General features: G+C 48.6%; 47 protein-coding genes and 2 tRNA genes (2 of these 49 only partly in view). 12 read left to right on the forward strand and 37 right to left on the reverse strand.

The annotated features are described in order from the left end of the window. Nucleotides 1-1,113, reverse strand: partial view of a trigger factor gene (gene tig / locus AC1S8V_RS23565; protein ID WP_482070996.1) — the 5' portion only. The gene continues 228 nt to the left of window position 1, outside the view; 1,113 of the gene's 1,341 nt are visible here — the first part of the coding sequence; it begins with the start codon at nt 1,111-1,113; its stop codon lies beyond the left edge, outside the window. Nucleotides 1,114-1,248: 135 nt separating this feature from the next. Next, on the reverse strand, nt 1,249-2,229 hold the full coding sequence (locus AC1S8V_RS23570) for a hypothetical protein (RefSeq protein WP_482070997.1): 981 nt from the start codon (nt 2,227-2,229) through the stop codon (nt 1,249-1,251). 189 nt (nt 2,230-2,418) lie between these two features. On the opposite strand from AC1S8V_RS23570, the gene AC1S8V_RS23575 reads away from it, so the two are divergent. Both AC1S8V_RS23575 and AC1S8V_RS23580 read left to right on the forward strand, forming a co-directional pair. Beyond that, nucleotides 2,419-2,492: transfer RNA gene (locus tag AC1S8V_RS23575), tRNA-Arg, on the forward strand. A 324-nt stretch (nt 2,493-2,816) separates the two neighbouring features. Next, nucleotides 2,817-4,046, forward strand: a complete 1,230-nt coding sequence (locus AC1S8V_RS23580; protein WP_482070998.1) for a CynX/NimT family MFS transporter — start codon at nt 2,817-2,819, stop codon at nt 4,044-4,046. Between the two features lie 138 nt (nt 4,047-4,184). On the opposite strand, the gene AC1S8V_RS23585 is transcribed toward AC1S8V_RS23580, so the two are convergent. From AC1S8V_RS23585 to AC1S8V_RS23595, 3 genes are all read right to left on the reverse strand, one after another. Continuing rightward, nucleotides 4,185-8,144 (reverse strand): S8 family serine peptidase, encoded by a 3,960-nt coding sequence (locus tag AC1S8V_RS23585; protein ID WP_482070999.1) that lies wholly within the window; start codon nt 8,142-8,144, stop codon nt 4,185-4,187. 380 nt (nt 8,145-8,524) lie between these two features. Then, complete coding sequence (locus tag AC1S8V_RS23590) at nt 8,525-9,298, reverse strand: class I SAM-dependent methyltransferase (protein WP_482071000.1); 774 nt, start codon at nt 9,296-9,298, stop codon at nt 8,525-8,527. A 260-nt stretch (nt 9,299-9,558) separates the two neighbouring features. Further along, a tRNA-Arg gene (locus tag AC1S8V_RS23595) sits at nt 9,559-9,632 on the reverse strand. 292 nt (nt 9,633-9,924) lie between these two features. Here AC1S8V_RS23595 and AC1S8V_RS23600 point away from each other — a divergent pair. After that, nucleotides 9,925-10,218 carry a magnetosome magnetite crystal formation protein family gene (locus tag AC1S8V_RS23600; RefSeq protein ID WP_482071001.1) on the forward strand — a complete coding sequence of 98 codons (294 nt, stop codon included), beginning with the start codon at nt 9,925-9,927 and terminating at the stop codon, nt 10,216-10,218. A gap of 179 nt (nt 10,219-10,397) precedes the next feature. On the opposite strand, the gene AC1S8V_RS23605 is transcribed toward AC1S8V_RS23600, so the two are convergent. Further along, entirely contained in the window at nt 10,398-10,754 is a 357-nt protein-coding gene (locus AC1S8V_RS23605) for a hypothetical protein (protein ID WP_145325244.1), read from the reverse strand. Between the two features lie 31 nt (nt 10,755-10,785). Beyond that, nucleotides 10,786-11,085 (reverse strand): hypothetical protein, encoded by a 300-nt coding sequence (locus AC1S8V_RS23610; RefSeq protein WP_145325243.1) that lies wholly within the window; start codon nt 11,083-11,085, stop codon nt 10,786-10,788. A gap of 194 nt (nt 11,086-11,279) precedes the next feature. On the opposite strand from AC1S8V_RS23610, the gene asnB reads away from it, so the two are divergent. Next, nucleotides 11,280-13,124, forward strand: a complete 1,845-nt coding sequence (gene asnB / locus AC1S8V_RS23615) for an asparagine synthase (glutamine-hydrolyzing) (protein WP_482074566.1) — start codon at nt 11,280-11,282, stop codon at nt 13,122-13,124. Nucleotides 13,125-13,234: 110 nt separating this feature from the next. Here asnB and AC1S8V_RS23620 read toward each other — a convergent pair whose 3' ends face one another. From AC1S8V_RS23620 to AC1S8V_RS23655, 8 genes are all read right to left on the reverse strand, one after another. After that, nucleotides 13,235-14,113: an STM4011 family radical SAM protein gene (locus AC1S8V_RS23620; protein WP_482071002.1), complete on the reverse strand. Its 879-nt coding sequence runs from the start codon at nt 14,111-14,113 to the stop codon at nt 13,235-13,237. Further along, nucleotides 14,110-15,498 carry an STM4012 family radical SAM protein gene (locus AC1S8V_RS23625; RefSeq protein ID WP_482071003.1) on the reverse strand — a complete coding sequence of 463 codons (1,389 nt, stop codon included), beginning with the start codon at nt 15,496-15,498 and terminating at the stop codon, nt 14,110-14,112. Before AC1S8V_RS23625 ends, AC1S8V_RS23620 begins: the two co-directional genes overlap by 4 nt. 47 nt (nt 15,499-15,545) lie before the next feature. Continuing rightward, entirely contained in the window at nt 15,546-16,331 is a 786-nt protein-coding gene (locus tag AC1S8V_RS23630) for an STM4013/SEN3800 family hydrolase (protein WP_482071004.1), read from the reverse strand. Continuing rightward, entirely contained in the window at nt 16,324-17,529 is a 1,206-nt protein-coding gene (locus tag AC1S8V_RS23635; protein ID WP_482071005.1) for an STM4014 family protein, read from the reverse strand. Before AC1S8V_RS23635 ends, AC1S8V_RS23630 begins: the two co-directional genes overlap by 8 nt. A gap of 3 nt (nt 17,530-17,532) precedes the next feature. Continuing rightward, the gene (locus tag AC1S8V_RS23640; protein WP_482071006.1) at nt 17,533-18,375 is read right to left on the reverse strand and encodes an STM4015 family protein; all 843 of its coding nucleotides are present in this window, start codon (nt 18,373-18,375) and stop codon (nt 17,533-17,535) included. 350 nt (nt 18,376-18,725) lie between these two features. Next, nucleotides 18,726-19,349, reverse strand: coding sequence for an XTP/dITP diphosphatase (locus AC1S8V_RS23645; RefSeq protein WP_482071007.1), 624 nt, complete (start codon nt 19,347-19,349; stop codon nt 18,726-18,728). A gap of 1 nt (nt 19,350) precedes the next feature. Next, entirely contained in the window at nt 19,351-20,106 is a 756-nt protein-coding gene (gene rph / locus AC1S8V_RS23650; RefSeq protein WP_017692572.1) for a ribonuclease PH, read from the reverse strand. A 118-nt stretch (nt 20,107-20,224) separates the two neighbouring features. Then, the gene (locus tag AC1S8V_RS23655) at nt 20,225-21,280 is read right to left on the reverse strand and encodes a GerMN domain-containing protein (RefSeq protein WP_482071008.1); all 1,056 of its coding nucleotides are present in this window, start codon (nt 21,278-21,280) and stop codon (nt 20,225-20,227) included. A 158-nt stretch (nt 21,281-21,438) separates the two neighbouring features. Here AC1S8V_RS23655 and AC1S8V_RS23660 point away from each other — a divergent pair, with 158 nt between their 5' ends. After that, entirely contained in the window at nt 21,439-22,005 is a 567-nt protein-coding gene (locus AC1S8V_RS23660) for a phosphatidylglycerophosphatase A family protein (RefSeq protein WP_482071009.1), read from the forward strand. Between the two features lie 160 nt (nt 22,006-22,165). Here AC1S8V_RS23660 and AC1S8V_RS23665 read toward each other — a convergent pair whose 3' ends face one another. The 5 genes from AC1S8V_RS23665 to AC1S8V_RS23685 form a co-directional block, all read right to left on the reverse strand. Next, complete coding sequence (locus AC1S8V_RS23665) at nt 22,166-22,819, reverse strand: ferric reductase-like transmembrane domain-containing protein (protein WP_482071010.1); 654 nt, start codon at nt 22,817-22,819, stop codon at nt 22,166-22,168. Between the two features lie 199 nt (nt 22,820-23,018). After that, nucleotides 23,019-24,062, reverse strand: a complete 1,044-nt coding sequence (locus AC1S8V_RS23670) for an FAD:protein FMN transferase (protein WP_482071011.1) — start codon at nt 24,060-24,062, stop codon at nt 23,019-23,021. Next, on the reverse strand, nt 24,059-24,475 hold the full coding sequence (locus AC1S8V_RS23675) for a hypothetical protein (RefSeq protein WP_482071012.1): 417 nt from the start codon (nt 24,473-24,475) through the stop codon (nt 24,059-24,061). The genes AC1S8V_RS23670 and AC1S8V_RS23675 overlap by 4 nt, the downstream gene beginning before the upstream one ends. Nucleotides 24,476-24,705: 230 nt before the next feature. After that, on the reverse strand, nt 24,706-25,689 hold the full coding sequence (locus AC1S8V_RS23680; RefSeq protein ID WP_482071013.1) for an MBL fold metallo-hydrolase: 984 nt from the start codon (nt 25,687-25,689) through the stop codon (nt 24,706-24,708). Between the two features lie 26 nt (nt 25,690-25,715). After that, nucleotides 25,716-26,459, reverse strand: a complete 744-nt coding sequence (locus AC1S8V_RS23685) for a class I SAM-dependent methyltransferase (RefSeq protein ID WP_482071014.1) — start codon at nt 26,457-26,459, stop codon at nt 25,716-25,718. 446 nt (nt 26,460-26,905) lie between these two features. On the opposite strand from AC1S8V_RS23685, the gene AC1S8V_RS23690 reads away from it, so the two are divergent. Further along, nucleotides 26,906-27,781 (forward strand): DUF72 domain-containing protein, encoded by an 876-nt coding sequence (locus tag AC1S8V_RS23690; protein ID WP_482071015.1) that lies wholly within the window; start codon nt 26,906-26,908, stop codon nt 27,779-27,781. 134 nt (nt 27,782-27,915) lie between these two features. Here the strand turns inward: AC1S8V_RS23690 and AC1S8V_RS23695 are convergent, their stop codons facing one another. Then, nucleotides 27,916-28,134, reverse strand: a complete 219-nt coding sequence (locus tag AC1S8V_RS23695; RefSeq protein ID WP_482074567.1) for an RHS repeat-associated core domain-containing protein — start codon at nt 28,132-28,134, stop codon at nt 27,916-27,918. Continuing rightward, nucleotides 28,074-28,403 (reverse strand): hypothetical protein, encoded by a 330-nt coding sequence (locus tag AC1S8V_RS23700; protein WP_482074626.1) that lies wholly within the window; start codon nt 28,401-28,403, stop codon nt 28,074-28,076. The genes AC1S8V_RS23695 and AC1S8V_RS23700 overlap by 61 nt, the downstream gene beginning before the upstream one ends. Between AC1S8V_RS23700 and AC1S8V_RS23705 the strand changes: the two genes are divergently transcribed. After that, on the forward strand, nt 28,377-28,553 hold the full coding sequence (locus tag AC1S8V_RS23705) for an IS3 family transposase (RefSeq protein ID WP_482071016.1): 177 nt from the start codon (nt 28,377-28,379) through the stop codon (nt 28,551-28,553). The genes AC1S8V_RS23700 and AC1S8V_RS23705 overlap by 27 nt on opposite strands. Before the next feature lie 64 nt (nt 28,554-28,617). On the opposite strand, the gene AC1S8V_RS23710 is transcribed toward AC1S8V_RS23705, so the two are convergent. The 3 genes from AC1S8V_RS23710 to AC1S8V_RS23720 form a co-directional block, all read right to left on the reverse strand. Beyond that, nucleotides 28,618-30,036, reverse strand: coding sequence for an NAD-dependent malic enzyme (locus tag AC1S8V_RS23710; RefSeq protein WP_482071017.1), 1,419 nt, complete (start codon nt 30,034-30,036; stop codon nt 28,618-28,620). 103 nt (nt 30,037-30,139) lie between these two features. Then, nucleotides 30,140-31,006: a response regulator gene (locus AC1S8V_RS23715; RefSeq protein ID WP_482071018.1), complete on the reverse strand. Its 867-nt coding sequence runs from the start codon at nt 31,004-31,006 to the stop codon at nt 30,140-30,142. After that, nucleotides 31,003-32,595 (reverse strand): ATP-binding protein, encoded by a 1,593-nt coding sequence (locus AC1S8V_RS23720; RefSeq protein ID WP_482071019.1) that lies wholly within the window; start codon nt 32,593-32,595, stop codon nt 31,003-31,005. The genes AC1S8V_RS23715 and AC1S8V_RS23720 overlap by 4 nt, the downstream gene beginning before the upstream one ends. Nucleotides 32,596-32,710: 115 nt before the next feature. Here AC1S8V_RS23720 and AC1S8V_RS23725 point away from each other — a divergent pair, with 115 nt between their 5' ends. Both AC1S8V_RS23725 and AC1S8V_RS23730 read left to right on the forward strand, forming a co-directional pair. Continuing rightward, nucleotides 32,711-33,751: a DctP family TRAP transporter solute-binding subunit gene (locus AC1S8V_RS23725; RefSeq protein ID WP_482071020.1), complete on the forward strand. Its 1,041-nt coding sequence runs from the start codon at nt 32,711-32,713 to the stop codon at nt 33,749-33,751. Between the two features lie 121 nt (nt 33,752-33,872). After that, nucleotides 33,873-35,195: a dicarboxylate/amino acid:cation symporter gene (locus tag AC1S8V_RS23730; protein WP_482074568.1), complete on the forward strand. Its 1,323-nt coding sequence runs from the start codon at nt 33,873-33,875 to the stop codon at nt 35,193-35,195. 435 nt (nt 35,196-35,630) lie between these two features. Here AC1S8V_RS23730 and AC1S8V_RS23735 read toward each other — a convergent pair whose 3' ends face one another. The 8 genes from AC1S8V_RS23735 to AC1S8V_RS23770 all read right to left on the reverse strand — a co-directional run bounded on the left by AC1S8V_RS23735 (nt 35,631) and on the right by AC1S8V_RS23770 (nt 50,060). Further along, nucleotides 35,631-37,883, reverse strand: a complete 2,253-nt coding sequence (locus tag AC1S8V_RS23735; RefSeq protein WP_482071021.1) for a glycoside hydrolase family 88/105 protein — start codon at nt 37,881-37,883, stop codon at nt 35,631-35,633. Nucleotides 37,884-37,892: 9 nt separating this feature from the next. Continuing rightward, nucleotides 37,893-38,714: a polysaccharide deacetylase family protein gene (locus AC1S8V_RS23740; protein WP_482071022.1), complete on the reverse strand. Its 822-nt coding sequence runs from the start codon at nt 38,712-38,714 to the stop codon at nt 37,893-37,895. Between the two features lie 32 nt (nt 38,715-38,746). Continuing rightward, complete coding sequence (locus AC1S8V_RS23745; protein WP_482071023.1) at nt 38,747-40,363, reverse strand: glycoside hydrolase family 43 protein; 1,617 nt, start codon at nt 40,361-40,363, stop codon at nt 38,747-38,749. A gap of 12 nt (nt 40,364-40,375) precedes the next feature. Continuing rightward, nucleotides 40,376-43,726: a glycosyl hydrolase gene (locus AC1S8V_RS23750; protein ID WP_482071024.1), complete on the reverse strand. Its 3,351-nt coding sequence runs from the start codon at nt 43,724-43,726 to the stop codon at nt 40,376-40,378. Between the two features lie 239 nt (nt 43,727-43,965). Further along, nucleotides 43,966-45,474 (reverse strand): extracellular solute-binding protein, encoded by a 1,509-nt coding sequence (locus AC1S8V_RS23755; RefSeq protein ID WP_482071025.1) that lies wholly within the window; start codon nt 45,472-45,474, stop codon nt 43,966-43,968. 18 nt (nt 45,475-45,492) lie between these two features. Beyond that, a complete protein-coding gene (locus AC1S8V_RS23760) occupies nt 45,493-46,380 on the reverse strand; it encodes a carbohydrate ABC transporter permease (protein ID WP_482071026.1) in 888 nt (295 codons plus the stop codon). A 12-nt stretch (nt 46,381-46,392) separates the two neighbouring features. Next, a complete protein-coding gene (locus AC1S8V_RS23765; RefSeq protein ID WP_482074569.1) occupies nt 46,393-47,322 on the reverse strand; it encodes an ABC transporter permease in 930 nt (309 codons plus the stop codon). Between the two features lie 332 nt (nt 47,323-47,654). Next, nucleotides 47,655-50,060: an AraC family transcriptional regulator gene (locus AC1S8V_RS23770; protein WP_482071027.1), complete on the reverse strand. Its 2,406-nt coding sequence runs from the start codon at nt 50,058-50,060 to the stop codon at nt 47,655-47,657. Nucleotides 50,061-50,275: 215 nt separating this feature from the next. On the opposite strand from AC1S8V_RS23770, the gene AC1S8V_RS23775 reads away from it, so the two are divergent. The 3 genes from AC1S8V_RS23775 to AC1S8V_RS23785 all read left to right on the forward strand — a co-directional run bounded on the left by AC1S8V_RS23775 (nt 50,276) and on the right by AC1S8V_RS23785 (nt 55,018). After that, nucleotides 50,276-51,631 carry a dipeptidase gene (locus AC1S8V_RS23775; RefSeq protein ID WP_482071028.1) on the forward strand — a complete coding sequence of 452 codons (1,356 nt, stop codon included), beginning with the start codon at nt 50,276-50,278 and terminating at the stop codon, nt 51,629-51,631. 1,070 nt (nt 51,632-52,701) lie between these two features. Further along, nucleotides 52,702-53,277 (forward strand): TetR/AcrR family transcriptional regulator, encoded by a 576-nt coding sequence (locus AC1S8V_RS23780; RefSeq protein WP_482071029.1) that lies wholly within the window; start codon nt 52,702-52,704, stop codon nt 53,275-53,277. 154 nt (nt 53,278-53,431) lie between these two features. Further along, the gene (locus tag AC1S8V_RS23785) at nt 53,432-55,018 is read left to right on the forward strand and encodes an oleate hydratase (RefSeq protein ID WP_482071030.1); all 1,587 of its coding nucleotides are present in this window, start codon (nt 53,432-53,434) and stop codon (nt 55,016-55,018) included. A 137-nt stretch (nt 55,019-55,155) separates the two neighbouring features. Here the strand turns inward: AC1S8V_RS23785 and AC1S8V_RS23790 are convergent, their stop codons facing one another. From AC1S8V_RS23790 to AC1S8V_RS23805, 4 genes are all read right to left on the reverse strand, one after another. Beyond that, complete coding sequence (locus AC1S8V_RS23790; RefSeq protein ID WP_482071031.1) at nt 55,156-55,527, reverse strand: hypothetical protein; 372 nt, start codon at nt 55,525-55,527, stop codon at nt 55,156-55,158. Between the two features lie 175 nt (nt 55,528-55,702). Continuing rightward, nucleotides 55,703-56,917, reverse strand: coding sequence for an N-acetylglucosamine-6-phosphate deacetylase (gene nagA / locus AC1S8V_RS23795; protein ID WP_482071032.1), 1,215 nt, complete (start codon nt 56,915-56,917; stop codon nt 55,703-55,705). Continuing rightward, the gene (gene nagB / locus AC1S8V_RS23800) at nt 56,914-57,642 is read right to left on the reverse strand and encodes a glucosamine-6-phosphate deaminase (protein WP_210109933.1); all 729 of its coding nucleotides are present in this window, start codon (nt 57,640-57,642) and stop codon (nt 56,914-56,916) included. The genes nagA and nagB overlap by 4 nt, the downstream gene beginning before the upstream one ends. A gap of 9 nt (nt 57,643-57,651) precedes the next feature. Further along, nucleotides 57,652-57,671, reverse strand: partial view of a MurR/RpiR family transcriptional regulator gene (locus AC1S8V_RS23805; protein WP_482071033.1) — the final stretch only. 844 nt of this gene lie beyond the right edge of the window; 20 of the gene's 864 nt are visible here — the last part of the coding sequence; the start codon falls outside the window, past its right edge — the gene reads right to left on this strand; its stop codon occupies nt 57,652-57,654.

The raw sequence follows: 57,671 nt of genomic DNA on the forward strand, positions 1-57,671 counted from the left end.
AATGTTTTCTGCTTTACCTACAGCTTCAAGCACCAGGTTGTTGCGAACACGTTTGGAAGCATCTTCTTGCATTTGTCCTCTCAGGTCAGCTTGAGTCTGGCCGGAGAAGCTCAGGAACATTTCAAGGTTCATGCCTTGGTTGCGCAGACGGTTATCGAAATCACGCATCATGTTCTGTACTTCGCTTTCTACCATTGCAGAAGGAATGTCCACTTCAGCGTTCTCAGCCACTTTTTCTACAACTGCATTTTCTTGAGCAGCTTTGGCTTCGTCAGCTTTACGGGATTCCAATTGTGTTTTCAGGTCAGCTTTGTACTCTTCCAGTGTGTCGAATTCGCTAACATCTTTAGCAAACTCATCATCCAATGCAGGAAGCTGTTTGCGTTTGATTTCGTGAATTTTCACTTTGAATACCGCTTGTTTGCCAGCAAGTTCTGCTGCGTGGTAGCTCTCTGGGAAAGTCACTTCTACGTCTTTGAAGTCGCCTGTGGACAGACCCACAACTTGCTCTTCAAAACCAGGAATGAATGTGTTGGAACCCAGTTCCAGGGAATAACGCTCAGCTTGTCCACCTTCGAAAGGTACACCATCAACGGAACCGTCGAAGTCGATTACTGCAACGTCGCCGTTTGCAGCGGAACCTTCGTCGATTACAACGAGTTCTGCGTGACGTTGTTGAAGACGCTCAAGTTCTTCAGTCACTTCTGCGTCAGTTACTTCACCTTTTGCTACAGCAACTTCGATTCCTTTGTAGTCACCCAGGGTAACTTCAGGTTTCACAGTTACTTTCGCTTTGAACTTGAATGTTTGTCCTTTAGCGAACTGTTCAACATCTACGTCAGGACGATCAACCGGGAAAATATCCGTTTGGTCGATTGCTTCTGTATAGGCTTCAGGAAGCAAAATGTCGATTGCTTCTTGATAAAGGCTCTCTACACCAAAACGAGCTTCGAAGATTGAACGTGGTACTTTACCTTTACGGAATCCAGGTACGTTTGCTTGTTTTACCACTTTATTAAAAGCTTTGTCGAGTGCTGCAGTTACACGATCTGCATCCACTTCAACCTCAAGAACCCCAAGGTTCTTCTCTATCTTTTCCCAAGTTGCTTTCATTGTATACTTTCCCCTCCAAAATTCACATGTTCACGTAGGCAATCACGTACAAAATAACCATTTTAGTATAAACAAGATTAGATTCTTTTTCAAGGGGAATCCCTTGATACGGTTTAAGGAAAACGTTTCCGGCCTCTATTGACCATCCAATCCGGCAGATACAAACTGTTTCATGGAACGATAAGCCTGCTCCAGCCGAAAGCGCATTGCCCCTGTCACAGCATACATTGAGCGAGTATTTTCCTCATCATGCGAGCCACCCAGACTGTCTGCAACGGTCATATGTAGAGCTGCTGCCCATATATCTGTCATGGAATCATTTTCTTCCAGCATGGATACATAATCACGAGTTCCATACACTGCCATGACATATTGTATCCATAACTCCTGGGCAAAATAAAAGAGCGTAGGTTCATGAACCTCCGTCTGATCTGCCACTCGTTCCAGAATCTGAACGATTTGGAGCGGGAATTCCTCTGGTTTAAGAGGCACGGTATCAATCTCGACTTCAACCTGCTCTTCGCCTCTCGTAAACAGGATCATACCTTGGACGCCTCGGCGACGCAAGGTTTGCAGCACCCGAAATTGAAGCAAAGGGTGAAGCGACTTCTCTTTTAACCAACTCGTAAGTGCCTCGTCAATCTTCGGCAGATCAAGATAGGCCAGTTGCTCCAAAGCCAGCATCGTCTGTTCAGACAGCGGCTCCTCCATTACTGTGCGAAGCATCTTATCTGCATAGCCATCATCCTGTTCAAGCTTCATTCGGGCATGCTGCCGTGCCATGTCTTCCTCACTAATCTCTTCTTCTTCTCGTTCTTCAAGAACGACAGGCGAGGTTTCTTCATATTGAGGAAACGCAGCCTGAAGCCATTCGAGCAGGGCCCGCCATTCATCATAGCGGCGCTCTTCCTGTCCCTGACATTGCAGCAAAAAGTGAAGCAATTTCATCGCTTCACCATACCGTTCATTTTCAAGCATAACTGTCAATTGAATCTGGTAATAGTCCAGCGTCTTAGGAAACAGCACAATATTGTTGTTATGCTCGGTTTCCGGGGTCGTGGATTCCTTAATGGGAGCACCTCCTCTATATCCTGAATCTCCAGTCGGAATCAACATAAATAGATGTATATATTAAAACGATTGTCGATCTATTTTCTGAGTTCTCCTGATATTCTAACATAACCTTAAATATAATGAAAAAAACGTTACTCCCGCCAAATATCATATATGAAAAACAGTTTAAAATAAAATGCTTGATATTCCTGTTTGCATATGATAAAATCAATTTTGCTTGAAAAAATTCATGTCTCAGTAGCTCAGCTGGATAGAGCAACGCCCTTCTAAGGCGTCGGTCGGGGGTTCGAATCCCTCCTGGGACGTAAAAAAGAAAACTTCCTTTGGGAAGTTTTTTTGCGTTCTGGGGATGAGAACCCCAATGGTTCGTCGGAGCATTCGCTTCGTTAGCACTACTTCGCAGTCTCGACTGCAAGGAGAGTATCCCTCCTGGGACGTACTAAAAAGAAGCTTCCTTCGGGAAGCTTTTTTTGCGTTCTAGGGATAAGAACCCCAACGGTTCGTCGGAGCATCCGCGTTACAGTGGGTGCTTTTTCATTTCCCGACATTGACACAGAATGTTATGCTTGTCGAGTGGATAATGTAACAATCCATACATATCAACTTATTAGAAAACAGGAGATTTTATCATGTCATCTTCAATGCAGCAACAATCATCTATTCTTGCCGAGGGAGAACATTCTTCGACATCCAAAAGATTCGGCCTGTTATTAGCAGGCATTATCGTCATTGCCGCTACCATGAGGTCACCGATCACAGCAACGGGTCCCGTCGTGGAGATGATCCGCTCGGATACAGGTATCGGCCATACGATGGCCGGGCTCCTGACCTCGCTTCCTTTGCTCGCCTTTGCAGCAGTCTCTCCTTTTGCACCACGTCTTGCCAAACGTTTAGGACTCGAATCTGCTCTGCTATTGGCTGTTATCATCGTAACCATTGGGGTGGCGTTGCGCTTGTTGCCTTCCGTTCTCTCCTTATATACAGGAACTGCAATATTGGGATGCGGCATTGCATTAAGTAACGTGCTCTTGCCAAGTTTGATCAAACGTGATTTTCCATTGCGGGTGGGTATCGTAACCGGATTATACTCTGTATCCATGAACATATTTGGTGCCATCGCCTCAGGTGTTAGTGTGCCAGTAGCAGGAGCAACATCTATGGGTTGGCGCGCTTCGTTAGGCATGTGGGCCCTGTTGTCCATACTGGCGCTTCTCTTGTGGCTCCCCCAGATCGCCGCAGGACGACAGCGAATGTTATTTGTAGCCTCACAGAGCGAAGGGACACCTGTACGTCTACGGACCTCTTCCCTGGCCTGGTTCATTACTCTGTTTATGGGACTGCAATCTTTAATATTTTATACAACAATCACCTGGTTACCAGAGATTCTAGCCGAGCAAGGTTTCAGCGCAACGTCTGCAGGCTGGATGCTCTCCCTGATGCAAATGGTCAGCGTTCCAGCTACCTTTATCGTTCCAATTCTCGCTGGTAGAACGCGAGACCAGCGTGTTTTAACCATGTTAACGTGCTCATCTTTAATTGTCGGGTATGCTTTATTGTTAAGCGGACTCCCTTCGCTCGTTACCATCGGCGTCACGCTGGCAGGAATAGGCGCTGGCGCTTCGTTTGGACTGGTAACCATGTTCTTTGTCCTTCGCACAAGAGATGCCAGACAAGCTGCAAGTCTGTCCGGTATGGCCCAGTCTTACGGATATATGCTGGCAGCAATGGGCCCTCTGCTATTCGGTGTGCTTCATGACTGGACAAAAGGATGGGCTCTTCCCTTGTTGATACAGGTTATTCTTGCCATTGCGTTACTTATTGCAGGGACCCAGGCCAGCAAAGATCGCGTAATCAGTTAATCATTACTTTCATTTATATAGCAGAAAAAAACAAAATGAAACGGCCTCCATCCTGATTTAAACAGGATGGAGGCCGTTTATTCAAAGAACAGTTCCTTCAATAATCAAATCGGCGATCAGCTTATTTGGTGAACAAGCTTACTTCACTTTTACCGTAATCGTGTCTGTGCTGGTAACTCCGGCTGCGTTAATTAACTCTGCTCGATACGTATACGTGCCCAATGCTTTTCCGGACAGTGTCGTCACAGCACTTTGCGCAAGAGGTGTTACCGCACGGAGTTCTTGCGTGTCGATCAACTTATCATTTTCATAGAGACGATACTCAGAGGCATTCGTCCCCCACCACAGGTTCATGGTCACCTTATAGTTGCCGTCGCCATCCCAGTTATCCTGAGAGAGAACCGCTTTGCCTGGCGTTGCGTTGGTAACCCGAACAGTCAACTTCTGACTCCGCGTTGTTCCCTTGTCGTTCGTTAGTTCCGCCACATACGTATACGTGCCGTTAGTTTTGCCCGTGATTTTCGTCTGAGCAGACTGCGCCGAAGGCGCGTTATAAGTCAACTTTTGCGTATCAACCAAAACCCCGTCTTCATATAATTTGTAGCTGGTTGCGTTCTCGCCCCACCACAGGTTCATGGTGACGATATACGAGCCTTCAGGCAGGCCGTTGCCTAGCCAATTATTGTGAGACAATACAGGCGTACCTGGGGCCTTGGTAGCCGGAGTTTCAGGTTCGGTCTCCACGGCTTCTAATTTCAGTGACGTATTGGCTGTACCCGAAAGTCCCTGTTGGTCTTTTACCGTAAGTTCAACAGCATACTCGCCCGCTTCGATCCCCTCCAAAGGAAGGCCGAAGGTGCCATCAGGTTGTACTTCAAAGACTCCCTCTTTATACACCGAACCATCCTCTTTTTTCACAACATACGTTGTCTCCAAGGAAGCTGCCGGATCAAACGCAATGTTCCATCCGCTGGCAAGCGCAGGAGCAACACGGAAGTACAAGTCTTCCACGCTACCATTAAGGACAGCAGACTCATCCTCTTTGAACTCCAACGTTTCTGGTGCAGTTACAGCCGGAGCTGTCTTTTTCACCAAAAATGGCGAAGTGTCTTCCTTATAAGTTTTGCCGTCCGTACCAATAGTAGTGATGTCTACCGTATATAAACCATCCGGAATCTCAGTCACTTCATCGGTTGTATAATCCGCATATGAACCGTCCCAAGCAAGGTTGTATCTTGCATTGGCATTGAAGTTAAAATAGTTACCAAAGATGGAGCCGATATAACCATCTTGATAATATCCACCTTCCGGATTAAGACCATCATAAATCTCAATCAGGGCAAATGTCATTGGATTATAGAATTCCATTGCTACATTAAGGGTATCCAACGTACCATCAGCCTTCAATGGATAGTGGAATGGATTTTTTTCAGTGCCTTTTACCGTCTCAATATATTTAACTCCACTCAACGTAACGTTGAAATGAGCAACATATGGCACAGTAAAAGTATTCGTTCCGTTCGACAACTCAATGTATCCCTGAGCTTCTGTAACCGCTGTAACCCCTCGTGGAACCGTGATTGTTACTGCAAGTTCTTCCTCACCATTCAGTGTGAAGGAACTTTTGTCTACGGCAACGGATACACCAGCGACATTACGAGTCGGATTCACATTTACGGTGTAATCTCCGCCACTACCATTCAGCGCTTCAACTTTAATCGTTTTGGTAATCGTCTTTTCATCTGTGCTCAGGAAATTACCGTAGTTGATGCTTCCAGTGATATTCTCCTTTTCAACAACAGAGCCACTTTCTGTGTATTGAGTTACATCAAGCACTTTGACAAAAGCAGCAGGATCGATGGTATTCACAGCCTGAATGCGGCCTGCACCTTGATCGAATACATCAAACTTGGTTGTATCCAGCACTTTACTATTGTTCATGAGCGCAACTTTGATATCAAATGGCGTCCAGTCCGGATGCTTCTCAATCAACAGCGCAATCAGACCTGCTACATGAGGTGTAGCCATACTTGTACCTGATTTACGATCATAAGCTTGTGCATAATCTGCATCTGGCTCATCCTTGCCGTAGGCAGGAATCGTAGACAAAATGCTTGTACCTGGGGCCACAATATCCGGTTTGATATCCAGCGTTACCTTTGCAGGTCCACGTGAACTGGATGAATTCATTTCATCACCCGGAGTTTGGGAACGTTCAAAGTCACTAAAACTCACTTCAACGGCTTGGCCTGCGTCCAGCTCAGCCTTGATCACATCTCCATCTTCCTTGGACATGCTCAGTGTTGGAATGAGTTCAAAGTTGTCGCCCAGACTTACACCAATTGGACCCGGAATGTTGTTATATACAATAACAGCTACGGCTCCAGCCGCTTTGGCATTGGCGATTTTCTCTACAAATGCGAGTTCACCACGCTGTATCAATGCCACTTTACCTGTAAAATCCTTGCCTTCAAAATCAGTTGGCTTACCCAGTGCTGCAAATTCAAGTCCAAATTTCCCTGTCAAAACAGTTTCAGGGTCTGCTGACAGGTTCCAGCCCATCAGATCCAGACGGTAAACCGACTCTGTAACAGCCAGTGGAGCTTCAGTCGGAGCAATTACAGACTCTTCTTCCACAGGTGCAGCTTCAGGAGAAGCTTCAACTGGTGCAGAAGGTGATGCAGATGGAGTATTTTCTTCTGTTGTAGCTTCTTCTACATTCGGAACTTCAGCTTCGTCGGAAACCGTGTCCTCCACAGCCGCTGCACTTTCCTCATCAGCAGTTGCGGGTACACCTTGCTCTGAAACTTCTGGTGCTTCTGTTCCAGGTGCTGTACCCAGTTCAGGAGATTGTTCAACCTCTGGCACCGGTTGTTGTTCAGGTTGTGCCTCTTCGCCTTCCTCACCAATCCAGAAGTGAGTATCGGCTGTAATCAGCTGGCTAGGTCCTGTAGAGTTACCTACCGTAATAGCCATTGCAGACGCACCTGGAGAACCGAGTGTATAACGGTTAGGTCCACTGTTACCACTTGCTACAACCGCTGTCACACCAGACAACATCGCATTGTTCAGGGCAACTGAAGTAATATAACTCGGGTCGTTGGCGGCGTTACCTAACGAGAGATTGATTACATCCATGCCATCTTGAACAGAACGATCAATTCCGCCGAGTACCCATGAGGTTTGACCACTACCATATGGTCCAAGTACACGGTAAGCATAGATATCTGCTTCAGGAGCAACACCAACAATGCCGTAGTCCCCCGCTTCGCGAGCAGCAACGGTACCCGCTACGTGCGTACCGTGAGATGTGTAATAGGGGCTTCCAAGCTCGTTAAGCTCAGGCTCGCCCGATCCTTTCCATTCTTGATATGTTGTTTCATACGGATCATTGTCGTTTCCAACAAAATCCCATCCACCTTTGTAGGCTTCTTGCAAATTAGGATGTTCATAGTCAATGCCTGTATCAATGACACCCACTTTGATGCCATTTCCTTTGTAACCCAAATCCCATACTTCAGGTGCACCAATAAAAGGCGCTGTGTCTTTCATGTACGGGTTCACTTCATCTGTCTCGGGCGCTATTGTAACTTCAAGGTCAGGATATACGCTGACCACGCCAGGTATTTGAAGCAATTGTCCCACCTGGTTTCCTTTAAGCTCAATCGCTACACCATTCAGGGCATATGCATATTCTTCCAATACTTCATGTTTGATTTTCTTCTGAGTGAGGCTATGTACAAATGACTGTTGTTGTTGCTCAACTTGAGTCACAGCCTTTGTTTCCATAGAGGAGGTAAAAGATTTTCCGGAGAGGGTTGATTCACCTTGCGCTACTGCAACAGGTTTATTGGAAAGTTCAACGATCACTCGGGTGTTCTCTCCACCCAGACCTTCCAAGCTTTTATCCAAAAATGGATCTGCGGCAAGTTTTGCTTCCCGTCCTGCAAGAATCTCTCTCCATTGTTTGGCTTCGGCTGTACTGGGTAAGTTGTCAAGCTGAATAACTGAATCTGCGGGAGCGGCTCCAGTCGCGGGGAGAATAATGGAAAAGACCATCAGAACACTTAATAACGTGGATATCAATCGTTTACTCAAGGCTTTGCCCCTCCTTTTAAATGTGAATACCTCACCAAATGATGGGTTCCTGCTGTTCGCATGTACTGCAATACCTGCTCCAAATCCACCGCCTATCTGCAAGATGATTGACCCTTGGTAAATTATTCTATCAAAATACCACATTTTCCTTCTAAATACTTACAAATATGATATAAAAATTACTTATATGGGTCTTGAGTATGATAAAAATATCCATTTGTAATTATTTGTCGTTTGAATATTGCATTTTTAAAATAGTTCATCAAAAAAAGACCAAGACCCTCTTTATCAGAAAGAGATTCCTGGTCTTAATTTGGAGGTTAGATATTGTACAAAAGATCAACATAATTCTTTTAACAGAGATTAAAAGAAGTGAGTTTTTAATTTCCTGGCTTCACGGCTTCAATACGCAGACGCTTGTAATCAGCATACAGAGCATCATCTTTCCAAAGGTAAGGCATCACGATTTGACTGATTTCCTTGCACATTTGTTGTATCTCATCAGGGCTGAAACCTGCAAAATAGTCGCCTCCAAAATGAGCCAACCAGCCTACTATACCTTGCTTACCATCTTCCAGTCTGGTAGGACGGTCGTAGTGATAGGCCTGACGCACCACAAATCCACTTTGTTCCAATATATTGCTATATTCTCCGATCGAAGGAAAATACCACGGGTTGCGTTCTGAAGCACGGATGCCCGTGTTGCGTTCCAATACCTCCTCTATAGCATTCACAATGATCTGCACGTTCCCTTTACCGCCGAATTCTGCTACAAAACGCCCTCCGGGCTTCAAAGATTTCCATATGCTATCCACCACTAGTCGCGGACTTCGCATCCAGTGCAGGGCAGCATTGGAGAAGATCGCATCATACGGTCTATTCGTATCAAAATGATGACCGTCTCCTTCCACGAACTCAAGTTCAGGGAATTTCTCCCTCGCACGGCGAACCATGTCCGGCGATGCATCCATGCCAGTAACCTCAGTTTCGGCCAGAGAAATTTCATACGTCAAATCCCCCGTCCCGCAACCCAAATCAAGGATGTATTCCCCTTTTTGGGGTTGAAGCCAGGAGATCAGGTTTTTCCCATATCCGGACACAAAAGCCAGTTTGTTATCATATTCTTCTGCCTGCCACTGATTCAATGATTTCATGGATCCCACCGTCGCTTTCGTTATTGATATCCTCATTGTGACATAGAATTGTTTATTCTTTAAATATATAGATTCTATATTATTTATAGGTAAAAGCAATAGAGCACTTCGCCTTGAAAGCAAGAGAAGCTTCCCAGGAGGGATACTCTCCTTCCAGTCGAGACTGCGAAGTAGCGCTAACGAAGCGGATGCTCCGACGAACCATCGGGGTTCTCTTCCCCTGAACGCAAAAAAACTTCCCAAGGAAGTTTTCTTTGTTACGTCCCAGGAGGGATTCGAACCCCCGACCGACGCCTTAGAAGGGCGTTGCTCTATCCAGCTGAGCTACTGAGACAAATATGTATAAACAATTTTCGGCGCGGTTCTTATTATACTCTGATTTCTATATTTTTCAATAGTTTTATAAAAAAATTAATAATTACACTTAAATGCGGGTTCAAAAATGTACTTTTCCGTATTATTCTCATACTCCAGTCCCTTTGAGAATATGATAGCTGAAACCAGGTTATATTGAGGAGATCGGGACATTTAGAGTAAGATTAACATCAGCCATTTTCAATGTCAGAATTGCTGGGTAATCTTTTGCATACATACATTTCAAAGATGCATTGAAGGAGAGAATCGTCATGAGACAACTTTTATCAGCCCTATCCTATTTCAGCATTTTCTTTGCCCCGTTCCTGTTTCCGATCATTATATGGATTGTTGCCAAGGATGCTTACATCGAGGGACATGCCAAACGTGCTTTATTCTCACATGTATTCCCGTTTCTCGCTGCCATTCCGCTATTGTATTTCTTCGTGACTGCGCATAGCCTGGGTTCTGCCATCGGATTTGTCATTCTATTCTTTGTGATCTACGGATTAAGCTTTGTGTACAACGTGGTCAAAGGGATTCAAGTGCTGCGCGAGTATGCTTGATCACCTCTTCACCTGATCTGACCATCGCATAACAAACCCCGCCGTTCAACAACGGCGGGGTTTTCCAATTACAGATGCAGTTACAGCAACCAGCAACACCAACAGTTCACTGTTTACTTATAGCTCAACATTGAACTCCTATCCCGCTATCACTACATGTGTTGCTGGAGCATTACCTGTTAAGCCTGCCCGATCAGATAACGCTGAAGTGTTGGACCAAGCAAACCAAAGGCAAACAACTCACTTTGAAATCGAGCTTTATCTTCTTCTGCAGTAATGCCTTCGCTGTTCTCAAAGGCGGTTTCCGTCGCCTCTTCAAACGCGGTATGCATATTATTGTTATACCAGTCGATCGCCGAATCGGAGTGATTGCGTACAATTCGAACGACTTCAAGCGAATTTCCAGGTTGAGTGGAGGCCACGTATACAAGTAATGACGGGTCTCCGGCATTTCCAGGCTGTACTTCCACTTCTGCACAGGACAATCCGTCTACCTCGGTTAATCTGCGTATTTTGGCATCTTGAATGGCATACATTCGTCATCGCGCTCCTTTTCCTTTGTGCTTATCATGTACTCTGTTCAATCTGGTATCGTGTCTCTGGTGTGCCCAATCGGTAAATCTCCCGATACACCTGTTGTAATACCGTTTCATACGCCCGGTTTACGGACTCCTCCGGTGTATCCGGCCATGGGAATACCATGCCAGGAAAAGCTTCTTCCTCCTTTTCCTGCATGAGATTGAGCAGTCCCAGTAATTGCTCCGCTTCCTGTGGCGTTGCCTGAATGATCCATTCATACGATGTTACCGACGGATCCGGAATAACGGAGCGGCCCATGACAGACACATAATACTTCATACTGTCCATTGCATGTTCTCTCCTTCACAGGCATGTTGAGGCCGTTGTCCCTAGAACTAGTTTCCGAAGAGGACAGACATTTTATGCCTGCTTTCGGCATATATTTGTTACGACCTCTGACGAAAAAGACAACATTTGCTGGCTGTCAGTGATTCAAGCAGCCATACGGATGAATGACTCGACCAAGAAAGGATGAACAAACCATGTGCGGTATTACCGGCTTCATACAGTGGAATCGGGATTTGACCCAGGAATCAGAGCTGCTGGTCCATATGACGGATAGCTTGTCGAACCGGGGGCCCGACGCTTCAGGTACATGGATCTCCAATCCTTGTGCCTTTGGACATCGGCGTCTTAGTGTGATGGACCCCGAGAACGGGGCACAGCCCATGCATGCGTTACAAGGAGATACCTCCTATACCGTCGTGTATAACGGAGAACTATACAATGCACCCGAATTGAAAAAGGAATTGCTCCAGCGGGGGCATAATTTCCGAACACAATGTGATACGGAAGTGTTGCTTGCCTCTTATATTGAATGGGGACCGGCATGTGTTGACCGGTTTAACGGTATTTTCGCTTTTGCCATATGGGATGGGGGACGCGAACAGGTTTTTATCGCACGAGATCGCCTTGGTGTGAAACCTCTGTTCTACAGTAATGCCAAAGACACCCTCGTATTCGGATCAGAGCCCAAAGCTCTGCTCATTCATCCAGATGTAGAAGCCGCTGTTGGCCCGGAAGGATTGGCCGAAGTGTTTATCGTAGGGCCTGCACGGACACCAGGACACGGCGTATACTCTTCACTGAGCGAACTCAAGCCTGCGCACGCGCTCATCTACAACCGAAACGGAATTCGTACCTATGCCTATTGGAAACTGGAAAGCCACAATCACGAACATAGCCTGGAAGAGACGGCTGCCGAGGTGCGAACCCTCTTGCAAGATACACTGGAGCGCCAGTTGGCTTCGGATGTTCCTGTCTGCTCGCTTTTATCGGGAGGACTGGACTCCAGTGCCTTGTCTGCATTAGCCGTGGATTATTACAACCGGACCGGGCAAGGCCAAGTCAGTACGTATTCTGTCGATTATGTGGATAACGCCAAACATTTTCAGGCACATTCCTTTCAGCCGGGTGCAGATGGACCCTGGATTAAACGAATGGTGGATGAACTCAAGACCGACCATCACTGGATTGAGATTGAGAACGGAGAACTGGTTCATGCATTGACACAGGCCATGCTAGTAAGGGATCTGCCAGGAATGGCAGATGTGGACTCCTCTCTCTATCTGTTCTGTAAGGAAATCAAGAAAGGAGCCACGGTTGCCATTTCAGGCGAAGCGGCAGACGAAGTGTTTGGCGGCTACCCTTGGTTCCATCGGGAGGATATGCTGAACTCCGGTACGTTTCCGTGGTCTGTAGCACCTGATATGCGAGCAGCCTTGTTATCCCCGGACATTCGGGAATGGATTCGGCCACTAGACTATCTGGCAGACCGCTATTCCGATGCAGTGGCTGAAGTACCTTTACTGGATGGGGAAACCGGTAAAGCCGCCCAGATGCGGGTCATGTCCTATCTGAATATTACACGTTTCATGCCTACACTGCTGGATCGCAAAGACCGGATGAGTATGGGGGCAGGATTGGAAGTACGGGTACCTTACTGTGACCACCGTCTGATCCAATATGTGTTTAACATCCCTTGGGAAATGAAAATAACAGGCGGACGGGAAAAAGGCATTCTGCGTAAAGCACTCGAAGGTGTCCTGCCTGACGATGTGTTATACCGCAAAAAGAGTCCATACCCGAAAACACATAATCCACAATACCTGGCTGCGGTCAAACAACAGGTACTTGATATCCTGGATGATCCCACATCCCCTATTTTGCCTTTGATCGACAAAGCTCAGATCCGCAATCTTGCATCTTCACCCGATGCAGCTTCCAATCTGCCCTGGTTCGGACAGTTAATGTCAGGTCCACAGTTATTTGCATATCTGACTCAGATTAATACTTGGTTACGGACATATAAAGTAGCTATTCGTTAGAATCACATTCTATTTAACATTCATAAAAAAAACGTCCGGTGAACAGCATAACTGTTGTTCACCGGACGTCCTGTTGATTATACAAAGTTCAATCTATGTGTGCTGGAAATTCAAATTGGAACCTGTCCATCGTTGATTAATACCGGGTTTCGTTCAAGCAACCCACTACCAAACGTTTCTCTGAACGGAGAATCTTCCATATGGATATAACCAATGTAACAACCACACTTCTTCATGGCACAAGGCCGATCCGCAGCTAACGCTTGCAATCCATCGCGATACAGATGCCCAATAATTCGGCGATCCTTGTAACACCGCTTCACATGCCCTGACCCTTGCACATAAAATACTTTCGAACCGGCAGCACAACGTTTGCCCAAGCTCTCATAGTCCTGCAGATTACCTTCAAAAAGCGGATCAAGCCCACGTAAAAACTGAATCTCTTCCGGCGTGTAATACTTAGGCCGATCTTTGAAGGCATTCACCCACATATACACATCATCCGGCAAAGCCTGTCTCATGGACTCAATTGCGGGGAAAGCACTACGGAGTCCTACAGTACCGACACTAAAAGCAAGTCCCATCTGACGCAAGGTCAAACATTGTTTTACAAAAGAAGCCTCTTTCGTCTCCCGAGGATGATATGTCGCCCAAAAGGCTGCTTTGTTCGCATCCAGCTCTCTCGCCCAATCCAGCTTGACGGACAGGTTGGTTTGGATCGCAACTTTATCCACATGTGGCATATGTGACAGCTCGATCATCGCTTCCCGGTACCAGCGCCGTACCAAAGCTTCACCATAGGGATTAAAGAAAATCGAAAATTGATGCCCGGCACTCTCCTGCTCCCTCACCCAATTCACAAATTGACGCAATTGTTGTTCATCCATTTCCAGCGTCTCTTTGGAATCCACCGTCTTGCTAAAAGGGCAGTATGGACAGTCGTAATTACAGGAAGACAACTTCCCCCGATAATACAAAGTCGCTCTCATGAGAAAACAAACCCTTCCATCTGTTCACGAATTTCGGCAGATATAAGCCAATCTCCAATCGCATCGGAGTAACCCAGTCCTTCTTCTGTCAGACGCAGCACCTGCTTGCCCTCATCGCTCTCCAACTCCCCCATGCCCTCTGTCAGCAGTTCAGCCAACCAGACATAGTCGGACATCACATCGGTACCGAAGCGCTGATGGTAGTCAGACAACGTCAATCCCTCCCGATGCAACAAGGCTTTCAGAATAAAGCGACGTCTCTGTTCCTCACGGCTTAACACGATACCATAATCCGCCACATCGTAGCGCTCGGTCGCCACATAATCGGCAATGATGCTTTGTGTGGCCTTATAACTCACACCGTACTTGGAAGCATAATGTACTTCACTCGTATAAGAGCGCGCGCCACATCCCAAACCAACCATGCCCTCCTCCTGACAGCTATAAGGCAGAAGCACTTTGGAGGACGACTGTTCTTTGGCAAATCTGCGCATTGAATATTGCACATAACCTTTACTTTTTAAAGTCTCACGTGCAGCTTTATACAACTCCATCCGAATGTCAGGTCCCTGACGGCGAATATCATCAGGCTTCACGATTGTATTCTCCCGAGTATACAAGGGATAGATAAAGATTTCGCCTGGTTCGTAGGCCAGAACTCTTTCCAATGAATAGATCCATGATTCCACCGTTTGACCCGGCAAACCATAGATCAGATCCAGATTCAACAATGGGAAATCATACCGAGTAAGCTTCTCAAGCGCTCGTTCTACTTCCTGTGGTTTTTGCGGACGATAGATGGCGGATGCTTCACCTTCAATAAAACTCTGGATGCCCATACTAATACGATCCACACTTCGTTCCTTCATAATGGCCAGCTTGGCTTCCGTAACGGTATCCGGCGACGTTTCCACCGAAATCGATGCTTGCGCAGGGTCCAGCCCCATCACATGTTCGGCAATATCAAACAGACGATTCAACTGAACCTCATTCAACAATGTAGGCGTTCCTCCACCAATCGCGAACCTCGAATACGGCCTTCGAGATGTAATGGGTGCCCACTGTTTCGCCTGACGTTCCAGCGCATCCACATAGCGTTCATGCGTATCATCCCGTCGATCCGGCAGTGTGAACAGATTACAGAATCCGCAACGAGCAGCGCAAAAGGGAATGTGCATATATAAAAAATACGTATCGGTATTCTCTTGTTCCCACAGTGGCCCCAACGGCAGCGGTGGGTCCAGCTCCCGATATGCGGTCTTGTGCGGGTATGAGTATAAGTAAGAACGATAAGGGAATGCCAGTACTTCACTGAGACTTGTAGCTATATTGGATCCGGACTGTGTGGAATGGCCTGTTGTTGTATGTAGTACATGCTTCTCCATCGGTTTCCTCCTGTCTCCGGTTGTTGTCATCATAAGAGCAAAACATTCTATACTAAAAATTCACGGTAAGGCACCGTCCAGACGACATCATGCGCGAGCCGGTGTCCTTGATACCCATCTTCACCGTAAGCTGTACCATGATCGGAAAAAGCTAAACAAAAGGCAGGCCGGGCGCGTTTCCTCATCGCCTCGAACAATGGCCCAAGAGCTTCATCTACATATCGAAGTGCAGCCCGTTGAGTCTCCACCGAGTCCTCCTTGGCTCCTTCTACAAAGTAACGATTGGGGCCATGAATGGCAGACACGTTCAAAAACATAAATATCTTTTCATCCGGCGGCGTCTGTTCAAGCAGCTTTAATGCATGTTGTACCTGATGCTCTGTCGAATTGGGATTGGTTACCCCAAAGTTCATTCGCCAGTAGCTCTGTTGGAAATAACCGGGCAATACTTTCGCAAGCGGGTTTTTTTTCGTAAAAAAGATGACGCCGCCAATACAGATGGTACGGTAACCTTCAGCTGCGAACCCGGATACGATATCCGGTGTATCAAACAGCCAGGTATGCGAATGTGTCTTGAGTCCGGTATTCCGGGAATGAAATAGCCTTACATGAGATGCCTTGTCCGTATTAGCAGGTGTCGGCATAAAACCACCAAAAAAAGCATGGTGCGCCGCATATGTAAAACTGCCCGGGGTATGTCGCTTCTCCCACGGACCCGAACCACACAGATTAGGACAATTCTCCTCTTCCAGCTTGGCTACGTCATATCGTAACGTATCCAGTGTAATCATTAACAGATCATGGGAGCCCACGATGGTGTTCATATCAGGCATGTTGAAGAGGCTCCTTTCGTAAAAGTTCCATTGCCCACTCATAGGTTCCAAGTCCATGATACTCGACCCTGTATAACAGATCTCCAAACGGATTCACGTCCAACACATAGGCACGCGGATTCGAACCACTAGTAAGCATCACATCAATTCCGGCTGACCACGAGTTGGGAAATGCAGACATGGCTGCTTGCGCTGCCGTCCGAACCAGAGACATTCGCTGTTCATCCAGCCCAGCTTCAGCAGGTAGCATACGCTCATTGCGCAGATGCAGATTGGTAATCGGGGTATGGCTCAGCCGCATAATCGCATGACCTGCCTGTCCACCCGCAACCAGTTGGCGAATATCGTAGGCCCGTTGATCAAACGTGGCTTTGGGCATCCACCGTTCAATCTGTGCACCTTCTGCACATAACCAATTCATTAACGTAGCAACCTCGTCACTGCGGGTGTACTTGCGTAGACGTCCTTCATTGAAGAAAATCATCTTGCCCTGTGTCTGTTCCATCCCCATCGTCGTTACAGCGATTTCGTCACCTGTACGTGGGTTAACCTGATACGCGACAACGCCTGAGGCTCCTGAGCCACTCGCGAGCTTAACAAATACACGGTTCATAGCGGTACATTGCATAGCCGTACGCAGGTCGGTGTAATTCCGAATCGGGTGCGAAGATGGTAATGTTGGGGGTACCTGAACTCCATGGGAAGATAGGTGCTGCTGACATGCTCTCTTGTCAAACATCAATTGGATATCGGCGGGATCATTCATAAATCGGGCTCCAGGCCATATTGTCCGAGCCTCACGGCCGATTCGATCCAAACAGGCTTTCCAGCCACGGAACCACTGGGCAGGAGCATAGATTCTTCCCCACTCCTGTTCCAGCGCAAGTGCCTGTTCTGCGGAGAATGCTTCTGCACCCATCCCATCCGTTAAGGGTGGCGTATCGTTCATAGCTCCAAGAAATAGCAATTCACGCTCTACTTCCCAATCCTCACCAGGAGCATCGATTCGAATCAGGGGTTCAGGCAGATTGGAATCTAATGTATCAGCGATCGTTCTTCCCTGCCTCCAGGTCTGAAGCAATTGGGCATATGGCAGTACAACCGCGGGTTTTAAGCCCAATCTATGTCTGGCCTCTTGCAACCCTTGGGATCGCCGATTATCGGGGTTTCCAATCAACAGTAATGGTACGCCTGACATTATCTATTCCGTTAACGACGGATAGCGCCAGTCATCCTCATCACTCTGTTGCTGATCGCTAACATCTACAGATAGGCCAGAACGCTTCCAGCGAATGAGCATCTCGTCTGTCATATAGTGGTAGCTAAGATCCAGATGTTTAAGCTTTTTGATCCGGTCACTGGCAAGCAGTGCCTCGGCCCCTTCATCGGACAATGTTCCCTGTGACAAATCCAGTACTTCAAGTTGATCCAGAATAGGCGCTTCAGCTGCTGCTTTCGCAATCTCATCCTGAATTTCACTGTCCTTCAGACCCAAGTAAACCAGCTTTGGAAATAATCCTTGTTCCAGAAGGGGAAGCACATCTTCAAGTGAACCATCGAAACCATAATCATCCACACCCAGATACAGTTCAAGTTTACGCAATTCAGGCAACTCGGCGCTGGCGATCGAGGATAACACTTCTTTCGGGAGACCGCCACAAATAATAACCAATTCTTCGAGCTTCGCATGCTGGATCGGTTCCAGACTGAGACCACTGCTGCCCTTCACCGAAAATGATTTTAATTCTGGAAAAGCGCCCAACAGAGGGGTGAGATTCGTCTGAATTATCCACGATACTTCACATTCCTCGAATCCCATATCTCCGATGAACAATTTTTTCAATGACGGAAAGCTTGGGGCCGACTCGACGAGCGTGCCCATGAACTCTTCAGGCGAATTTTCATACGCTTGTCCCCAATCTCCGATGACCAGACTTTCCAGTGAGCTGGCCTCCGGTTTAGCTGCCAGTTCCTTAATTAATTTTTCCATACGAATGCCGTCCTCATAATCATCGTAAGATACAACAAGCTTCACTTCTTGCATGAGTAGATCCCTCCGTTTAAGGTACATATATGATTCGTTAATTTGAATGTTAACCCATACCACACAAGGCTTGCAACTTCTTCCAACTCCAGTCCCAAAGAGATTCCTAATCGTGCAATGTAAACCATTTTTCATATAGGTATAGGAACATATGTTCCATTATATAGTCACAGAAATAGCCATCATCATTTAGGTATATGGATGGACCTCGCCAACCCCAATCAAATACTTCATTTCATATAAAAAGCGTTAATGGCGGGTAAACCATCCCATCGGAATGCTTCTGTCCTTCCATTAACGCTTTGATGTTCACATATCATTGAAGCTAAATCAAGATGTTCCGCTTAGTCTCAGCCTTCAAGTCTGGATACGAGCGCTCTCAGCGCATGACCACGGTGGCTAATCGCCTGCTTTTGCTCAAGCGTAAGCTCTGCCATCGTCATCTCGTATTCAGGGACATAGAAGAGTGGATCATATCCAAAACCGCCAGCACCTGCTGCTTCAGCCGTGATCCAGCCTTCTGCAGTACCTTCTGCTTCATACTTGTCTCCGGTTGTCGGATCGTACAGTACCAGTGCACAGACGAAACGAGCCGGACTTAGTAGCGGCTGCTCGGTGTCCTCACCGGATTTCAACGATTCCAGTGTTTCCAGCAACTTCGCATTATTCTGTGCATCCGTTGCTCCTTCGCCTGCATATCTCGCTGAATACACTCCCGGCTTCCCGTCCAACAGATCTACGCAAAGTCCTGAATCGTCTGCCAGAACGGGCAAACCAAGCGCATCACCAACCGCCTTGGCTTTCTTCCAGGCATTCTCCGCAAACGTTACACCGTCTTCTACTACATCCGGCAGCTCCGGATAGTCAAACATGCTCTTGACCTCTTTGCCAAGCGGTGCGAAAGCATGAGCGAATTCACGAACTTTACCCGCATTGCGGGTTGCAACAATGAGGATTGGGCTGTCCAAGCTCATCTTACGCTTCCCCTAATCCACGTGCGCCGATCTTGAGCGCAATCGGTCCGAGCACTTCTTTTTGACGCTCGATCATTTCCAGAATTCCCTGCTCGCCCAGTTCCAGCATTGCGTTCAGCTCACGGCGATCAAATGGTGCTTCCTCGCCTGTTCCCTGCAACTCAACGTATTTGCCGCCACCTGTCATCACCAGGTTCATGTCTACCTTGGCTTTGGAATCTTCATCATAGTTCAGATCCAGTACAGGCTGTTCACCCACAACACCCACGCTTACCGCAGCAATGAAATCCGTAATCGGGAACACTTGCAGTTTGTGCTGTTGGGAAATCTTGTTCACGGCAAGCGCCAACGCTACAAACGCACCGGTAATGGACGTTGTGCGTGTGCCTCCGTCGGCTTGAATGACATCACAGTCCAAGGTAATGGTACGCTCACCAAGAGCCTGCAAATTCACTACGGAGCGCAGTGCCCGACCAATCAGACGCTGGATTTCCATGGTGCGTCCAGTTAATTTGCCGCGATTGGCTTCACGTTGGTTTCGGGTATGGGTTGCACGTGGCAGCATGGAATATTCAGCTGTTACCCAGCCTTTACCCTGCCCTTTCATAAAGGGAGGAACACGTTCTTCGACTGTAGCTGTACAGATAACCTTTGTATCTCCAACTTCAATCAGTACAGAGCCCTCGGCGTATTTATTCGTGTTTACTGTTAAATTCAGCGGGCGCAGCTGTTCGCTGGTTCGTCCGTTTGATCTCATTTTTTCTGCCTCCTACGACTTAAGCATCCTGTAATGTTGAGCTTGTTCACACTTTTACTAATCCCTTATATTTTACCAAAGAGTTCGGTTAAAAGCATCCTTAAGCATTCTCCGTGCATTAAATTGGAATTTCGTTGATATATTCAGGCTTGGAAACTGGCGCACTGTAATCCCTGTTGTCGTCACCCATGACCGTTTTTTGGCCGTTCCATTCGATCTGCACTTTGGTATCCTTGCTGGCTGTATTCTCCGCAGTAGTTAATACGACGGACTGTAACAGCTCGCTTGGCACGATATCCCCTTCAGCAAACATATCGTCTTTCAGGGCAACCGTTACCGTGCCATCCTCGGCCGTTTTGACCGATTTCAGCTCTGTTCCGCCTGTCATGACCTCTTCCAATTCTCCGCCTTTGTCAGGTCCCTTGATCAGTTCGTTCAATGCCGCCTGCACCCGATCTTCACCAGGGGTGACCAGACGTGTAACCGGAACATAATATTGGATGCCTGCTGGCGAAGCAGCTGAGAAATAGACCGTAACCGGGCTGCTGTTGGTCACAAACGTATCGCCCAAATCCAGATTGATTCCCACAGCCCGATTCAGCGGTTCAGGCAACGGCGTGCTGTTCACCGGCATTTGCGTTAACTTCTTGCCATCCACCCAGATCTGCACATTCTCCACATCAGGTGTTCCCGTCAACGTCCACGTGACAGCTTCTAGCATTTTCCGTTCTTCCTTCGCATCATACTTGGCAAAATTACCCGAGAACTCCACGACCGCCAACTTGTCATCCGCATGAATCGTTACATTCTGAACAACCGTTCCCTGCGGAAGAACACCCTGGAAGCCTTCAGGCAACATGCCAGCATAGGCCCCGCCTGTGACAAGTGTATCCAGTGCTGTCTTTGGACTGCTGGCATCTGTTCCGGAAGGAAGTGTCAGGGATACCGGAGCGAGCAGTCCCTGCTGGTCTTGCAGATATACCGTCGTTAAAGGGAGCGTTGCGAGTGCCCCATTCCCTTCGGCTGCCTGAATCATGGCTGCTTCCTGGATGGGCGGTGGTGGATCAACAGCTTCGGAAGACTGTGCTCCAAACATGCCACAGCCTGACAACACCATAGGAATGCTCAGCAGCGCAGCTGCCGATACCGTACGCAAAGAATGGATCTTTCTCATGATCACGTTCCCCCTCATCATTTTTACAGTTTGTACTACCATGTATACGAGCCTTTGTCCAAAAAATAACTAAAAGATAATAAGAAACGTAAAAGAGGTTAATAACGTATTAGAAAGCAAGAGTAAGGACATTGCTAACTTCAGAGGAGGAATCGCCCATGGAACATCCGGAGCAAGAAAAAATCCCTTATAGCCTGAATAGCCGCAAAGTCGCGGAGGCAACACGGGAATGGCTGCATAAGCGGGGCGTCACGATCCCTGAGATCGCAGAACTGGTTATGTTATTGCAGAAAAAGTACTACCCTGATCTTACCATGGAAGAATGTATCGATAATGTGGAGAAGGTTCTCCGTAAACGCGAGGTACAGAACGCTGTTCTGACCGGCATTCAGCTCGATCTGCTGGCTGAACAAGGTCAGCTCATATCTCCTTTGCAGGAAATGATCGAGAACGATGAAGGACTATATGGCGTGGATGAGATTTTGGCATTCTCCATCGTCAATGTATATGGCAGCATCGGCTTCACCAACTACGGGTACGTGGACAAGTTGAAGCCAGGAGTGCTGGAGCGACTGAATGACAAGACCCATGGTCCTATTCATACGTTCCTCGATGATATTGTCGGTGCAATTGCATCGGCAGCAAGCAGTCGCATCGCCCATCGCAAACAATCCGAGATGGAAGAAGCGTTGGGGAAAAAACCTACTAGCGATGATGTTGTCTAACGCTTAACTCGTTCCATTCCTGAATTCATGTGGGACATTGGCCATGTGTGTGGATGCTTGGTGAAATAACTGTTCGATGAAATAACTATTCATGGAAAAAGCGGCCTGATGGCCGCTTCTTTTGCATGTGTACGATACACATTGGATGATCCACATGTTATTATTTCAGATGCTTAGGTCGTACCGTTCCCGCCAAACCATAACCTTCAACCCACTTCTGCTCGGCAGCTGGCTCAGATGCTGTCCATTTCGGTCCAATCGTGATTTCCGGGCCTTTGCGCTCTCTCAACATGCCACGCAGCACAGTGATGCCGAGGATGCTGAGTCCAGTGAATACATACATCATTCGCATGATGATATTGCCAGAGTCTGTTCCCGTTACCATACCGTGAACCAGCAGACCAATGAACACCGGATAGGACAGCATGTGGAACATGAACCACCATTTGCGACCCAGCTTGTTCCGCAGGTCACTGGATAACAGGACGATCACTAATCCGTAGAAGGCTAACGTTCCCAGACCACTGCCAATCGGATGCACGGAGGCGGAAAAAGGAATCAGAAGTTCTCCCCAGGTAAACGGGCTGTAGTGATCAATATATAACGTTAACGCATGCATGAGTCCAAGTCCGAAGGCGAGCCAGATCGTTCGGGTATGCCATTTGAACATGGCTGCTTTTGGTTTGCCTTTGGCCATAGGCATCCCTTGAGCAATGCCCAGAAACACACCGGCAAAGAGCAGCACATAAGCAGCAATCCCACTCATTCGAATGATATTCCACGTCGGCAGGTAATCTACAATCCATTGTGCCATAACCGGCTCCCCCATATCTGTTAGACTTGTCCTCGTTAGAGCGTGTCTGGAAAACTCCGAAGGAAGCAGATTTTGCCGAATTTTCGTTCCAAGCCAGGAAGTTCTCCGCAGACGTGCCGGGGTACGTCAAGGGAAAGTGACGCAGCAGGGGGCGAAAAAGGCGGTAAAAGATGCACTTCAGCGAGTTTTGAGACACGTCCTAGATCAGACTGAAGCGATGATCCGGATCAAAACCAGGCCAGTGCTCAGCGAGCGTATCCGTATTCCCTCTAAAATAAGTACTTCCATCCCGTGTCATCCACAGGACGTCATGCCGATCGTAATGTCGGTTCAACCAGCCCACCGCTTCGGCACTCCCCAAAATGCAGACCGTCTTGGCAATGATCTCGCATTGCGAAGCATGCTGTCCCATAACGGTACACTGCAATACGTCCGTATCCGCCGGTTCCATCGTCCGTGGGTCAATGAGGTGATGTGCAAGGCTTCCGTCCGTATTCTGCCATTGTCTGCGGGAAATACCAGAAGTGGCAACAGCTCCTCGCTGTAAGCGAACCGCCCCTGACACATTCCCCTGATCCTGCAAAGGATCGGCTACTTTCAAGCTCCACTGGGGATGGTCTGATGTGCCCCATACTTGGATATCTCCACCCGCGTTAATCAACCCCGCCGGAATATGCAATGTTCGCTGCAACCAGTCTGCAATGCGCTCCACTGCCCAGCCCTTAACAATCCCTCCCAGGTCCAGCTCAACTCCGGGGTCCAGATGAACCATCCGGCTGCCTTCCCGCTGAATCCAGCTCGGACGACTGTGGTCATATCGATTTTCCATCCCCCCTGATAATTCAGGTGTTCTCGTTCGCAGTATGCGCTCAAGCAATGGACGTTGCGATTGTCGTTGTTGCACCTTCTCGAAGGATAGATCATATCCCGAAACTTGAAGAGCCTGCGAGATGCCTGGCTGAAAAATCCCTTCGGTCAGTCCAATGTAACCGTACGCCAGACTCAAAACTTCATCCATCGCAGCCGAGACAGGCATCCATCCGGTAGAGCCATTCAGACGATTCAATTCACTCTCTGCCACAAATCGGCTGAATCGTTGCTCCTGCGTCTCAAACCAATTCTTCACCAAGGTTGCTGCATGTTCAGCTTCTTCCCGCCCAGCGGACAGTTGCACTTCAACATCCGTGTTCATTGCACGGAATTGAAATCGGAGCGGACGAGCGACTTGCTCCGTGCGGCTCATGATGCACCTGTGCGTGACTGATCGTTGCCACTGCTGTATCCGGAGTCTGTATCCTGGTTATTTTGCCCGAAACGCTGAGCATCTGAATAACTTCCCTTGTTACTCATGCTCTGATTCGGCACAGCGGCTTGTGAGCTATCGGATGTTCCATTATCTTGACGATCATTATTGTCATTGTCCTGCGTGTTCCAGTTGTTGTTGTCCGTTGTACTGCTGATCCATTCATCCATCACATCATCACGTGTATTCACTTGGCTTGAAGCAGTAACGCTTGTATCCGTGCCATTCGCTGCTGCATAGGCCACATCAAAGGCATCCGAAGTTCTTACATATTGAAAGAGTGCAGCCACGGTCAACGTTGCTGCCGCTGAAGCTTGCCATTTTCTCCATTGATTCCGTTTTCTTCTGGTCATCGCTCTTCCCTGCTTTCTTTAGGGTGTGTCTTAAGACACGCCCTAGCGAAGTTCATAGATGTATCATAGGCGCGCTGGCTTAAAAATAGATGAATGAACGGTTAAGAAAGGCTAAAGCTTTATTTCACGGAAGTCGTGTCAAACTAAAAAAGACCCTGAACAGGTGAATTTCCTGTACAAAGCCTTTATATAGGAGCGTACTATCATTTCATATTCATATCATCATTTCGTTAGATTCGAAAATAGAACGTGCCATCCGGTTGCTGCTCTTGCTTCGTCACTTCCCGTCGAATTAACTCCTGCAAATGGGCCAACGTCTCACTCATGGCAAACCGCAGTTGATGGGTACCGAGCCGATTGCCAAACATGTATACACAGATATCATACGCATTCGCCGGTGACTCCTGAATTCGCTCGGTCATCTTCTGAAGGCGCTCCTCGTGATGAACAAGCAAATGAGCTGTCCGTTCGCTGAACTGGGCAAAAGGATTTCGATGCCCCGGATACGCCTGCTTGACATTCAGAGCCCCGAGACGATGCAATCCTTCCATATAAGAAAATAAAGGCTGAGGGTCACTGCCCGGTTGCAGACTGATATTCGGTGAAATCTGTGGCAACACTGCATCTCCGCACAGAATCTCCATCGACTCCGGCGCATAAAAGGATAAATGGCCTGGGGCATGTCCCCCCGTCTCCACAGCAACCCAACGTTTCCCGCCCATATCAAGCCACTCACCGTCTTCAATGGGAGTCACATTCGGAAGTGGCGTGATCTGCGAAGTAAATGCCTTCATATGTTCATGCATCTGCTCGGTCTTGTCTTCGGGCATACCATGACGACCATAATAATCAGGTAATATTGTATTCATGCGTGAATCAGGTCCCCACATATAATCGGCCTCTTGGCGAGAACGTGTGGACATTCGAACGGGTGCACCCGTCATCTTTTGCATCCATCCCGACACCCCAAGGTGGTCCGGGTGATGGTGGGTTAGCACAATTTGATGAACATCGCTAAAGGTCAGGCCGAGATCTGCCAGCGCTTCATGCCACTCCTGTTCCGTCTCCGAATTACGTGGTCCCGGATCTATGATAGTGATCGTTCCATCCGGTTCAGACAGCACATAACTGTTCACCCATCGCAGAGGAAAAGACATGGTAATCTTGACCCGATGTATGCCCTCTGTCATGGACATCTCTTCTGTTCGCTTCATACGTTTTCCCCTTCCAGACGGTCTGTTCACTCCACAGGACGATGACCCACAAAAATCATACGCGGAGAAGCCTGCTCGTCATATTTCTCTTCATCATAGCCGCCATGGACCTGATCTACCTGAAGTCCAGCTTCACTTAACATCTGACTCAGTTGATCCCGTGTGTACAACTTCACACGCTCCTGATATACCCGCGGTTCATGTCCGGATGCGCTATCCGTAATGCGAATTTCCTTTTGCACAAATCCATCTTCAATTTTGCGAAACTCCTCAATCCGCTGCCCTTCATCCTCTCGAACCGAGTGTGGCACCAGATGACGAGTCACATAAGCCGTATTCATAAAATCAATTATATAGCTGCCACCCGGCCGAAGCATGCGATGGATGGCGCGTAACACTTTCAATTGTTCTCCGTCCTCAAGGAAATAACCAAACGATGTGAACAGATTGACTACGGCGTCAAAGCCACCTTTCAACGGAAGTTCACGCATGTCTGCATGGCACCACGTTACTCGGTGTTCGTCATCCATTAGGCGCGCTTCGCGCAGTAGCACATCGGACAAGTCGACTCCGGTCACTCGTAATCCTGCATCAGCCAGTGCCAGTGAGTGCCGTCCCATACCGCAGCAGAGATCCAACACTTCAGAATTGGGCTCAAGCTTTAACCATTTAATCATTTTATGTACTTCATGATAGGCACCCTGCACATCCCGGTGCTTGTATACGAGCAGATAATCTTCTCCAAAACTCTCTTCATACCATTCCGTCATTAATTCTCGCCCTCCACATGGTCACTGGCCCTCTGTCCGTCATATACTGTTGTACAGGCCTGATCATTTCCCCTAAGCTTTAATTTATTGTAACGTCTTTATGCTGCAAACTCAAAAAAATCCAGTAAATCACCCGCATTGAAGAGCCAAAATGCACACGATATAATGTTAATCATACGCATACCCCTGCGAATCGGTTAACTATAAGAGGTTGTTCAAAAAGCCCGCTTTTGATTACGAAGGATGCCTATTGGCATCATCAGCATCGAATATGGAATTCAGCCGAAATAAGTGGGTGCTTACGAAGTATGTTTCCTTCGGAAACATTGCGGTTGCTCACGTAGTTTTCCTACGCTCCGCTACTCCATTTCTAGCTTCATCCCATCTTCTCGGTACTGAAAACCGTTCTTTATGAACGCGTACTATAAGCAACAGGAGGTGTTCTTATGATTCGCATCGGACTTACCGGATGGGGGGATCAGGACGATCTCTATCCGAACCGTACCAAAGCGAAAGACAAGCTCAGTCTGTACGGACAATACTTCTCCACCGTGGAGGTGGATAGTTCCTTCTACGCCGTTCAGCCGCGGGATCGAATGGCACGGTGGGCTGCCGAGACGCCCGAATCCTTTGCTTTTATCATCAAAGCCTATCAGGGAATGACCGGACATCTGCGAGGCAAACCCTACTTCACGAGCACGTCGGAGATGTATAAGGCTTTTCGAGAATCACTTGAGCCCGTCATTGAAGCCGGCAAGATGCAAGCAGCCTTGTTTCAATATCCACCCTGGTTCGAATGTAATAAAGACAACGTGAAAGAGCTTCGTGAAGTGAAACTGAGAATGGAGGGCATTCCCTGTGCCTTGGAATTCCGTCATCGCAGCTGGTATGAAGATGGCATGCGCGAGCGGACGCTTGCGTTCCTGAAAGAGCAAGGCTGGATTCACAGTGTCTGTGACGAACCTCAGGCAGGTCCCGGTTCCATTCCCATCGTGCCGGAGGCGACTGATTCGGAGATGACACTGGTTCGCATGCACGGACGCAACGTGTCCGGCTGGCATCAGAATGGTGCGCCCAATTGGCGCGAGACTCGTTATTTGTACCGTTACAACAAGGAAGAGCTGTTGGAGTGGAAAGATTATCTGGAGCAATTGCAGGAGCAGAGCAAGGATGTTTATGTTATTTTCAACAACAACTCCGGTGGCGATGCAGCGGCGAATGCCCAGATGATGATGGACCTGCTGGACCTGCCGGTGAAGCCTTTTCCTGACCGTACTGAACCGGAGAAGGAAGAAGGACCGGAGCAGCTGGAACTGTTTTAGAATCTAGGCAGACACTTTAATTCTTACTTAAATGAACAAACAGTTTAATCAAACTTCACTAGTGAGAAAAAAAATCGGCGTGGCAGCGCTTCGAGGCTAAAATTGAGTGAAATTTTGAAAGGCCACCTTCCGCTTCAGAAGATGGCCTCATGCCGATTTGTTGCTGATTTTATGTTTTTAAATTTACCTCGTAAAAAACAAATCACCGGATTATTGAGCACATACGTATACCGGTTCAGCGACAACGGCTCATTCGCTCGCTCTCTATACGTATCCTCGGATATAAACCGCCCTACATACGGATCATAATAACACGCCAGCAGGTAATACAGGCCACTTCCGCATCGTAAAATTCTCCCGAATAGCGAATCGTGCTTTCATACAGCGCAATCGTCAGCGTCGGGCTGCCGAATAGATCGTAGTCATACTGGTTATCTATCGTTCCCTGCTCATCCACCGTCTGCACACCGTCCCCATGGCCGTTGAATAGGAAATACCACAGCTTGTCCGCCTGATCGATTCGGGCGATATAGTTAATCCCTTTCACATATCGCACACTGACCCCATCCGTTTTATCCGTCTCCAAAATGACGGAGTGACGGTCATACAAGTAGTTCGTCACTTGTTCTGCATAACTGTCAGCCGATCTGAGTTTCTAGCTGACGAGTACACGTCCGTTTACGGATATCGTAAGCTGACAAAGCTGTTAAGGCGCCAGCACCGGCTTGTAATCAACAAGAAGAAAGTCTACCGTCTGGTCGTCATGCCATAACCGTAAATGCGTTCCATCAACATAACCAGCTGATCTCTTATTCAACACTCTCGCCAATTACAAATTACAGCTTCCGCTCCCGTCTGCGGGCAACGCCCGAAGCATAAGCCGCTTCAATGACTGCCTCTTTGACGCGATCCGCCACATGCGGATTAAAAATGCTCGGAATAATGTAATATTCATTCAGCTCATCCTCGGTAACCACCGCAGCAATGGCCTCAGCGGCAGCAAGCTTCATTTCCTCTGTCACGCGCGAAGCTCGGCAATCCAATACGCCGCGGAACAATCCGGGGAAGCATAATACATTGTTAATCTGATTCGGATAATCCGACCGTCCCGTCGCAATGACGCGCACAAGGCCCTCCACCTCCTCCGGCGTTATTTCCGGTGTTGGATTCGCCATCGCGAACACGATCGCATCCTTCGCCATTTTGCGAACATCATCAGCCTTCAGCACACCTGGCCCCGATACGCCGATAAAAATATCTGCGCCCGCAATAACTTCGCTCAACTCGCCCTGCTCCCGGTTCGGATTCGTATGCTCCGCATACCATCTCCACGCTTCATGCTCGTAGCTGTTGCCAGCGACAAGCGCGCCATCACGGTCAACCCCGATGATGTTCCGCACACCTGCCGCTAGCAAAATCTTCGTGCAGGCAATTCCTGCCGCCCCAACGCCGCACAGCACAACCTTGCAATCTGCAAGCTGCTTGTCTGCCAGCTTGACCGCATTTATAAGGCCTGCAAGCAGTACAACCGCTGTGCCATGCTGATCATCATGGAACACTGGAATGTCCAGCTCCTCAATGAGACGCCTTTCAATTTCGAAGCAGCGCGGCGATGAAATATCCTCGAGATTAATGCCGCCGAAAGTAGGGGCAATGCGCTTAATCGTCGCAATAATCTCCTCCGTATCCTGTGTATCGAGGCAGATCGGAAAAGCATCAACTCCTGCGAGCTGCTTGAACAGCATCGCCTTGCCCTCCATGACCGGCATCGCCGCGAGCGGCCCGATATTGCCGAGCCCTAATACGGCGCTTCCATCCGATACGACGGCAATCGTATTTCTTTTTATCGTGAGCGAGTGTGCCCGCTTCGGGCTTTCATGTATCGCCATGCAAATATTTGCGACGCCCGGCGTATATACCCGCGATAGATCATCGCGCGTTTTAATCGTCATTTTTGGCGTTACTTCGATTTTGCCGCCCAAATGCATGAGAAAGGTTTGGTCTGATACTTGAAGCACCTTAACGCCCGGCGACTTATTTAATACGCTTACAATTAACTCTTTGCGCTGCGTATCCGTAATATTGACCGTCACATCACGAATCGTTGATGTTTTGCTTGTCCCGCTGACGTCAACGGCTACAATGTCGCCGCCCGCTTCCCCAATTGCCGTAGCAATTCGCCCGAAGGTTGACGTTTCCTTGTCCATTTCCAAACGCAGTACGATATTCGTGCTTCCCGTTGCTGGCACTGCCATCCTGACCACACTCCCATGCAAACGCTTAAGCGCTTGTTATTTGCCTTCATGTTAACGGTTACATGAAAGCGTGGGAAGCTTTTGACCATATTGTAGGTTTTGGTCATTTTGGTCTTTGCTGAAGAACGTAGCGATTGATTGGACGCCCAACCCCGCCATAGTTGATTTCCAGCTTCACATAACCGCTCTTCTCCAAAAAATCCAAGTAGCGCCTCGCCGTTACTCTGGCAATGCCGATCCCCTCGGCTGCTTCCTCTGCCGAAACTCCGCCCTCCAAGCGATGCATGACTTCGACGATTTGCTGCAATGTAACCGCATTCAAACCTTTCGGCAGGCTGATTTGCTGCTCATCCAGACCAGCAAATCCGGCTTGCCTTGCTTGTCCTGCTTGTCCTGTTTGTTCAGCTCGTCCTGCTGGCCCTGTTTGTCCTGTTTCTCCTACTTGTCCAGCTTCCTGCTGCCCATAACCACGCTTCTGCCCTTGCACCCAGTTCTCCCCACTGAGCAGCATTCGATCCAGCTCCTCCTGGGTGACGCCCTTTTCTTCCGCCAAACTTTCGTGGCGGTCGCGGTAACGCTCTAATGTCTGGCGAATCCGCTCCAGCTTGAATGGCTTAATAATATAATCCATCGCGCCCCCGCGCAGCATTTCGCGAATCGTCTCCGGATCTTTCGCCGCCGTCACCACAATAACGTCAACGGGCATTGCCGCCGAACGCAGCTCCCGCAGCGCAGCCATCCCGTCCAATGCTGGCATAAAAACATCAAGAAACACCAAATCCGGCGCAAGCTCACGGATGAGACGCAAGCCCTCCTGCCCATTCCCTGCAATGCCCACGACCTGAAAACCGTCTACTTGCTCGACAAACTGGCGGTTGACCTCCTGCACCATGGGATCATCTTCAATTAGCACCACTTTGAAAAAGCATCCGTCCTGCCCCTTGTTGTTATCCTCCGCTTTCACGTTCATCCGCCAGCTCCTCCCATCGGAAATGTTAGCTCAATAGCTGTGCCGCTTCCTAGCTCCGACTGAATACGCAGCTCTCCATCGCCTTTATCGACGATGCTGCTCACCAAATACAGTCCAATGCCGCGATTATCGCTGCCTTTTGTCGTAAACCCCCGTTCAAGTACACGCGACTGCACCTCGATCGTCATGCCGCAGCCATTATCCTCAACAAGAATGGACAGCAGCTCTTCATCCTGCTCCATACTAACATAAATTTCCTTATCGTCACGATCCACTTGAGCCAACGCATCAAAAGCATTTTCGATTAAATTGCCGATAAGCAGCACCATATCATGCTGATCCAGCATGACGGGGAATTGCTTTACCTCCATATGAGGATCAAGCTTAACTTGGATACCCAGCTCTTTGCCCCGGCTGATTTTGCCAAGCAGCAGGCCCGCCAGGCTGTCATCCGCAATATGCTGATGCAGAAACTGAGTCAGCTCCTCTTGCTGACCGGAAATATCGTGCACATATTGCAGTGCCTGCTCTTTTTTATCCAGTTGAAGCAGTCCGGCAATGGTGTGCAGCTTGTTGCTATGCTCATGATTTTGCACCCGCAGCGCATCGACGAACTCTCGCACACCCGTCAACTCCTCCGCCATTCGCGCCACCTCGGTCCGATCCTGAAAAATCGCTATCGCCCCGATCATCTTTCCCTGCTCACGAATCGGAATGCGATTACTCCAAATCAGCGTATTGCCCACTCGCAGCTCCTGATTGAATACGGGGCGCTCCAGCTCCATAATTTCCGGCAGCCTTGTATCCGGCAGTACCTCACGAATCGGCAAACCCACTACGTCGCGGGATACGTTGAAAATCTGCTTCGCCCGCTCATTAAAAATCGTAATCAACTCAAGGCGGTCAATTGCAATGACCCCTTCATGCATCGCCTGAAAAGCCGCCGTGCGTTCCCCATACATACGCGCAATTTCATGCGGCTCCAAATTGTACATCTGCCGTTTAATGTGCCGGGCAAGCAGCGCTGACCCGAATATCCCAAACAATAAAGCAATCAGCAGCGTGAGCACAATTGAGCTTTTCTGCTCCTCGATAAGCTTTGCCAGCCCAGGCAGCAGCCCACCCGCCACGACGACACCTACCTGCTCATGCGCCTCATTCATAATCGGGACATAAGCGCGCAGCGCAACGCCCGCCTCCCCCTTCACCTTCGACATATACGTGTGCTCGGCAAACGCCGCATCCGCATCCGATGAATCAAACTTGCCGCCGATCCTCGCCGCCAATGGATGCGATAACCTCGTCCGGTTCATGTCCAGTACAACAACATATGCCACATTATTAATAATGCGGATATTGTCCGCCACAGGCGCAATCCAGCTTGCGCTATCTGGTTCATTGATCTGATTTTTAATGCTCGGCAGCTCGGCAACGGTACGGGCAGTAATCAGCAGCCGCTGTTTAAGCTCGTCCTCCTTCATACGGGTGACGCTCCCAATCACGACAATGCCCCCGATAAGCAGCGAGAGGAGAACGAGTCCGAATGACAGCAATATTATTTTCCAATAAATTCGCAGACGGCTGAGCATCGCTTCTCCTCCCTGTTTGCTTCGTTTACGTTTTTTTTCTATTGTGAAATAATAAGGGTAAAATAGCAACTGCGGCAAACGATACTAATCTGGCAGAAAGGGTGGTGGCTCAAAAATGAAAACCGCAATCGGTATGATCAGCTTTATTGCTGTAGGCTTGCTGGCGGCTATTTTGTTCGGCTTTCGTCCCGAGGCAACTCGTACTCTGCCCTTTGATGAAGAACAGACGGGACTGAAGGAGAGAATCGTCATTAAATTCAGCCACGTTGTTGCGGAAAATACACCGAAAGGGCTGGCGGCGACCCATTTCTCCCAGCTCGTCAAGGAAAAGACGGATGATGCCGTCGAAATTCAAATATTTCCGAACGGTATGCTGTATACCGAGGATACCGAGGTCGCAGCGCTCAAACGTGGAGATATCCAAATGATCGCACCCTCCTTTTCCAATCTAAGCGCCGTCGATCCCGCATGGCTCGTCATGGATCTGCCCTTTGCTTTTGCCGATCAGCAAGCAGTAGATAAGGCGCTTGCAGACGAGCTTGGCACGCTGTTAGCTGCTGCAATGGAGAAGCATCATATTAAAGGCGTTGCATTTTGGAGCAATGGCTTCAAGCAAATGACGAACAGCACCCATCCGCTGCGGGTGCCCGAAGATTTTGCAGGGCTGAAATTCCGCATGCTGCCGAGCGATGTCGTAATCAGCCAGTTTCAAGCGCTTGGTGCCACTACAGCAAAAATTTCCTTTAACCAAGTGTTCGCAAGCTTAAAAAAAGGCATCGTCAATGGACAGGAAAATACGATATCCAACATTTTTACGAAGCAGCTGTACCAGACGCAGCATTATATGACGATTAGCAATCACGGCTATCTTGGCTATGGCGTAATGTTCAACGAAAGCTTTTGGGATGGGCTCCCCGCGGGCATTCAGGCCGAGCTGCAAAACGCGCTTGCAGAAACGACCGAGTGGATGAAGCAAAACACAGCGGCCATGCAGGAGCAGCAGCTTCGCCAGCTCAAGCAATCGAAGGATATTGACATCCATACGCTGACCCCGCAGGAGCGGGAGCAATGGGTGCTGGCTTTTCTGCCGATTTATGACCAATACCGCGAGATTATCGGGGAAACGCTGATGAATGAAATCACGCGACCGAAATAACCAAAACGAACAATATGACCGTATGCTTGTGACGGGGCCTCTCCTTCTTTTACAATGAGGACGCAAACGAAATTAAAGCGTTTTCATTTTGATAAAAGAAAGTGGGGACCTCCTCATGAAGCTGAAATTCAACCTGAAAAACCTAACCGTCCAAGTCGTGTGTGCTATCGTTATTGGTATTTTATTCGGTCATTTCTTCCCGGAGTTTGGCGAGAAAATGAAAGTGCTTGCCGATGGATTCATTAAGCTGATCAAAATGGTTATTGCGCCCATCGTCTTTTTCACCGTCGTGAACGGCATTGCCAATATGGGCGATATGAAAAAAGTTGGCCGCATCGGCGGCAAGGCGCTGCTCTATTTTGAAATTGTGACGACGCTAGCTCTTGCGATCGGTCTCATCGTCGTCAATATCGTGAAGCCGGGCGCAGGCATTGATGCCAGCAAAGCCAGCGGCGACGTTACGAAGTACACCGACGCAGCTGCCCAGTCCAGCCACAGCATGGTTGATTTTATTCTCGGCATTATTCCGGACAATGCCATTTCGGCCATGGCTGGCGGCGATTTGCTGCCGATTCTTTTATTCGCGATTTTGTTCGGCTTGTCGCTTACGGCGATGGGCGAGTCGGCAAAGCCGGTAACCCAGCTGTTTGACAAGCTGTCGCATGGCTTTTTCGGCATCGTCAATATGATCATGAAGCTTTCACCACTTGCTGCCTTCGGCGCAATGTCCTACACGATCGGCAAGTTCGGCATTGGCTCGCTAACCTCGCTTGGCAAGCTGATGGGCTCGGTCTATATTACGATGGCGCTGTTCATCATCATTGTGCTCGGATCGATTGCCCGCTTTTATGGCTTTAGCATTTTCAGCTTTATCCGCTACATCAAGGATGAAATCTTCCTCGTGCTCGGCACCTCGTCCTCCGAATCGGCGCTGCCGCGCATGATGGATAAGCTTGAAAAATACGGCTGCTCCAAGCCGGTTGTGGGGCTCGTCGTTCCAACCGGGTACTCGTTCAACCTTGACGGTACGGCGATTTATTTGTCCATGGCCGCGATGTTCGTCGCTCAGGCATCCGGTGTCGAGATGTCGCTCTGGCAGCAGCTTACGCTGCTCGGCATACTGATGCTGACGTCCAAGGGAGCCGCAGGCGTTACGGGCTCCGGGTTCATTACGCTGGCAGCGACGCTTGCCGCTTTCCCGAGCATTCCTGTTGCTGGCATGGCGCTGCTGCTCGGCGTTGACCGCTTCATGTCTGAAGCTCGTGCCATCACGAACCTAATCGGCAACGGCGTCGCAACCGTCGTCGTTGCCAAGATGGAAAATGAATTTCATCCAGACGGTGCGCAGGAAGCGGCTGTAGCTGCAAAAGTTGAGCCAGCTCCTACTACTGATAGCACAAGTCTCGCTGGAAATCTCGTTAAGCCTGCTACGGAGCAGTCTTAAGCTAGGGTCCAAGCTAACTTGCTCACTAAAGCATAAAAAGCGCAGCGTCCTGCCAATACAGGGATACTGCGCTTTTTTGGATAGTAGAAAAAGTCAAGAAATGTTACATTGAATTCACTTATCCTCTACCCCTCCCCAAGAAAAATGGAAACTTCAAACCACACGTATAATTCGTTGGGTCGATACTCAAACCGTTACGGTAGACAGTAGCTTGACACCCGCGGTGTTTGCCTGTTATTCGAATGATTATCTACTTGCCGCCAATAAACCCGTTTTTTTGAATCGCTTAGCCGTCTTGAATCATCGATTCATCTTCAAAGAGCAAGTGATCGATTTCTTCGTTCAAATACACATACTGTATAATTCTCCTCATTATTTAATTAAAATTTTAAAAAATACTATTTATTCTGTCTAACTCAAGCCTTCTGCTTCGAATTAATTATGCACTTCACATATATGCCTCTGACGGAGCTGCTGGTTCATTTTATGCGCTTCAATGCCAGCCAGGAGCACAATGCCGATCCCGTGGGTATCGTTCAGATTCCATCCCAGATCATCGCGATAATACAAGGCGGTAAACGAGTACCCGGAACCCCGGCATACCCCGTATATATTACCTTTATAGTCAATCGACAAACGCGTCATGCCTTCCCATCCTTTGCATACCGCCTCCAGATAGGGCTCAGGCTGTTCCAGCCACCCTTCCCGAATACCACGGGCATAGGCGTAGATAAACATGGATGTGCAGGAGGTTTCTTCATATGAATCCGGGCGGTTCAGCACCTGATGCCAAAGTCCATTTTCCCCTTGCAGCGCCAGATAACCTTGACTTAAATCACGATAGAAAGTTAGCAGTTCCGACCGTTTCACATGATCATGCGGCAGGATGGATAACAGTTCGGTTAATGAAAAGAGCACCCAGCCGTTCCCTCGTCCCCATGGAATACCTGTCGCCCGACCACGCACAAAATCATACACATGGGACATGATCTGTTGTTCGGGAAGGTAGAGGTATTTACGGAACATCAGGAACTGATTGACCGCATCATCCCAATAATCCGTATCTCCTGTTAACTGACCATAACGCATCAGAAACGGTGTACTCATGTACAAGTCATCACACCACATCGTCTCCTGACGCATCTCCCCACTGCCGCGAACCCGGTAAAAGGCACCGTCCTCCAGACGTTCCTGCTCATCCGTGATGTAGCCTGCAATCCGATCCGCGGTGTCTCTTCCCCCACGAATATCGCCCAACTCCATCGCAGCTAGCAGTGTAGATCCAAACGAACCGCAATCATCCAGACTGTCTATCGCAGACAGCTGATTATTGATTCCTGCCGCACCGTACCCTTCCCGATCCCACAGACCATAACGGTCGAATGAAGTACTCAGTTCAATATGTTGCCGCACATACTGAATGTAATCATCACGTCCCAATTCCTGTCCCGTTTGGAGCAGTCCAAGCAGGGTAACGCCGAGCGGATAATTCCACTTCCCGTAATGTGTATTCTCAAGGTAAGGACGAACGTGGGTGTCGGGAAGATCTACGCGCCAATACACACCTTGTGTGCCATTATCAAATACGGTATCTGTTCGCACGATGTCGGCGTGGGATGGCTCAGCGCCGGGAGCAAACACACCTGTGTACAGCCAGGGGTCAGAGCATCCCGCAACCGGATGAGGAGGCTTCAGTCTCCAGCCTGTAGATCCCGAACGCTCGGCATCTTCCAATGTGAATCCCCAGGAGCCACCAAGTGCTTGAATTTCACCTTTTGCGACCAGATCCGATGAACCGTAACGGCGCGGAAGTTCAACGTGGAATTTACCGCTACCTCCAGCAGAGTATACTTCTGTCCCCCCCACATACAGGGTCAAAGCTCCTTCATGACGGCCTTGTAAAATAACTGGCGTTGATCCTGGCAAGGTTACATCCAGTCTGGACCATGCGTAGGCCACAGCGGGCTGTTCAGCACCAGATAATTCTGCTGAATCTGTTGTGCCCGATGCAGCGGCCAGAATTCTGGCGAAACAGCCCCTGCTCTTTTCTGCCTCCGTCCAGCCCCTGCGCGGATACCAGGAAAGGTCCGTTTCTTCTTCCGTCATGCCGTCACGAGGAAGAGAGGATACAGGTTCATCGACGGGTTCTGAATATAACCAGCCCTCCTGACCCTGACGATCTGCCCCAGGAGTGAGGAAGTGCAGCGGGAAATTTTTGAAAGAGGCTGTTCCGTAGATACCGCCGAATCCCACTTCTGTTTTGACAAAACACAGCAACACATCATTCCAGCCATAGTGAACGGGAATCGGAATCTGGGTTCTTCGCTCGGGAAATAACTCCTGCAACAACTCGGACTTGAACACCTCTTCACCGTTCACATAGATCGTCACCGGACTATAACAGTTCAGGCCTGTATTTAACGTTGCATTCTGCTCACTCCATAACTTGCCCCATACATACACGTACTGCCCTGCATGCGCCTCTACGCATTTCTCATTCAGATTCAGGTCGTAGCGATAATCCCCTAACCTGCGAAAACCTCCCTGATGATAAGCTCTGAACAAAAAGGAATGTTTCGGATGATCGCCAATATAACGCTGAGCCACCGTTGTCAATATATCCGGAATTGAATCGTACACCTTGCCTGCAATCGCCTCGTTCTCATGAAAATAACGAATGATCGTCAACTCCCTTCCTTATACCTTGATTCGTTCGCTTAGCCGTAATGTCTCTCCGCCCTGCACTTCAACAACCTGCTGATCTGCTGTGAACCAAACCGGGTTGGCAGACGGATTATGGATGATGGAGCGATCGGCCGAACACTCCAGTCGTTGCACCGCTTTCCAATAGGCAATCACTTCGATGTTCGTGGCATACCAGATATCGTCCCTGCCGCCAATCTGCTCACCGAACTGTTCGATGATCTCCCAGTTGTCGTTGTCATTGAACTCATAACTGTGACCCCAGACGTAGAGTAATAGTGGTGTACCTGTTTTGGAATGTTGGATAAAACGTTCGGCATGAGCCGCCAGATCATGGTTATGATGACAGGTCGGATGCCATTCAAGGGGGCGGTCTGGCAACGTGTATCTGCCATGAGATTCAACGGTACGGGCATAATCAATGCCGAGCCACTCCAGCTTTGTACTTAACGCACGGTCATATCCTCCGTTGGGGTAGGCCATGCCTCGTACCGGATAACCGACAAGCTTCTCCAGCGCTTTTCGGTCCTCCATAATCTCTTCGGTCAGCAATTCATTCGGAACATAAGGCAGTGTAGGGTGAGTAACGGTGTGAACAGCTACTTCATGTCCGGCGTACTGTTCCGCGACTTCCCCAGGATCGATACGGCCTGGATTGCCCAGGGTACCAGAGTTCAGATTAAATGTTCCCCGCAGTCCATACCGATTACAGATATCCACCAGTCTGCGATCATGTACCACTCCATCGTCATAGCTGAGCGTTAACGCTTTCATCACACCACCTGGATAGCGGTCAAACTGAATACGATGTCCCATCTTGTTCCTCCTCCTGCTTCTTTTCCTGCTCCCTATTTCTGAATTTCCTTCACGTTAAAATAGCGAAAAACACCCTGACCTCCACGATTCGCAAACCGTGTGTTTACGGCATAGATGCCCATCTTCGCGCCAACCCAGAGGGCTGTTGTTGCGTTAAACGGTGTACCGATCGGCTGAAACTCCGCTCCGTCCTCACTCCAGCTAAACTGGCACAAAGCAGGTTCTGTCAGGGTAAGCCTAAGATGAATGGTCCAGCCGGTTGCCTGCGAACCCTGGCCCTCCCAGTCCAGTCCCGTTTCCTCCCATTCTTCCGCATGCAGATGGCTGTCTGCGCGTTTGGCTCCGCGAATCAGCGATAACCGAATGGTTCCGTCTTCTGTCTGTAACAGACACAGGCTTGCATACGAATCACCAAACATGATGAGACCTGACTGATCCCCTTCTTGCCCAGGCCAGAACGTGAGCTGGGTTGTCACTTCAAATTCAGAGGCAGGCAGCTTCTGTAAGAGAAGATGAGGTGTACCAAACAAAGACTGAACGCCCTCCGGGTACGGATGAGCAGGCAATACGATCCCTCTTTCTGTACCTGCCTCAGCCCATTCAGGACGGGAGTTCGCCTGCCATTGCCACTGCAGCCCCAGACGATCAGCCTGAAAATTATCGGATACCTCAGGTACAGTGATCGGATAGAAAGTTCCTACATCTGGTTTGATGTGCACACCCACAGGTTCCCCTGTTCCCGTGCCCTCAGAGTCAATTCCAATGACAGGCCAGCCGTCTTCCGTCCACGTCATCGGCTGTAGATGAACAATGCGGCCATAGGCATCCCGATCCTGAAAATGAATAAACCAGGACTGCCCCGATTCCAGCTCCACGTATCCTCCCTGATGAGGCCCATTCACAGAGGAAGATCCCTGGTGCATAACAATCCGATCCTCATATGGCCCAAATACCTGTTGGGAGCGCAAAACCGTCTGCCACCCCGGCTTCACACCTCCAGCCGGAGCAAAGATATAATAATATCCCTCACGCTTGTAGAACTTCGGCCCTTCAATGGTCGGATGATGTTCAGTCCCATCAAAGACGATCACGCCTTCGTCCAGAAGCTTTCTTCCATCCGCAGCCATCCGGCACACCTGAATTTTACTTTTGATTCCACTACGGCTATGAGCAAAAGCATGCACCAGATAGGCCTGCCCATCCTCATCCCATAAAGGACAAGGGTCAATCCAGCCCTTTACTGCATGAACCAGATGCAGCGGCGACCACTCGCCTTCAGGGTGATCCGCCGTGGTCATGAAGATGCCCTCATCCGGTGTACTGAAATAAATCCAGTACTTTCCGTCATGATACCGAATGCTGGGTGCCCATACGCCTTTGCCATGAAGAGGTACATCGTACCCTGGCAGATCCAGCCGTTCTATGGCATATCGGACAAGTTTCCAGTTCACCAGATCCTTCGAATGTAAAATCGGCAGCCCCGGAGTATGGGAGAAACTCGAAGCCGTCATATAGAAGTCATCTCCTACACGAATCACGTCCGGGTCCGAATAATCCGCATGCAGAATCGGATTGCGGTATGTACCGTCTCCCTGATCTGCGACCCAGACCGGGTCCAGTCTTTGTTGGTCAGATTGGGTTGTACTCATGCGTTCACTCCTTCATCTGAATTCTTGAGCAGGTACATGACCTGCATCCTGCAATCGATGATGTTCTGAATCAAAGTACGTACCTTCCAGCAGGCCTATTAACGTGTTGGTAACACGTACTTCGATGTCGTTGTCTCCCGCACGCAGCCAGGAGGTATCCCCCTTCCAGCAATACGGAGACCAGCATCGTACACCAAGACTATGTCCGTTCACCCGCACTTCCACTACATCCTGCACTCGCCAATCCCTAAATTCCAGCTCGAAGATGGTAGCATCCTCTTCTGATTCATCCAGCCAGAACGTGCGTTTATAACTCATTTCCCCGGCAAAATGGGGATACAGCGGCTGAGGTTCAGGTCCGATGCGAAGGGCCGTGTCGGGCTCGCGCACGAGTGAAGCCATGCCTTCATGATGGAACTCCACGCCGAATCTTCCTTGTAGATACAAGGGATCAACGATGCCATGCTCATCTTTCGTTATCTGCACAATTACCGTCATTTCGTTAAGGCCGCTGCGAAGCAGCTCCGCGATATTACAAGCGATGTTCGTGTGGTCGGTTATTTCAATGAGATGGAATTGTTCTTTTTCAATGAGTTGACCATTAATCTCGATGGACCAGGTGCCTGAGATCGCCGCTCTGTCCATGAATAACAGGCATGCAGGCAATGCCGTTCTTAGCTCAAATGTGCTCGTGTATCGGCACTCGATCGGGTATACAACGGATGCTTTTTTCGGTGTGCCAAATACCTGACTAAACTGGATTGGCAGATGCTGCTCCGATAATTCTGCCGCCTGATCAATAAATGGTTTTACAGCTACATGCTGGCTTTCCAGAATTATTCCATTAGCATTAGAGGCCCGAAGATGGAATTGTCCCATTCGCAAGATGTTAGGCTGCACCGTTTCCAGTCGCCATGGCCCTTTTGAAGGGACTCTGATCTCATAGGCTTGATTCGCTCCTACCGAAGCATCCGTTCCGAACGTCAAACCTATTGGATCTGCTTCATCCACCTTCGTTGTTAATGCCTCTTCCGTCGCCGGTTGTAAAGTAAGGCGTACAGCATGGGCTTCGTATGGCGCAAGCGTGAGTGAAATGCACCATTCCCCGCCACTGCTCGTATACGGTAATGCCTTAAGCTGCCCTGTCTCCAGATCAAGTCGTTCTGCCACGAGACAAGCACCCTCTGACAGCTCCGTTCCATCCCACAGCTGTCTGGCAACCAGCTTCAATTGACCCTTCAATTGCTGCCCCTCCTGATTGGTCAAGAAAACCATATGCTCCCCATCGGACAATTGACGGGTATGCATCAGCAGGGATGCACTTTCTTCCTCCATGATCCAGCAGATCGGTTCCGGCAATACCTGATCGAGCAGGAGAGAGATCAGTTCCAGCGAAAAGTCATCTCCTTGGCCCGTCCCTGCGGGTAAAAAGTAGGCATTACCCTCTCCCTGATGCCACATAGTTTCACGGTTATCATGATCTGTTGTCACGCTACGGCCCCAGTAAACCTCTTGCGGCTGTTCGCCCGCTCCAAAGAACTGGGCGGCTTCATCTCCCTCCGGACTTCCCGGCTGGATCGCAATATGCGGAGGCATCCCAACAGAAATGACGGTTCCTCCCTGCTGAACGAATCTCTTCACCTGTTCCCAGGCCGCTGCCTCCAGATTCAGCATCGGTGGCAGGATCAACACATCATAACGGGCTATACCAATCTGAATGATGCCATCCGTCAATTCAGCTTCAGCCAACAATTCGGGATCAAGGTGATCATAGTCTCGTCTGTTTTCGAGCAGATGTGTCGTGATCCGCATCCAGTCCTTCGTCAGACGATCCAGTTGTACCCGCTCGGCTTCGTCTTCGCCGCTGTACTCAAATCCATGCAGCGGATTCCCCATCAGACTCCAGAATGTCGTCGTGGGGTCAAGCACGGCAATACGAATATCTGCTGCTCCGGTGCTCATGAGATAGCTCAAACGTCCGGTGTAATCCCCCAACTGCCGGAAATGCTTCCAGTAGGGATTCTGCAAAAATTGAGATGGCGGTGCATCATGCTTTGCAAGCCCGCCAATCGTATAGAAAAAAGCGTGAAAGTTATAAAAATTGGTGCCCATGGCGGCCATGCGGTCAATCATCCACTTGGCATCCTGTAGCGTCATGGACCAGCCCACACTGTGAAAACATTCAATCAGATTGCGGCTTCGACCCAGCTGCCGGGCAAGAGAACTCACCATCTTGGGATTGTCACGCATCTTTTGGCCGTAGCGTTCCAGAATCCAGGATAAGGATCGTCCGATTTTCTCATGTGCCGAATCACCGCCAGGCATATGGCTGAACAACTGGGTGGTCATCCGTACGCCAGGCACCTCTGCCGCATATTGGATTCCTGCTTCCTCACACCAATCATGCACCTGTTTGTGATAGGACTCCCTGAGAAGCAGATGCAGTGACTGGTAATAGTCATACCGAATCCGATGCGCGTCCGGAACATCACCATATAGTAGAGCCGGTAGCGAATCGATCAAACTATAACCACAACGCTCACTGAAATAACGGGGAAGCTGTGGTGACCAGGGGATACGGCCCAGCGGTGCGATTTCATCTGAGAACATGCCTTTGATTACGCTTTCAAATTGTTCTCCAACCGCTGACTTATAACGCTCATGTGTCAGTTCAATAAAACGACTCATCGCTTCCTTGTGGCAAGGATCAACGAAGTTGCCGTAATATTTGAAATCATCGATCTCTTTCTCTTGAAAAACAACAAGTTCCCAATCACCCGCGGGAGCCTCCCACAACAGGAGAAACGCTGTTCGGTAGGTAAAAAACCGCTTGCGATTATACGACGTTAATCCGGTCTCCTGATATACCTGGTCGGTCTGGATATTGCCGATTTTGCTGCACAAGTCGATGGATTCATGCCACATCCGTTTGCCCTGTGCATCCTTGGGAATTGCCTTTGCAACCAACACTCGCCCCCATGGCAACTCCAGATCCACAACTTCTCCGCCCTGAACCACCAGCTGATGATGTATGAGCTGACGCTGCTTTGCTTCAGGAAAATCAAGGGTCACTTCGCCGCCAGCCATTCCGCTTGGATATGGATATTCGTCATATAACCATACCTGCATGCCATGGCCGGCAGCTGCCTGCACTGCAATCCGCACCTTGTCGAACCATGCTTCAGAGAGATAGGGAATCTGTAGTCCCTGACGCGGACAGATGAAGAATCCGCCTACACCTTGTGTGGCCATCTCAGCCACCTGCCGCTTAATCTGCTCTTCTTCCATATCCCCGTTCCAGAACCAAAAGGGATGAACCCTGTACTGCGCCTCGGGATTTTCAAATGCATCCCCGTTCCACATGTTGCCTTCCTCCCTGCATGTTCAAGAGTAGTCGTTAAACTTTACCAATAATGTTCATTTGAGTTCAAATAGGTTTGTTTCGCTTTGATTATACATCAAAAACCATATTCAGGAAGTCATAATTTCCAGAAAGTTGGATGAAATTTTTGTTCACGGATCAAGTCATTACAGCGATAAGAGAAAGCCCGGCTTTTTCCGCTACACTGAAAAGTACGGTTACCGGGCTCTGGCTTATAGAGTTACTTCAGTGCTGCGTACAGTTCATTGACTTCCTTGACGTAATCGTCTCCACCGTTGTTCTTCCACAGGGCAACCGCATCTGAGAATCCTTTTTCATCAATCTGTCCCACGATATATTTGATCCGTGCATCATTGATGATATTGTCCAGCTGCGGTCCTTTCTGGGCGTACACATCGGAGATTAAGGGTTCGCCAGGATTGGCGACAACAATCTCCTCATTGGCTTTTTGCACCTGTGCAACCTTTTCCCGAACAGGTGTCTGTTCCACGCGAAGCGTTTTGTCCTCCGGAATAAACATTAAGATCTGGTTCAATCCTTGCACATCTCGGAGCGCCAACTTATCTGTGGACGGAACGATATAGCCCCCTTTTTTCTCATACTGCTTGCCTTCCAGTCCGTTCCCGAGCAGCGCCTGCAATTCAGGTTCATTGAGATGATCCAGGAAGCTTAGCACCTTTTTCAGTTCCTCTTCGGTTTTGACACTGCCTTTGGAGATGGCAATCATTCCGGAATATCCGGACGTTGGCATATCACGCAGTCCCTTCGGACCTTCCATGGCTTGTAGCACATCTACACGCCCTGTCGCATTCGGGTCTTTATCGAGTATTTTCTGGTCCATGCGCTGCGCATTATCTGCCACATCGACCATGACACCGGCTTGCCCATTCACAAATGGGTCAGGCAGTTTCGTCGCATCCATTACTGCAAAGTCTTTATTGACCAAACCCTCGCTATAGATTTGACGGAAAAATTTCAATGCTTCCATGTATTCTGGTGTCTCATGCGCCGGGATCAGACCACCGCTGCCATCATCTCCCCATTTGTTGGGCGCACCGAACCATACCTGCATGTTATCCCACGGGCCCGTAAATTTGCTGGCAACCAGACCGTACGTATCATCCTCGCCGTTACCGTCCGGATCATCCTTCGTGAACGCTTTCAATACATTGTAAAATTCATCAATCGTCTTCGGCTCTTCCAGCCCCAGACTCTCCAGCCAGTCCTTGCGGATAGTCACCCCATTACGTCCCAGAGGGCGAGCCCGATAGATCCCATAGGTTTTGCCATCGATAGAGGCGTTGTTGGTGATAATTTCATTCATTTGACTCAGATTCGGATAGTCCTTCAGATAAGGACCTAGTTCCCAGAATGCTCCTGTTCGGGCTGCATTGATGAAGCTCGGTGATTTCCCTAATACGACCATAATTTGCGGAAGTTTGCCCGAAGCCAGTGTGATATTGAATTTATCCTCATAGGAACTGCTCGGCACCCATTGAAGATTAACATCCACCTGTGTCAATTCCTCCAGCTTCTGGATCACAGGGCTGTTATCCGGCGGATTCTCCGCTTCAAAGTTCGGAAGCATGATTGTAATCTGATCCGTTACTCCTCCGGCTGCTTCACCAGAACCTTTATCACCTGTGGAGCATGCTCCCAGAATCGTACTAAGTACCAGTGACGCAGAGAGTAGCAGTGCACCTTTTTTGAATCCCGTTTTTTGTCCCATACGTTCTCCCCCTTGGCTTTAGCCTTTGATTGAACCTAACATGACACCTTTGGCAAAATGCTTCTGCAAAAACGGATACACCAGCAAAATCGGAATGGTACCTACAACGATCACCGCCATTTTGATCGACTGCTCTGGTGGCTGTACAAAATTGGGGTCCATGTTCGCCATATCTCCGACACTGGCCTGCGAGAGCAATACGATCTGTCTCAGCATGACTTGCAGCGGCCATTTGTCACTATCGGAAATGTAGAGGAGTGCCGAGAAAAAGTTGTTCCAGTGGCCCACGGCGTAAAATAAGGCAAACGTGGCAATGACCGGCTTCGATAAAGGCAGAACGATTCGCCATAGTACCCCGAGATCGGAACAGCCGTCGATGCGGGCCGCTTCCTCCAGCCCGGGCGGCATTTGCTGAAAAAAGTTTTTGACAACAATTAAATTAAAAGCGCTGATCGCGCCAGGAAGCATAAGAGCCCAGTAGGAATCGAGCAGTCCCAGTCCACGAATGACGAGATACGTTGGGATCATGCCACCGCCGAATAACATCGAGAAGATCACCATGTTCATCATGACGTTACGGCCCCAGAAGTCACTTCTGGATAGTGGATAGGCCATCGTTAATGTGAAGAACAGATTGACCAGTGTCCCTGCCACCGTGATGAAAATGGAAACACCAATGCTGCGAAAGATCGTGGACGAGGAGAAAATATACTCATATGCACTGAAGGAAAACACCTTTGGAATGAGGAAAAAACTGCGTTCGGTGATCTCGGATTCCGTTGCGAAAGAATTCCCTATAATATACAGGAAAGGAAGGACGGTTAATATGCCCAGAATCCCCAGCATGACGTAATTGAAGATATCAAATACCTTGCCGGCAGGGCTGTTGTATAGACGGCTGTTCATGGGCGCTCCTCCTTAATAAATTCCGGGATGACCGAATTTTTTCGCAAGTTTATTACTGCCGAGCACCAGAATGATCCCCACCACAGACTTGAATAGTCCAACAGCGGTACTGTAACTGAATGCACCTTGCGTGATCCCCACCGTGTACACATACGTATCAAATACATCTGCGACATCCCGGTTGAGGGAGTTGGTCATCAGATAGATCTGCTCAAATCCGGTATCGAGGAAGTTCCCCAGTCTGAGAATGAGCAAAATGACTATAGTTGTGCGAATTGCGGGAAGTGTGATATGCCACATCCGCCGCAACCGTCCTGCGCCATCCACAATGGAGGCTTCATATTGTTCCGTATCCACCCCTGCGAGGGCTGCAAGGAAAATGATCGTGCCCCATCCCATCTCCTTCCACATCATCTGTACAATAATGAGCGGACGGAACGAACCCGGACTGGAGAGGACATCGATAGGCTTGCCTGTAATCCAGGCGATCAGGTCGTATAACACCCCGCCTTGCGGAGTCAGGAACACGTACGTGATACTAGCAATAATTACCATGGATACAAAATGGGGTACATAAACCAGCGTTTGAATCGTTCTTTTGAAGAAAGCGACCCGAATTTCATTTAATAACAAAGCGATAATAATCGGTGCCGGGAAAAAGAAGATCAGATCATACAGGGCAAGGACCAGCGTATTGCGCAATAGTCGGAAGAAATCCGGATTGGAGAAGAAGTTCGTAAAGTTCTCTAGCCCCACCCACTGGCTCTCTCGTATCCCCAGAAAAGGCTGATAGTCCTGAAAGGCAATGACGATCCCCCACATGGGCAAGTATTTAAAGATGACAAAGTACAAAAATCCGGGAAGCACAAGCACATATAACCATTTGTTTCGTTTGATCTGCCTTTTCCAGTTAGACTCTCGTCTCATTGGCCTTGTAGCCATATCCGCTTGAGCAGTTACAGTGGCGTTGGTATTCCAGTCCGTCTTCCCGTTCATCATGTCTCCCCTCCCTCAACGATGTAAGCGTTATCAATATATCTGATATTCAGACTATACAGCCGCTCTTTTTCCGGCAACCTTCATTTTTTGCATTGCTACGACATGTTGGCCGAAAAGCCCGCTATAACGCCATTCCCACAAGAAATTGAACATAACGTAGCAGATAGAATTGCACATTTTTGCAGGTTTATCCTTCTTTGTATCAAGGTAGAATAAGAAATAACCGGCATCCGCTAAAGCTGAATGCCGGTCTGAAATGACAAAGATATAAACGGTTATTGTCTGAACCATTGATCGCGATACTGACTCGGTGTGACTCCCTCCTGTTTCTTGAAGATTCGATTAAAATAGCTATGCTGGTATCCCACCGCCGCTGCAACATCGTTGATTTTCATCGTTGTCTCCCGTAACAATTGCTTCGCCGCATCCATTCTCACACGTGTCAGATAATCAATAAAATTGATGCCTGATACCTGTTTGAATGCCTTGCTCAGTGCATAGGGTGTCATCTGCTCCTCGTCAGCACAGTTTTCCAGCGAAATGTCGCTGCGGTAATGTGTATCGATGTACAACATCGTTCGTTCTACCACCAGTTTCAGCGGTTCCTGCGATCGTATCTCAACCTCTTGTATATACGGCATGAATACCTCATTCATCATCCATTGTCTCATCTGTACAGGTTCACGAATACCGGATAGTCGCTCATACATGTTGCTACCACCAAACAGCTTATAAGGTGTGACCCCCGTTTGCAGCATCATGTGCTGAATACTGCCGAGCAATTGAAGCATCATCTGCTGCACTTGAAATTCGGTACTTCCCATCCGTGTGATCTCACTCATGAATTGTTCCAGCACACGTTCTGCTTCGGCTTGTTTGCCCAGCCTGACCGCCTGTAACAACTCCCGTTCCAGCCCAAGCGGATAGGAAGCTGCTTCGTTTCTGCGGAAACACTCCTCATCCTCCAGATCGAGAATCTGACTTCCTTCCTCCACACTGCGATAAGCCACGGCCTGTTCCATCTCGACGAATCGTCCGGGCAGTTCCTGAAGTGAAGCTGCTGGGCGACTAATCATCAAGGTCACCTTCATTTTGAGCGTTTGTCCAATGACTTCCACCAGTTCCTGTCCCCATAACAGCGCTTGTGACTTTACTGGTTCGTCCTGAGGTGCGATCACAAGCATGGCGGAAGACAGGTCATGAAAGTTCATGACACTGATCTGCCTGAAATAATTTTTCGCCACTTCCTGAGTGATATTCACTGCTGCAAAGGTGACTAATCCCGTGTCCTGGCTTCCAAATCTGCCTTGCAGCTGCTCATATCCCGTAAAATACATCTGCACCAGCAAAAACTGCTGGCCCTCCAGTTCAAAGCCAAGATGACGCATCCGCTGCTGAAGATCCTGCTCGTTATAGGCGTATAGATGTCCCTGTACAAGTTGTAAAACAAAACTGTCGCGCAGATGAGGAAGCTGCTCCTGCAACTGGCGATGTGCCGCGACACTGCGGGAGGTCAGTTCGTTCCACTGTTGCTCCAGCAGCTCAAACTCGTCCAGCTTGGCATCCGTTGGTGTTGTTTCGTTTCTGCCAGGCGTAAGCAGATGCAGCATCCGTGCTACAGGCGAATAGATGCGGCGGGAAGCAAACCAGGATAACAATAATCCAAGGATGAGACTGCCTGCACTTGCAATGACGATGATTTTGGATACCAGCTTGACTGGCGAAGTGACTGAGGTCAGAGGTGCTGCGGAGACGTAAGTCCAGTCTGAATCGATCCGACTCAATGAGCCGTATGAGACAGAATAGGTCTCATCCTCATATCGGAACAGGAATGAGCGGCTACCCGCATGCAGGGCCACTTCTTCTTTTAGCTGCTGCTCAAAAGCAGAAGTCTCTCCCGCCGTTCCCGGATTCCCGGTAACCAATGTGTTTCCTTCCTGATCCATTAGGAACGTTAAACCTTCGTCGTATGGGGTAAGCGTTTTCAATAAACTGGCGACTTTCTCGTTATCCAGTGTGATGATCAGTGCACCGAATGGGTTGATGCTTTCGCCCGGAATCTTATGTACAAGAACCAGTGCATTACCTGCATCCGTATGCAGTAGACTATCATTCAACGTAGAGGATGTACCACTGTTGTTGCCGGGTACCCAGTCTGTCCAGTACACATGATTGCCCATGGAGAGATAACGATCATACGCTTGTACTTTGGCATCATCGTTCAACTCGTTATAATCCCGGTTAAACAAGATCGGCTTCGGTTCCTGCAAATACAGCTGTGCTGACTTGATCAGCGGGTGGGAACCTTGCAATACATATAATGTAGTGACAATCTCCTGCGTTTCATTGAAATAATACACAAAATCCAGCGTCCGCAAAGCATTGCCAAACCTTGGCTCAAAAGCCCAATGGGATAAGTTCATCTCCAGATAAGCCAGCTGGTCATCCACATTGCTTGCCCGGTTCTCGATCTGGGTCTGATGCATCTGATTGAACTCGGTTTCCATCCGGCCAACGACCTGTTGATACATGACGATGCCTGTGATTAGCCCGGGAATGCTGGCAATGAGTAAAATAAGCATGAGGCTGTTTCGATAAAATCGTCCTTTATGTCTTCCTGCCTTCAAATCGGATAACCGTTTGAATCTGCCAAATATTCGATCGCTCCTAGTCGGTTCCATCGCTGCTCACCTGCCTGCTTGCATCGGGTCTGACTGTCATGGAAACTTCCTCAACTCCCCTGAGAATATATGGATGTAATCCTTTTCTTGTATTATACGCACAATCCTCAGGTGAATGAAACGATCTGTAACCGATCATTTTTTTAACCAATGTTTTATTAACATGACAAAATGGATTACAATGAGATATAGCAAACATGAAGGAGGCCTTTTTAATGAAAGAACAGATTTATTTTGAACAAAATAGAGAAAAACACCTGGCAGAACTGAATGAATGGTTGTCCATTCCAAGTATCTCTGCCATTTCAGCCCATAAAGAGGATATTAATCGTGCAGCACAATGGGCAGCAGATGCACTCACACGTGCAGGCATGGAGAACGTTGAGGTCATTCAAACGGCTAGACATCCGATTGTCTATGCAGATCACCTGCACGCACCCGGCAAACCGACAGCTCTGATCTATGGACACTATGATGTACAACCTGTTGATCCGCTTAACCTGTGGGACACACCTCCTTTCGAACCGACCGTTCGTGATGGCAAGCTGTTTGCCCGTGGTGCAACGGATGACAAAGGACAGATCTTCCTACATATCAAAGCAGTAGAAGCGATGCTTGCCGAAAATAAGGAACTTCCGGTTAACGTCAAGTTCTGTATCGAAGGCGAAGAGGAAATCTCCAGCCCGAACCTGCCCATCTATCTGAATGAACATACAGACAAGCTGCGTGCAGACATGATACTGATCTCAGATACGTCCCTGCTTGAAAAAGGAAAACCGGCGATCTCGACAGGCCTGCGCGGCCTATGCTCTATGCATGTGGATCTCAACACAGCCAATACCGACTTGCACTCCGGTTCATTTGGTGGTGGTGTACCCAACGCACTGCACGCACTCGTGTCCCTGCTCGCTTCGTTGCATGATGAGCAAGGCCGTGTGAGTGTAGATGGTTTCTACGACGGCGTTCTGCCACTGTCTCCTGAGATGCGAGAAGAATTTGCGAAACAGGGATTCAATGAAGAACAGCTTTGTCAAGACCTCGGGCTGGAGCAATTGTACGGCGAAGAAGGCTACTCGTTCGTGGAACGTGTTGGCGCTCGTCCAACGCTGGAACTGAACGGCGTATGGGGTGGTTTCCAAGGCGAAGGTAGCAAAACCGTTATTCCGAAGGAAGCTCATGCCAAAATTACGTGCCGTCTCGTGGCGGACCAAGATCCACAACATGTATTGGATCGTATCGAAGCACATCTGCGCGCTCACGTTCAACCAGGTGCAACGCTGCATGTGAAACAGATCGAGAAAGCTTTTGCTTTCAATACCGATCCTTCCAATCCAATTATGAAAAAAGCAGCAGATGCATATGAGCACGTGTATGGTGTTCGTGCCCTCTTTACCAAAGATGGCGGCTCCATTCCGATTGTTGAGAAGCTTTCACGTGTACTCGAAATCCCTGCTGTTATGATGGGCTTTGGCTTGCCGGATGAAAATCTGCACGCACCGAACGAGCACTTTAACCTGGAGAACTTTGATAAAGGGTTGTTGACGATTGTTCAGTTTTTGAAGAGTTTGTAATAGTTAGAGCTCATTTTAAAAATAAGTGCTGGGCAAGGTGCTGAGTGGACGTTCCGGTGCCGAATCGTTCTTTAGATCGCTGTTATCCCCGGATTTCCTTGATTCCCTTTCTAAAGGGAGAAATCCGGGGATAAAGGCGAACGCTCCGCTTCTTCAGAATCGATTTCGTCCCCTTCACTACGTTGCAGCTTGTCGCAGGCTGATTTTAAGATTGAGCCTAACTATTAAATGGTTAGTGCAATGGGGATAACAAAAGGACGGCCTTCGGGTCGTTTTTTTTGATTTATTTTGTTTCTTTTTTCTTTGGTTCTTTGGTTCTTTGGTTCTTTGGTTCTTTGGTTCTTTGGTTCTTTGGTTCTTTGGTTCTTTGGTTCTTTGGTTCTTTGGTGAAATTGTAGTTTTTTCATGGCTACTTTTCATAATGGAACTTACTTTTAATTGGTTAGTTTAATAGAGATAACAACACGGCGGCCCTATGGCCGTTTCTTTGAATTTTGTATCGATCATTGCGTTGCAGCTTGCTTTATTATGGCTTCTTTAAAGAAATGGATCTGACTTTGATGGGTTAGTGTGATAGCTCACAGAACGATGGGCTTCTGAACACTTTTTTTGGTTTTTCTCGATCATTTCGTTATAGTGCTTCCTATGACTGATTTTATAGACGGAGTCTCGGTTTAATGTTTAGTATTATAAAGATAACATACGCGACCTTATAGGCCTTTTTTGATTCGGTGTCCTTCACCAGGTTTCAGCTTTTATCGTTGCTGCTTTATTGTGACTGATTTTAAAGACGTCTAACTTTAAGTGTTTTTATAGAGACAACACAAGTGGCCTTTTGGGATGTTTGTTTGGAACGGTTGATATCTAGAATATCTCTCGGTGGAGTCATGTTGCGGATCGGGTAACGAAGATAATTTATAGCTACAGAGGTATTTCTGGATGGGAGGATCTTTCGGGATTCCTGCGTTTTGACTTACTTATACTCAGGACTTCGCCGCGGGACTTTTGCCATGAGGTGTTTACCTGCTGTTGCACACCAGCAAGCTAATCCAAATGATGAGGTGAACGTTGTGTCTGCTTCTCACCTAACCAAAAATGCGCTAGCTCACTCGCTTAAATCACTGATGGAGCATACTCCGCTGAACAAGATTACGGTCAAACATCTGGTTGATCATTGTGGAGTGAACCGGCAAACCTTTTATTATCATTTTCAGGATATTTACGCGCTGCTTGGGTGGATCTATCAGACTGAAGCGGTGGAGAGTCTTACGGAGTACCGAAGCTACAACACATGGACAGACGGATTCTATAAAATCTTTTGTTACATCGAAAACAACAAAACGTTCTGCTGCAACACACTCGACTCGCTCGGGCGTACCCACTTGGATGTGTACCTCTATGAAGTAACCCATGATCTGATCATGGGGGTTATTGATGAGCTAGCCAGTGGGATAAAAGTCCGCAGTGAAGACAAGGAATTCGTCGCCAACTTCTATACCTTGGCCTTCACTGGGCTGATCATTCAGTGGATGAGAGGCAACATGCAAGAACCTCCGAAACAGATTATTGAGAAGCTCAGTGAGCTGATCGAAGGCAATGTCTTAAGGGCACTGCACAGGTATGAGAATAAGCTGCCTTCCGATTAGGATGCGCGGCTTTTTTTTACATGATATTCAATCCTGTTTTTAGACATTTTTCCAAAAGTGACTAAAAACTGGACACTCCTGTTCTTTTGATTATACCTTAAGGCACCTGCAAGGTTTACATTAGGGATGTGATTACAGTAACTTTTGGAGGCGAATGATCGTGAAGAAAGAACACGGTAATAAACAGGTCTATTTCGTAGGCGGCGGCATTGCATCATTGGCGGGTGCAGCTTATCTGGTCAGAGATTGTGGCTTTCCCGGACAACACATTCACATTATCGAAGAAATGCCGGTTCTCGGCGGCAGCAATGACGGCGCTGGTAATCCCGATCAAGGATACATTATCCGCGGCGGGCGGATGCTCAATGATGAGGCCTATGAGAATCTGTGGGAGCTGCTGGCTTCCATCCCTTCCATCGACCGGCCGGGCATATCTGTCCGACAGGAAATCACCGAATTTGACGATGCCAATCCCACACATTCCAATGCGCGGCTCATCAACCGTGATGGCAAGGTAGAAGATGTGCTCTCCATGGGCTTTGATATGGCCGACCGCCTGGCGATGGGCAAGCTGATTATTACTCCTGAAGACACGCTGGGTAAATTGCGAATCAACGACTGGTTTGGCCCTCACTTTTTCAAAACGAACTTCTGGTATATGTGGGCGACCACCTTCGCCTTCCAACCTTGGCACAGCGCCGTGGAATTCAAAAGATATATGCTTCGCTTTTTTCACGAATTCCCGAGAATTCAGACGCTGGAAGGTGTCACCCGCACACCATTCAACCAATATGACTCGATCATCCTGCCACTGCAAAACTACCTGGAACCGTTTGGCGTAGATTTCACGCTGAAATGCACCGTTACCGATCTGGACTTCAAAGACGGCGACGGCATTACGGTCAGCCGAATGCATGTGCGCCGAAACGGTCGCGAGGAAGTCATCGACATCCACGAAGGTGATCTGGTTATTGTCACGAACGGTTCGATGACCGAAGGGGCCGACATCGGCTCCTTGACTTCCGCCCCGAAACTGAATGGCAAGGGCAGCTCATGGAAGCTGTGGGAGAACATTGCCGCCAAGAAACCGTTGCTGGGCAACCCTTCTTCTTTTAATGAGCATGTTGATGAGTCCAAATGGGAATCGTTTACGGTCACCTTCCAGGATTCGGTCTTCTTCGATCTGATGGAGAAATTCACGCGTAACCGGGCAGGCACCGGCGCTCTGGTTACTTTCAAGGATTCCAGCTGGTTCATGTCCGTCGTTCTGGCCTTTCAGCCGCATTTCCGCAATCAACCTGAGCATGTCAAGGTGTTCTGGGGTTACGGGTTGTACCCGGATAACGTAGGCGACTATGTGAAGAAAAGAATGTGCGATTGTACCGGGGAAGAGATTATGCAGGAGTTGATTGGCCATCTTCATTTCCAGGAACATCAAGAGGCAATTATGGCTACGGCCAACTGCATTCCGTGCATGATGCCTTACATTACAGCGCAATTCATGCCAAGACTGAACAGCGACAGACCAAAGGTTGTACCTGAAGGCTCCACGAACCTCGCCTTCATCAGCCAATTCTGCGAGATTCCCGATGACGTGGTATTCACAGAAGAATATTCGGTTCGGGCAGCACGGATCGCCGTCTACACTCTACTTGGAGAGAACCGTCCGATTGAGCCGATCAACCAGTACCAGTATGATGTTCGGACGCTGTTCAGCAGCTTTGTAACTTCGTTTAGATAATTGCTTTAAGTCACCGGGATTGGGCTTTTCCCTGGCCATACTGCAATGCATATAATGAAAATCACAAAAAAGAGAGACCTGTTATCGATGACGGGCCTCCCTCTTTTGTAATCAATAATTTTGTAAACACTACATAGTTATGTGCGGAAAGTCGTAAATTTCAACATGTGCACAAGCTTGGATAAATGTGCGATTTCCTGCTGGACTCCGGAGGTATCTGTCCCCGCCATTGCCTGATTCGCCCGCAGCGTTCTACGTGTGTTCAGCATACCTTCGATCAGTTTTATGACTGTGTTACGTCCACGATGATCCACAACCATGTACTTTTTACGTGCATCCAGCTCTACCCATACGATGTTGCTGAAGGATGTGAACAGATGCTTGCGGTACTGCTCCATATCGGTCTCATTATAATGTTCTCCATAAAAGGCATAATATCCGTGTATGTGCAACTTCTCCGCCAGCACTGCGATGAACGGATCATGTTCGAGCATAGCGTTACGTTCCATGTTTCACGCCTCCGTTATGCGTGATCCGCAGATCCCGTCTTTTTTGAGATCTATTTTAACATATTAGAAAAGATATTTCCTCTACAGCAGTAACGGCTACTATATCAATCCAATCTATTCCTTCATACAGATACAGTACAGTTCAATTCACATCGTAGAACCTTCTAATTGTAACTTACTCGCTGATCCGTATCCCCTTTACCCACACACCCTCAATATCCAGCTCCGCATTCAGCAAAACGATATCTGCCTGTTTTCCTTGAGCCAGGGAACCTGTCCGGTGATCAATGCCGAGCAGACGCGCAGGGGTTAGACTTGCTGCACGGGAGGCAGCCTTCAGACTCAAACCCACTTCCTGCACCAGATAACGGAAACCGCGAATCATCGTCAGTGTGCTTCCCGCCAATGCGCCGCCGTCCTTCAGTCTGGCCTCGCCATGTTTCACGATCACAGGCAGATCACCGATCTTGTACTCCCCGTCATCCAAACCCGCAGCAGACATGGCATCTGTGATCAACACGAGTTGATCGTTATGTTGCTTCAGCTGAGCGAGGATTGATATCGCCGCAGGGTGCACGTGAATGCCGTCAGCAATTACCTCGGCACTGATACGTGGATCACTCAGCACGGCTCCGGCAGCCCCGGGTAACCGGTGATGCAGCGGTGTCATGGCATTGAACGTATGTACTGCATGATGTAGTCCTGCCTCAATTGCCCGCTCCACCTCTTCATAGGTCGCATCGGTATGGCCGAGTGCCGCTGTAATCCGTTGTTCTCGCAGCCATGAAATGACTTCCAGCGCGCCTTCACGTTCCGGTGCCAACGTAACTTGACGGATCAGGCCAGGATATTGCTTCTCCCATGCTTCGAGCCAGGATACATCAGGTAGTATGATATGTTCCGGATTTTGCGCACCAGGCCATTTCGGACTGAAAAATGGACCTTCCAAGTGCACACCCTCAAGCTGTGCATATGGCATTTCACTCGAACGGTAGCGTTCCACTTCAGCAAGTACGCTATCCAGTCGCTCTTTCGGAGCCGTCATGGACGTCGCAAGCATCGCTGTTGTGCCCTGCGTACTATGGAAAGAAGTGATCTTATCCAACACCTCCGAGCTTGCGTCCATAAAGTCTTCTCCGTTCCCACCATGCACATGGATATCAATGAATCCAGGCACAATGAGACCACGGTCCGGTACAGACAACGACAAAGCCTCTCTTCGAATCTGTTCAGGAAGACCTTCCGGTATCCCAGCATAGATGATTTTCCCATCCCTCCAAGCTAATACACCGTCTTCCAATATCTCATCTGCAAGGAGCAGCTTGCCCCGAAGAAGAGAAATATTTTCATCACGCTGGCTCCCAGGTTCATGGCTATTCGCTCCGGTCATCTCACCAGCCTCCCTGCTGCACGGTCCAGCAGTACCACCACATTTGGATGACATTGCAAAAGCGATGCAGGACAGGCCGTTGTGATTGGGCCCATGAACGCTTCGCGAATAATCTCGGCTTTTTCCTCGCCACGGGCAATGAGCAGAATTTGTTTGGCTTTCAAAATGGTACCAACACCCATTGTAATCGCCTGAGCCGGAACTTCATCAATGCTGTCAAAGAAGCGTGCGTTTGCCTTACGCGTCTCGTCTTTCAAATCCACGACATGCGTTCGTCCTGTAAGTTCAGTTCCCGGTTCATTGAAGCCAATATGACCATTATGTCCAATGCCCAGTAGTTGAAGGTCTACGGGTCCACGATCGTCCAGCCGTTGTTCATAGGAATTACATTCCTGTTCCAGATCTGCAGCCTGACCATCAGGCACTTGCGTTCTAGCAATATCTATATCGATATGATTGAATAATTGTTCATTCATAAAACTGCGGTAACTTTCACGATGTTCTGTTGGAAGTCCGACATACTCATCGAGATTAAAAGAAGAAGCCTGTGAGAAGCTGACAAGCCCCTTCTGATATAACGTGATAAGTTGTTTATATATGCCCACAGGAGAACTTCCTGTCGCGAGCCCCAATACAGCCCGTGGTTTGGTCTGCAACAAGCTGGCAATGAGGCCAGCACCTGTGGCGTTCAAATCTTCTTCATTTTCAAAAATGCGTATATTCATCTTCATCTGTCAGGCACCTCCGTTGTGTT

It is taken from the genome of Paenibacillus sp. B46(2026) (assembly GCF_056786355.1).

Excerpts from the sequence above, each read along its gene's own strand:
- AC1S8V_RS23570 (WP_482070997.1), bottom strand. The coding sequence starts at position 2,229 with ATGTTGATTCCGACTGGAGATTCAGGATATAGAGGAGGTGCTCCCATT.
- AC1S8V_RS23580 (WP_482070998.1), top strand. The coding sequence starts at position 2,817 with ATGTCATCTTCAATGCAGCAACAATCATCTATTCTTGCCGAGGGAGAA.
- AC1S8V_RS23590 (WP_482071000.1), bottom strand. The coding sequence starts at position 9,298 with ATGAAATCATTGAATCAGTGGCAGGCAGAAGAATATGATAACAAACTG.
- AC1S8V_RS23600 (WP_482071001.1), top strand. The coding sequence starts at position 9,925 with ATGAGACAACTTTTATCAGCCCTATCCTATTTCAGCATTTTCTTTGCC.
- AC1S8V_RS23605 (WP_145325244.1), bottom strand. The coding sequence starts at position 10,754 with ATGTATGCCATTCAAGATGCCAAAATACGCAGATTAACCGAGGTAGAC.
- AC1S8V_RS23610 (WP_145325243.1), bottom strand. The coding sequence starts at position 11,085 with ATGGACAGTATGAAGTATTATGTGTCTGTCATGGGCCGCTCCGTTATT.
- asnB (WP_482074566.1), top strand. The coding sequence starts at position 11,280 with ATGTGCGGTATTACCGGCTTCATACAGTGGAATCGGGATTTGACCCAG.
- AC1S8V_RS23620 (WP_482071002.1), bottom strand. The coding sequence starts at position 14,113 with ATGAGAGCGACTTTGTATTATCGGGGGAAGTTGTCTTCCTGTAATTAC.
- AC1S8V_RS23625 (WP_482071003.1), bottom strand. The coding sequence starts at position 15,498 with ATGGAGAAGCATGTACTACATACAACAACAGGCCATTCCACACAGTCC.
- AC1S8V_RS23630 (WP_482071004.1), bottom strand. The coding sequence starts at position 16,331 with ATGCCTGATATGAACACCATCGTGGGCTCCCATGATCTGTTAATGATT.
- AC1S8V_RS23635 (WP_482071005.1), bottom strand. The coding sequence starts at position 17,529 with ATGTCAGGCGTACCATTACTGTTGATTGGAAACCCCGATAATCGGCGA.
- AC1S8V_RS23640 (WP_482071006.1), bottom strand. The coding sequence starts at position 18,375 with ATGCAAGAAGTGAAGCTTGTTGTATCTTACGATGATTATGAGGACGGC.
- AC1S8V_RS23645 (WP_482071007.1), bottom strand. The coding sequence starts at position 19,349 with ATGAGCTTGGACAGCCCAATCCTCATTGTTGCAACCCGCAATGCGGGT.
- rph (WP_017692572.1), bottom strand. The coding sequence starts at position 20,106 with ATGAGATCAAACGGACGAACCAGCGAACAGCTGCGCCCGCTGAATTTA.
- AC1S8V_RS23655 (WP_482071008.1), bottom strand. The coding sequence starts at position 21,280 with ATGAGAAAGATCCATTCTTTGCGTACGGTATCGGCAGCTGCGCTGCTG.
- AC1S8V_RS23660 (WP_482071009.1), top strand. The coding sequence starts at position 21,439 with ATGGAACATCCGGAGCAAGAAAAAATCCCTTATAGCCTGAATAGCCGC.
- AC1S8V_RS23665 (WP_482071010.1), bottom strand. The coding sequence starts at position 22,819 with ATGGCACAATGGATTGTAGATTACCTGCCGACGTGGAATATCATTCGA.
- AC1S8V_RS23670 (WP_482071011.1), bottom strand. The coding sequence starts at position 24,062 with ATGAGCCGCACGGAGCAAGTCGCTCGTCCGCTCCGATTTCAATTCCGT.
- AC1S8V_RS23675 (WP_482071012.1), bottom strand. The coding sequence starts at position 24,475 with ATGACCAGAAGAAAACGGAATCAATGGAGAAAATGGCAAGCTTCAGCG.
- AC1S8V_RS23680 (WP_482071013.1), bottom strand. The coding sequence starts at position 25,689 with ATGAAGCGAACAGAAGAGATGTCCATGACAGAGGGCATACATCGGGTC.
- AC1S8V_RS23685 (WP_482071014.1), bottom strand. The coding sequence starts at position 26,459 with ATGACGGAATGGTATGAAGAGAGTTTTGGAGAAGATTATCTGCTCGTA.
- AC1S8V_RS23690 (WP_482071015.1), top strand. The coding sequence starts at position 26,906 with ATGATTCGCATCGGACTTACCGGATGGGGGGATCAGGACGATCTCTAT.
- AC1S8V_RS23710 (WP_482071017.1), bottom strand. The coding sequence starts at position 30,036 with ATGGCAGTGCCAGCAACGGGAAGCACGAATATCGTACTGCGTTTGGAA.
- AC1S8V_RS23715 (WP_482071018.1), bottom strand. The coding sequence starts at position 31,006 with ATGAACGTGAAAGCGGAGGATAACAACAAGGGGCAGGACGGATGCTTT.
- AC1S8V_RS23720 (WP_482071019.1), bottom strand. The coding sequence starts at position 32,595 with ATGCTCAGCCGTCTGCGAATTTATTGGAAAATAATATTGCTGTCATTC.
- AC1S8V_RS23725 (WP_482071020.1), top strand. The coding sequence starts at position 32,711 with ATGAAAACCGCAATCGGTATGATCAGCTTTATTGCTGTAGGCTTGCTG.
- AC1S8V_RS23740 (WP_482071022.1), bottom strand. The coding sequence starts at position 38,714 with ATGGGACATCGTATTCAGTTTGACCGCTATCCAGGTGGTGTGATGAAA.
- AC1S8V_RS23745 (WP_482071023.1), bottom strand. The coding sequence starts at position 40,363 with ATGAGTACAACCCAATCTGACCAACAAAGACTGGACCCGGTCTGGGTC.
- AC1S8V_RS23750 (WP_482071024.1), bottom strand. The coding sequence starts at position 43,726 with ATGTGGAACGGGGATGCATTTGAAAATCCCGAGGCGCAGTACAGGGTT.
- AC1S8V_RS23755 (WP_482071025.1), bottom strand. The coding sequence starts at position 45,474 with ATGGGACAAAAAACGGGATTCAAAAAAGGTGCACTGCTACTCTCTGCG.
- AC1S8V_RS23760 (WP_482071026.1), bottom strand. The coding sequence starts at position 46,380 with ATGAACAGCCGTCTATACAACAGCCCTGCCGGCAAGGTATTTGATATC.
- AC1S8V_RS23765 (WP_482074569.1), bottom strand. The coding sequence starts at position 47,322 with ATGGCTACAAGGCCAATGAGACGAGAGTCTAACTGGAAAAGGCAGATC.
- AC1S8V_RS23770 (WP_482071027.1), bottom strand. The coding sequence starts at position 50,060 with ATGGAACCGACTAGGAGCGATCGAATATTTGGCAGATTCAAACGGTTA.
- AC1S8V_RS23775 (WP_482071028.1), top strand. The coding sequence starts at position 50,276 with ATGAAAGAACAGATTTATTTTGAACAAAATAGAGAAAAACACCTGGCA.
- AC1S8V_RS23785 (WP_482071030.1), top strand. The coding sequence starts at position 53,432 with ATGATCGTGAAGAAAGAACACGGTAATAAACAGGTCTATTTCGTAGGC.
- AC1S8V_RS23790 (WP_482071031.1), bottom strand. The coding sequence starts at position 55,527 with ATGGAACGTAACGCTATGCTCGAACATGATCCGTTCATCGCAGTGCTG.
- nagA (WP_482071032.1), bottom strand. The coding sequence starts at position 56,917 with ATGACCGGAGCGAATAGCCATGAACCTGGGAGCCAGCGTGATGAAAAT.
- nagB (WP_210109933.1), bottom strand. The coding sequence starts at position 57,642 with ATGAATATACGCATTTTTGAAAATGAAGAAGATTTGAACGCCACAGGT.